At 75.8% G+C, this 55,151-nt stretch carries 51 protein-coding genes; 22 read left to right on the top strand and 29 right to left on the bottom strand.

Features of this window, described 5'->3' with window-relative positions:
* Positions 1-190 (bottom strand): hypothetical protein (locus D459_RS34980; protein ID WP_026120257.1); only part of this gene is annotated, 190 nt, incomplete at its 3' end.
* A 289-nt stretch (positions 191-479) separates the two neighbouring features.
* Between D459_RS34980 and D459_RS0110410 the strand changes: the two genes are divergently transcribed.
* Positions 480-1,352, top strand: coding sequence for an NAD(P)H-binding protein (locus D459_RS0110410; RefSeq protein ID WP_017592946.1), 873 nt, complete (start codon positions 480-482; stop codon positions 1,350-1,352).
* A gap of 139 nt (positions 1,353-1,491) precedes the next feature.
* Here the strand turns inward: D459_RS0110410 and D459_RS0110405 are convergent, their stop codons facing one another.
* Both D459_RS0110405 and D459_RS0110400 read right to left on the bottom strand, forming a co-directional pair.
* Entirely contained in the window at positions 1,492-2,787 is a 1,296-nt protein-coding gene (locus D459_RS0110405; protein ID WP_017592945.1) for a hypothetical protein, read from the bottom strand.
* 227 nt (positions 2,788-3,014) lie between these two features.
* Positions 3,015-3,980: an alpha/beta fold hydrolase gene (locus D459_RS0110400; protein ID WP_017592944.1), complete on the bottom strand. Its 966-nt coding sequence runs from the start codon at positions 3,978-3,980 to the stop codon at positions 3,015-3,017.
* An 87-nt stretch (positions 3,981-4,067) separates the two neighbouring features.
* Here D459_RS0110400 and D459_RS0110395 point away from each other — a divergent pair, with 87 nt between their 5' ends.
* Positions 4,068-4,640, top strand: a complete 573-nt coding sequence (locus D459_RS0110395; protein WP_017592943.1) for a TetR/AcrR family transcriptional regulator — start codon at positions 4,068-4,070, stop codon at positions 4,638-4,640.
* 366 nt (positions 4,641-5,006) lie between these two features.
* Here the strand turns inward: D459_RS0110395 and D459_RS0110385 are convergent, their stop codons facing one another.
* From D459_RS0110385 to D459_RS0110370, 4 genes are all read right to left on the bottom strand, one after another.
* The gene (locus tag D459_RS0110385) at positions 5,007-6,038 is read right to left on the bottom strand and encodes a nitronate monooxygenase (protein WP_017592942.1); all 1,032 of its coding nucleotides are present in this window, start codon (positions 6,036-6,038) and stop codon (positions 5,007-5,009) included.
* A gap of 430 nt (positions 6,039-6,468) precedes the next feature.
* The gene (locus tag D459_RS0110380; RefSeq protein ID WP_017592941.1) at positions 6,469-7,251 is read right to left on the bottom strand and encodes an amino acid ABC transporter ATP-binding protein; all 783 of its coding nucleotides are present in this window, start codon (positions 7,249-7,251) and stop codon (positions 6,469-6,471) included.
* Complete coding sequence (locus tag D459_RS0110375) at positions 7,248-8,165, bottom strand: amino acid ABC transporter permease (protein WP_017592940.1); 918 nt, start codon at positions 8,163-8,165, stop codon at positions 7,248-7,250. Before D459_RS0110375 ends, D459_RS0110380 begins: the two co-directional genes overlap by 4 nt.
* Entirely contained in the window at positions 8,162-9,127 is a 966-nt protein-coding gene (locus D459_RS0110370; protein ID WP_020380119.1) for an ABC transporter substrate-binding protein, read from the bottom strand. Before D459_RS0110370 ends, D459_RS0110375 begins: the two co-directional genes overlap by 4 nt.
* A gap of 147 nt (positions 9,128-9,274) precedes the next feature.
* Here D459_RS0110370 and D459_RS0110365 point away from each other — a divergent pair, with 147 nt between their 5' ends.
* Positions 9,275-10,126: a siderophore-interacting protein gene (locus D459_RS0110365; RefSeq protein ID WP_017592938.1), complete on the top strand. Its 852-nt coding sequence runs from the start codon at positions 9,275-9,277 to the stop codon at positions 10,124-10,126.
* A gap of 103 nt (positions 10,127-10,229) precedes the next feature.
* On the opposite strand, the gene D459_RS31310 is transcribed toward D459_RS0110365, so the two are convergent.
* On the bottom strand, positions 10,230-11,090 hold the full coding sequence (locus D459_RS31310) for an aminoglycoside 6-adenylyltransferase (RefSeq protein ID WP_017592937.1): 861 nt from the start codon (positions 11,088-11,090) through the stop codon (positions 10,230-10,232).
* 273 nt (positions 11,091-11,363) lie between these two features.
* On the opposite strand from D459_RS31310, the gene D459_RS0110355 reads away from it, so the two are divergent.
* Positions 11,364-12,182, top strand: coding sequence for a sulfite exporter TauE/SafE family protein (locus D459_RS0110355; RefSeq protein ID WP_017592936.1), 819 nt, complete (start codon positions 11,364-11,366; stop codon positions 12,180-12,182).
* 75 nt (positions 12,183-12,257) lie between these two features.
* On the top strand, positions 12,258-12,707 hold the full coding sequence (locus D459_RS0110350; RefSeq protein ID WP_040709698.1) for a protein-tyrosine phosphatase family protein: 450 nt from the start codon (positions 12,258-12,260) through the stop codon (positions 12,705-12,707).
* Positions 12,708-12,746: 39 nt separating this feature from the next.
* On the opposite strand, the gene D459_RS0110345 is transcribed toward D459_RS0110350, so the two are convergent.
* The 4 genes from D459_RS0110345 to D459_RS0110330 form a co-directional block, all read right to left on the bottom strand.
* The gene (locus D459_RS0110345; protein WP_017592934.1) at positions 12,747-13,493 is read right to left on the bottom strand and encodes a sugar isomerase domain-containing protein; all 747 of its coding nucleotides are present in this window, start codon (positions 13,491-13,493) and stop codon (positions 12,747-12,749) included.
* A gap of 32 nt (positions 13,494-13,525) precedes the next feature.
* On the bottom strand, positions 13,526-13,825 hold the full coding sequence (locus D459_RS0110340) for a PTS sugar transporter subunit IIB (RefSeq protein ID WP_081620515.1): 300 nt from the start codon (positions 13,823-13,825) through the stop codon (positions 13,526-13,528).
* A gap of 92 nt (positions 13,826-13,917) precedes the next feature.
* Complete coding sequence (locus tag D459_RS0110335; protein WP_017592932.1) at positions 13,918-15,384, bottom strand: PTS ascorbate transporter subunit IIC; 1,467 nt, start codon at positions 15,382-15,384, stop codon at positions 13,918-13,920.
* A gap of 1,589 nt (positions 15,385-16,973) precedes the next feature.
* Positions 16,974-17,609, bottom strand: a complete 636-nt coding sequence (locus D459_RS0110330; protein ID WP_017592931.1) for an FMN-binding negative transcriptional regulator — start codon at positions 17,607-17,609, stop codon at positions 16,974-16,976.
* A 163-nt stretch (positions 17,610-17,772) separates the two neighbouring features.
* On the opposite strand from D459_RS0110330, the gene D459_RS0110325 reads away from it, so the two are divergent.
* On the top strand, positions 17,773-19,398 hold the full coding sequence (locus D459_RS0110325) for a flavin-containing monooxygenase (RefSeq protein ID WP_017592930.1): 1,626 nt from the start codon (positions 17,773-17,775) through the stop codon (positions 19,396-19,398).
* Positions 19,399-19,446: 48 nt separating this feature from the next.
* Here D459_RS0110325 and D459_RS0110320 read toward each other — a convergent pair whose 3' ends face one another.
* Entirely contained in the window at positions 19,447-19,887 is a 441-nt protein-coding gene (locus D459_RS0110320; RefSeq protein ID WP_017592929.1) for a pyridoxamine 5'-phosphate oxidase family protein, read from the bottom strand.
* Positions 19,888-20,187: 300 nt separating this feature from the next.
* On the opposite strand from D459_RS0110320, the gene D459_RS0110315 reads away from it, so the two are divergent.
* Positions 20,188-20,424, top strand: a complete 237-nt coding sequence (locus tag D459_RS0110315) for a hypothetical protein (protein ID WP_017592928.1) — start codon at positions 20,188-20,190, stop codon at positions 20,422-20,424.
* A 116-nt stretch (positions 20,425-20,540) separates the two neighbouring features.
* On the opposite strand, the gene D459_RS0110310 is transcribed toward D459_RS0110315, so the two are convergent.
* Positions 20,541-21,548, bottom strand: coding sequence for a LacI family DNA-binding transcriptional regulator (locus D459_RS0110310; RefSeq protein WP_020380117.1), 1,008 nt, complete (start codon positions 21,546-21,548; stop codon positions 20,541-20,543).
* 173 nt (positions 21,549-21,721) lie between these two features.
* Between D459_RS0110310 and D459_RS0110305 the strand changes: the two genes are divergently transcribed.
* The 6 genes from D459_RS0110305 (at position 21,722) to D459_RS0110280 (ending at position 28,303) form a co-directional block, all read left to right on the top strand.
* On the top strand, positions 21,722-22,543 hold the full coding sequence (locus tag D459_RS0110305; RefSeq protein ID WP_017592926.1) for an ABC transporter permease: 822 nt from the start codon (positions 21,722-21,724) through the stop codon (positions 22,541-22,543).
* Positions 22,540-23,337, top strand: coding sequence for an ABC transporter permease (locus tag D459_RS0110300; RefSeq protein ID WP_017592925.1), 798 nt, complete (start codon positions 22,540-22,542; stop codon positions 23,335-23,337). Before D459_RS0110305 ends, D459_RS0110300 begins: the two co-directional genes overlap by 4 nt.
* A gap of 23 nt (positions 23,338-23,360) precedes the next feature.
* Positions 23,361-24,383 carry an ABC transporter ATP-binding protein gene (locus D459_RS0110295; RefSeq protein ID WP_017592924.1) on the top strand — a complete coding sequence of 341 codons (1,023 nt, stop codon included), beginning with the start codon at positions 23,361-23,363 and terminating at the stop codon, positions 24,381-24,383.
* Positions 24,380-25,429 carry an ABC transporter substrate-binding protein gene (locus D459_RS0110290; RefSeq protein ID WP_017592923.1) on the top strand — a complete coding sequence of 350 codons (1,050 nt, stop codon included), beginning with the start codon at positions 24,380-24,382 and terminating at the stop codon, positions 25,427-25,429. Before D459_RS0110295 ends, D459_RS0110290 begins: the two co-directional genes overlap by 4 nt.
* On the top strand, positions 25,426-26,385 hold the full coding sequence (locus D459_RS0110285) for a nucleoside hydrolase (RefSeq protein ID WP_017592922.1): 960 nt from the start codon (positions 25,426-25,428) through the stop codon (positions 26,383-26,385). The genes D459_RS0110290 and D459_RS0110285 overlap by 4 nt, the downstream gene beginning before the upstream one ends.
* 223 nt (positions 26,386-26,608) lie before the next feature.
* Positions 26,609-28,303 carry an adenine deaminase C-terminal domain-containing protein gene (locus tag D459_RS0110280; protein WP_017592921.1) on the top strand — a complete coding sequence of 565 codons (1,695 nt, stop codon included), beginning with the start codon at positions 26,609-26,611 and terminating at the stop codon, positions 28,301-28,303.
* A 211-nt stretch (positions 28,304-28,514) separates the two neighbouring features.
* Here D459_RS0110280 and D459_RS0110275 read toward each other — a convergent pair whose 3' ends face one another.
* Positions 28,515-29,159: a TetR/AcrR family transcriptional regulator gene (locus D459_RS0110275; RefSeq protein WP_017592920.1), complete on the bottom strand. Its 645-nt coding sequence runs from the start codon at positions 29,157-29,159 to the stop codon at positions 28,515-28,517.
* Positions 29,160-29,231: 72 nt separating this feature from the next.
* Between D459_RS0110275 and D459_RS0110270 the strand changes: the two genes are divergently transcribed.
* Both D459_RS0110270 and D459_RS0110265 read left to right on the top strand, forming a co-directional pair.
* Positions 29,232-30,179: a sigma-70 family RNA polymerase sigma factor gene (locus D459_RS0110270; protein WP_017592919.1), complete on the top strand. Its 948-nt coding sequence runs from the start codon at positions 29,232-29,234 to the stop codon at positions 30,177-30,179.
* A gap of 125 nt (positions 30,180-30,304) precedes the next feature.
* Positions 30,305-30,685 (top strand): VOC family protein, encoded by a 381-nt coding sequence (locus tag D459_RS0110265; protein ID WP_017592918.1) that lies wholly within the window; start codon positions 30,305-30,307, stop codon positions 30,683-30,685.
* 101 nt (positions 30,686-30,786) lie between these two features.
* On the opposite strand, the gene D459_RS0110260 is transcribed toward D459_RS0110265, so the two are convergent.
* Together D459_RS0110260 and D459_RS0110255 are read right to left on the bottom strand one after the other, a co-directional pair.
* Entirely contained in the window at positions 30,787-31,437 is a 651-nt protein-coding gene (locus D459_RS0110260; RefSeq protein ID WP_017592917.1) for a hypothetical protein, read from the bottom strand.
* A gap of 358 nt (positions 31,438-31,795) precedes the next feature.
* Positions 31,796-32,965 carry a thiolase family protein gene (locus D459_RS0110255; RefSeq protein WP_017592916.1) on the bottom strand — a complete coding sequence of 390 codons (1,170 nt, stop codon included), beginning with the start codon at positions 32,963-32,965 and terminating at the stop codon, positions 31,796-31,798.
* Between the two features lie 300 nt (positions 32,966-33,265).
* On the opposite strand from D459_RS0110255, the gene D459_RS0110245 reads away from it, so the two are divergent.
* Positions 33,266-33,751: a winged helix-turn-helix transcriptional regulator gene (locus D459_RS0110245; RefSeq protein WP_017592914.1), complete on the top strand. Its 486-nt coding sequence runs from the start codon at positions 33,266-33,268 to the stop codon at positions 33,749-33,751.
* Between the two features lie 99 nt (positions 33,752-33,850).
* Here the strand turns inward: D459_RS0110245 and D459_RS0110240 are convergent, their stop codons facing one another.
* The 7 genes from D459_RS0110240 to D459_RS0110210 form a co-directional block, all read right to left on the bottom strand.
* Positions 33,851-36,097: a xanthine dehydrogenase family protein molybdopterin-binding subunit gene (locus D459_RS0110240; RefSeq protein ID WP_017592913.1), complete on the bottom strand. Its 2,247-nt coding sequence runs from the start codon at positions 36,095-36,097 to the stop codon at positions 33,851-33,853.
* Complete coding sequence (locus D459_RS0110235) at positions 36,094-37,098, bottom strand: FAD binding domain-containing protein (RefSeq protein ID WP_017592912.1); 1,005 nt, start codon at positions 37,096-37,098, stop codon at positions 36,094-36,096. The genes D459_RS0110240 and D459_RS0110235 overlap by 4 nt, the downstream gene beginning before the upstream one ends.
* Positions 37,095-37,667, bottom strand: a complete 573-nt coding sequence (locus D459_RS0110230; protein ID WP_017592911.1) for a (2Fe-2S)-binding protein — start codon at positions 37,665-37,667, stop codon at positions 37,095-37,097. Before D459_RS0110230 ends, D459_RS0110235 begins: the two co-directional genes overlap by 4 nt.
* Positions 37,668-37,915: 248 nt before the next feature.
* Positions 37,916-38,266, bottom strand: a complete 351-nt coding sequence (locus D459_RS31305; RefSeq protein WP_017592910.1) for a DUF4333 domain-containing protein — start codon at positions 38,264-38,266, stop codon at positions 37,916-37,918.
* 282 nt (positions 38,267-38,548) lie between these two features.
* Positions 38,549-40,042: a carboxyl transferase domain-containing protein gene (locus D459_RS0110220; protein WP_017592909.1), complete on the bottom strand. Its 1,494-nt coding sequence runs from the start codon at positions 40,040-40,042 to the stop codon at positions 38,549-38,551.
* A gap of 182 nt (positions 40,043-40,224) precedes the next feature.
* Positions 40,225-40,503 carry a hypothetical protein gene (locus tag D459_RS0110215; RefSeq protein ID WP_017592908.1) on the bottom strand — a complete coding sequence of 93 codons (279 nt, stop codon included), beginning with the start codon at positions 40,501-40,503 and terminating at the stop codon, positions 40,225-40,227.
* 1,574 nt (positions 40,504-42,077) lie between these two features.
* Positions 42,078-43,214, bottom strand: a complete 1,137-nt coding sequence (locus D459_RS0110210; RefSeq protein WP_020380115.1) for an aminotransferase class I/II-fold pyridoxal phosphate-dependent enzyme — start codon at positions 43,212-43,214, stop codon at positions 42,078-42,080.
* Positions 43,215-43,329: 115 nt separating this feature from the next.
* On the opposite strand from D459_RS0110210, the gene D459_RS36840 reads away from it, so the two are divergent.
* Positions 43,330-43,947, top strand: coding sequence for a helix-turn-helix domain-containing protein (locus D459_RS36840; RefSeq protein WP_017592906.1), 618 nt, complete (start codon positions 43,330-43,332; stop codon positions 43,945-43,947).
* 371 nt (positions 43,948-44,318) lie between these two features.
* Here D459_RS36840 and D459_RS36835 read toward each other — a convergent pair whose 3' ends face one another.
* The 3 genes from D459_RS36835 to D459_RS0110190 form a co-directional block, all read right to left on the bottom strand.
* Positions 44,319-45,221: a hypothetical protein gene (locus tag D459_RS36835; RefSeq protein ID WP_017592905.1), complete on the bottom strand. Its 903-nt coding sequence runs from the start codon at positions 45,219-45,221 to the stop codon at positions 44,319-44,321.
* 267 nt (positions 45,222-45,488) lie between these two features.
* A complete protein-coding gene (locus D459_RS31300) occupies positions 45,489-45,770 on the bottom strand; it encodes a hypothetical protein (protein ID WP_017592904.1) in 282 nt (93 codons plus the stop codon).
* A 123-nt stretch (positions 45,771-45,893) separates the two neighbouring features.
* Positions 45,894-47,090, bottom strand: a complete 1,197-nt coding sequence (locus D459_RS0110190; RefSeq protein ID WP_017592903.1) for an FAD-dependent oxidoreductase — start codon at positions 47,088-47,090, stop codon at positions 45,894-45,896.
* A 219-nt stretch (positions 47,091-47,309) separates the two neighbouring features.
* Between D459_RS0110190 and D459_RS0110185 the strand changes: the two genes are divergently transcribed.
* Positions 47,310-48,293, top strand: a complete 984-nt coding sequence (locus tag D459_RS0110185) for an Acg family FMN-binding oxidoreductase (RefSeq protein ID WP_017592902.1) — start codon at positions 47,310-47,312, stop codon at positions 48,291-48,293.
* A 142-nt stretch (positions 48,294-48,435) separates the two neighbouring features.
* Here D459_RS0110185 and D459_RS31295 read toward each other — a convergent pair whose 3' ends face one another.
* Complete coding sequence (locus D459_RS31295) at positions 48,436-49,632, bottom strand: ADP-ribosylglycohydrolase family protein (RefSeq protein ID WP_017592901.1); 1,197 nt, start codon at positions 49,630-49,632, stop codon at positions 48,436-48,438.
* A gap of 130 nt (positions 49,633-49,762) precedes the next feature.
* Here D459_RS31295 and D459_RS0110175 point away from each other — a divergent pair, with 130 nt between their 5' ends.
* Entirely contained in the window at positions 49,763-50,545 is a 783-nt protein-coding gene (locus tag D459_RS0110175; protein WP_017592900.1) for a helical backbone metal receptor, read from the top strand.
* Between the two features lie 613 nt (positions 50,546-51,158).
* Entirely contained in the window at positions 51,159-51,755 is a 597-nt protein-coding gene (locus D459_RS0110170; protein ID WP_017592899.1) for a snapalysin family zinc-dependent metalloprotease, read from the top strand.
* A 102-nt stretch (positions 51,756-51,857) separates the two neighbouring features.
* Here D459_RS0110170 and D459_RS0110165 read toward each other — a convergent pair whose 3' ends face one another.
* The gene (locus D459_RS0110165) at positions 51,858-52,529 is read right to left on the bottom strand and encodes an HNH endonuclease family protein (protein ID WP_017592898.1); all 672 of its coding nucleotides are present in this window, start codon (positions 52,527-52,529) and stop codon (positions 51,858-51,860) included.
* Between the two features lie 337 nt (positions 52,530-52,866).
* Here D459_RS0110165 and D459_RS0110160 point away from each other — a divergent pair, with 337 nt between their 5' ends.
* Positions 52,867-53,394, top strand: coding sequence for a hypothetical protein (locus D459_RS0110160; RefSeq protein ID WP_017592897.1), 528 nt, complete (start codon positions 52,867-52,869; stop codon positions 53,392-53,394).
* Between the two features lie 163 nt (positions 53,395-53,557).
* Positions 53,558-54,910, top strand: a complete 1,353-nt coding sequence (locus D459_RS0110155; RefSeq protein ID WP_017592896.1) for a DUF418 domain-containing protein — start codon at positions 53,558-53,560, stop codon at positions 54,908-54,910.
* Positions 54,911-55,151: the final 241 nt, after the last annotated feature.

Here is a 55,151-nt window from a genome sequence, read left to right as displayed (position 1 = left end):
CCTGCCCCCCCCGCCACTGCGCGGCGACCACCGGGGACCCTGCGGGCCGCGGCAGGACCGGCTCGGGCATCAGCGCCGCGTCGGGCGTCCCGGGGTCGACGAAGCGCACCCAGCTCGCCGCGGCCGCGAACCGCACGTCCACCGGCGCCCTCGGGGAGGCGGGGAGAGGCTCGGGGGACGAGGAGTCCATCGTCCCCTCCCTTCTGCGTGCGGCACCGCCGCCGCAGCGTACCGGAACCCGAAAAACGGGGCATGGGCCCCGTGAACAGGAATCCCGCATCGCGGAACGCCCCCGGCACCGCCCGGACGGGAACGGATCCGCGTCGGAAAGGACCGGAGAAGAGGGCCGCCCGGCGGTTGTGGCCGAGAAGTGGCCGCTTCTCTTCCTACCGTGGCGGCATGACCCATCACGGCACGGCCGTTCGGAGGGCGCCCGGCGGCGCCCCGAAGCACAACGCCTCGGCGGAAGGGGGCTCGGCATGGCGATCGGAGTGACCACGCCGACGGGCAACGTCGGTTCGCACCTGCTGCGGCTGCTCGTGCAGGCGGGCGAGCGCCCGCGAGCGCTGCTCCGGGACCCCTCCCGGCTCGCCCCCGACCTCGCCGGGCACGTCGACGCGGTGGCCATGGACAGCTGGGACGCCGAGTCCGTCATCGAGGGCACCCGTGGGCTCACCGCGCTGTACTGGGTGAACCCGACCGCGACCGACCGGGACCCGCTGGAGGCGCACGCCGCCGCCGCGGCCGGCGTCCGCGCCGCGGTGGAGCGGAACGGCATCGGGCGCGTCGTCTTCCAGTCCAGCGTCGGCGCGGAGAAGCGGTCCGGCGCCGGCGAGATCGACGGGCTCGCCGCCACCGAGCTCGCCCTGGACGCCACCGGGGCGGCGGTGACGCACCTGCGCTGCGGCTACTTCTTCACCAACCTGCTGATGGACGCCGAGGCGATCCGCGGCGGCGTGTTCAGCACCGCGATGGACCTGGACCGGCCGGTGCCGTGGGTGGCCCCGGCCGACATCGCGGCGGTGGCCGCGGTCCGGCTGCTCTCCGGATCCTGGAGGGGGCGGTGCGTCCAGGCGGTGCACGGGCCGGAGGACACCTCCTTCCGGCGGGTGGCCGGCGTCCTGTCCGAGGTCCTCCGCCGCCCGGTGGAGCCCCGGCGGATCGGCGACGACGAGGTCAGGGCGGCGCTCAGGGCCGCCGGCATGTCCGAGGCGCAGGTGGAGGCCATCGCGATGATGACGGTGGGCGTCAGGGACGGCTTCACCCCCGAGGACCCGCGCAGCCCCCTCACCACGACGCCCACGTCCCTGGCCGCCTGGGCCGCCGAGCACCTGGCCCCTCTCGCCCGGTGACGCCCGCGCCCCGGCGCCCCTCCCCCTCCGGGGCGCCGGGGCCTGCGGGGCGCTCCGGCGCGCCGGAGCACGTCCGCTCTGCCCGCCCCCGCACGGCCGGGCGGGGCGGACCGGGCGGGCGCGTGCCGCCGGGGCGCGGTCAGCCGTGCCAGACGGATTCGTGGTCGGCGTGGACCGGCAGGTAGGCGCCGGGGGTGAACAGGGCGTCGTAGTACTCGGTGTCGATGTGCTGGGCCTGCAGGTAGTTCATGATCCAGACGGTGGGCACCGTGCCGGGGAACTTTCCGAACGTCGCGTCGACGTACTCGGCCTGCAGGGTGAGCAGCTCCTTGAACCGGGCGTCGTGCGGGGCGGCCGCGCCGCGCACGCCCGGCGTGTCCCGCCACGGGCCGGGAGTGTCCGGGTGGAACGGGCCGCCGGGGCCGAACTTGCGCTCGGTGTAGGCCTCCACCGCGGCGGCCATGTCCGGGAAGTGCGGCCGGCAGTAGGCCTCGAACACCCCGGGCAGGCCGGTCGGGTCGGGCAGCGGCCATCGTGGGTCGGTCTGCACGTGGAAGCCGAGGCCGGGCACGTCGGCGCGGCCGGAGGCGCCGAGCACTGTGGGGCGGTCGATGCCGTCGAAGGCCCACCCGCCCAGGCCCATCGCGGTCAGCAGCAGGTGGCCGTTGTAGACGCTGGTCATCAGCTCGGCGGTGGCCTCGGTCAGCGAGTACTGCTCGACGAAGGAGAGCGGCACCGGGTCGCCGGTGTCCACCCGGTCGGCGAACGCCTCGATCCCGGGGATCCGCCGCCCGTTGACGTCGTCGTAGACCGCGACCCCGTTCTGCGCGAAGAAGGCCAGGTTGGCCAGGGTGTGCTGGGCGATGTCGGCGACCGGGGCGACCAGCAGCGAGCCGGGGTGGTTGGCGATCCAGGTGTTGTGGCCCTCCATGTAGGGCTGCTCGCGGGGGATGTGCAGGCGCTCGGTGGAGAGCCTGCGGACCCGGGAGAGCACCGCGTTCAGCCGCCCCTCGGTGTCGGGGTGCTCCTCGGGGCGGGCGTCCCGGGTGGACAGGAAGTAGGTGCCGGTGTCGTCGGTGAAGAAGAAGTCGGCGGTGTGGAAGCCCGCGGCGGAGGGGAAGGTCCGGCCGGCCGCCGAGCCGCTGTAGTTCGGCAGGGCCGGGGCGTAGCCGGGGTGGTGGGTGATGGCGTGGTGCCACCCGGTCACGCCCGCCACCGTCGTCAGCACCAGGGCGCGCTCGACGTCGCTGAGCGGAACGGGGTCGTGCCGGCTGCGGTAGGCCAGCGGCCCCGCGGGCACGTGCCCGCCGAGCGGGAACCGGCGCGATCTCCGCCCGAACACCGCGTCCAGCAGCGGAAACCGCCCGAGCCGCTCGACGGCTGCGCGCTCGCCCGTGCTCAGTGCGACCGGGGGCAGTCCGGCACCGTCCGCCATTTCCGGTCCCCCCTCGCGGTGGCCGCCTCCTCCATCGCGCTCCTCGGCCGCGGCGCACGGCCGTCGCCGACCGTCGGTGACCGGGCCGTCGCGGAGGCGAGCGGTCCCAGCCTCACCACCGTTCCCGCCTTTGTCAATCAGGACAGTGAGTTTCATCCGGTTCGCCCCGTACGCGGCCTTCACCGGGGAGGGGCGGGCTCCGGAGCGAAGCGGCCGGCCGTCCCCGTTCACCCTGCGGGGCGGTCCGGCGCACCGTTCGGCGGCGCGGATTCGACGCCGGCGAGGAACCGCTCGACCCGGTCGGCGATCTCGTCCGGGTATTCGGCGCTGATCGCGTGCGAGGCCCGCGGCCACAGCTCGACGGTCCCCGCGCCGAGGCGGGCCCGGGCATGCCGCACGACCCGCTCGGGGTCGCGGTGGACGATGCTGCGCCCGCCGATGAGCGCCAGCACCGGCGCGGTGATGGAGTCGAGTTCGGCGTCGGCGGGCCGGGCCGGCGGCGGCTGGCGGATGTCGAAGTGCTCCATGCCCGCGGCGATCAGCCGCCCCGCCGCCGTCTCCTGGGAGCGGCGGTTCCCGCCGGAGATCATGCCGACCAGCCCGCCGCGCCACCGGGCCGGCATCGGCAGCACGCTGCCGAGCGAGACCAGCAGGCTCTTCGCGGCGAGCTCGCCGAAGGTGCGGATCGGCTCCAGCGCGGTCAGCGAGCGCACCCGCTCGGGCCGGTGGATGAGCGTCTGCACGCCGAGCCAGCCGCCGAAGGAGACCCCCAGCAGGTGGGCCCCGTCCAGCCCGAGCCCTTCGATCGTCTCCGACAGCCAGGCGGCCTGGTCGGCGCCGGAGGCGATCCGCTCCGACTGCGAGCTGCAGCCGGGCTCCCCCAGCCCGTCGACCGTGTAGACGGGGCGGCCGCGCCGCAGCCCCGGGATGTTGGGCCGCCACATCGGGGTGGAGGAGTTGCGGCCGGGGAGCAGCAGCAGCGGCGTGCCCTCGCCGCCTCCGAACCGGTAGGCGCGCACCTGCCCGTAGGAGGTCGCCACGGTGTACCGGCCGGCGGGCTCCTCCAGGGCGCCCATCGCCTCCCGGTAGACCGCCGCGAACCGGTCGAAGCCGGCCCGGTTCCGGAAGGAGCCGATGCCCTCGGCGTTCCATTCGCGCCCGATGCGCGGTTCGAGGAATTCGACGGACGCCATGGGCCTCCTCCGGCTCGCGTTGCGGTACGCTCATACCGTAACGGTTCCGCCCCGTCCGGACCACCCCGAATCCGATCGGCAGAGGACATGCCCCGCCAGGTCGACCACCGGCAGCGCCGCGCCCAGATCACCGACGCGGTGCTGCGCATCGCCGCCCGCCGCGGCCTGGGCGATGTCACGATGAGCGAGGTCGCCGCGGAGGCCGGCGTCTCCAAGGGCCGCGTCCAGCACTATTTCGGCTCCAAGGAGCGGCTGCTGCTGCACACCGGGCACCGGCTGCGGGACCGGGTCGGCGCCCGCCTCCTCCCCGAATCGCCCGGGGACGGCGCGCTGCCGGCCCTCACCCGCCTCCTGCACGCGGTGCTCCCCACCGCGGAGGAGGCCCGGGTGGACGCCCTGGCCGGCAAGGCGCTCTTCTCGGTCGCGCTGGGGATGCCCGAGCTCAGCGAAGAGTACCGCCGGGGCACCGCCGACCTTCGGGGCCTCCTCGCCGACCTGCTGGTGAAGGCCGGCGGCGGCGCGGAGGACGCCGATCGGCACGCGGCCGCGCTCCTCGGCCTCACCGAGTACCTGAGCGACGCCCTCCTCCTGGAGGAGACCACCGCGCCGGAGGCGCGGCGGCGGCTCGACGCCCAGATCGCGGAGTTCCTGGGCCGCTGAGGGCCCGCACCGCATGCGTCACGGGAGCGGAGCGGGCCCTTCCCGAGTCGCCTCGGCCCCGGCCCGAACGTGGTCGATGCCGCGCCGGTACAGGTCGGTGCGGCCCACCGTCGCCCCGCCCCTTCGATCCCGAACGGTTCGGGTACCCGGGTGAGGCCCCTCGGCCTCAGGTGGCGCAGGAGGCGGTGGACGGCGGGATCCACGCGCCGGCCTCGCGGACGACACGGGAGCCGGTGGACTCGATCCGCACCGTTTCCCGCCTTCCGATCCGGGCGGGGCGGCACCGCCCGCATCGTGCGGCGAAGGAGCGCTCCGGCCCTCCGGGACCGCCGCTCCGCGTTTTCCGCGGATCGACGGCTCAGAGCACTAGGCTCCCTCGGCGAGGTCGCGGACGATGTCGGCGGCCGGGCGCTCCTCCGCGGAGCGGTAGGAGGTGCCGGCCCACAGGTGGAGGCGGTCGGCGTCGCCCTCCCGGGCGGCGGCCTTGCGCATCGGGCCGGTCAGGTGGTGGACCTGCGGGTAGGCGGCGGGCGCGTCCGCGGTGTAGGTGCCGAGGAAGCGGTTGACCAGGCCGCGGGCGCGGCGGCCGCTGAAGGCGCGGGTGACCGCGGTCCCCGGGAACACCTCGTCGGCCAGGGCCTGCTTGTGGGTGGCGCTCGCCCCGCTCTCCGGAGAGCGCAGCAGCGCGGTGCCGACCTGCGCGGCGGCGGCCCCGTGCGCCAGGACCTTGCGGACGGCGGCGGCGTCGCCGATGCCGCCGGCCGCGATGAGCGGCAGCCGGACCTCCGCCCGCACCTCGGCGAGCAGGTCGAGCAGGGGCGCGGTGCGCTCCTCGGCGTCGTCGAAGGACCCCTGGTGGCCGCCGGCCTCGGCGCCCTGCACGACCAGCGCGTCGGCGCCGGCCGCCACCGCGGCCCGCGCCTCCTCCGCGCTGGTGACGGTGACGACGACGGCGCTGCCGGCCGCGCGCAGCGCGGAGGCATCCGCGGGGGCGGGCGCCCCGAAGGTGAAGCTCACCACCGGGACCGGGTCGGAGCGGAGCAGGTCGAGCTTGGCCGGGTAGTCGTCGTCGTTCCACCGGGGCTCGCCCAGCGGCGCGCGCAGGGCGTCGGCCTCCGGGGCGATGGCGCGCGCGTAGGCGGCGACGGCGTCCGGGTCGGCGCGGTCCGGGCCGGGCACGAAGAGGTTGACGCCGAACGGGCGGCCGGTGAGCCCGCGGGTGCGGCCGATCTGCCCGGCCAGCGCCTCCGGGGAGGCGTACCCCCCGGCGAGGAACCCGGTGCCGCCGGCCGCACCGACGGCCGCGACCAGCTCGGGCGTGCTCGCCCCGCCGGCCATGGGCGCCCCCACCACCGGCACCGGGGCGGCCCAGAGTCCGCTGCCTTCCGCGTCCACCACCGTGCACGACCTCCTCTGCCGACCGTCCGGTCCCTGCAGGGTCGCACATCCCGCGCCCCGCCCTGTACCGGACCTCCCGCCGGCCGGCCGCGCCGCCCCGGAAGGCCGGCGGCCGGCGCGCTCCCGGTCCGGCCGGGAGCAGGGGCTTCGCGGCCCCGTCCGCGGCGCTCCGACCGCCGCCCGCCCGCCCGCGCGCCGAGCGGCGAGGCGGAGGTCACATTTCCGCCCGGCGCAGCACTGCGGAGCGGTTCCGGACCGCGGCGGCCGGTGCCCCCTCCGCACCTCGGGCGGGGGCGGTCCGGCGGACGCGGGCGCCGCTTCGCGCCCCTCCCCGGCGCCGCCCCGGGGCCGGCGGGCGGGGCCGCCGCCTCCGGGGCGCGGGTGCTCCGGGGACCGGTCCCCGCTCCGGGGCCGGCGCCGGGTCACCGGGTCACAGCCGCCCGCCCTCGGCGAAGCGCTGCAGGAAGCGGCGGGTGCGCGGGTGCTCCGGGGCGTCGAGGACCTGCTCCGGCGGGCCCTGCTCCAGGATGCGGCCGCCGTCGAGGAAGCAGACCCGGTCGGCGACGCTCCGGGCGAAGCCCATCTCGTGCGTGGCGAGCAGCATGGTCATCCCGTCGGCGCGCAGGCTCTGCACCAGGGTGAGGACCTCGCCGACCAGCTCCGGGTCGAGGGCGGAGGTGACCTCGTCCAGCAGCAGCAGGCGGGGCGTGTTGACCAGTGCCCTGACGATCGCCGCCCGCTGCTGCTGGCCGCCGGAGAGCCGGTCGGGGTACTCGGAGGCCTTGTCGCTCAGGCCGACCCGGGCCAGCAGCTCCCGGGCCTGCTCCTCGGCCTCGGCCCGCGGGCGGCCGTGCACCCGGCGCGGGGCGAGGGTGATGTTGTCCACCACCGTCATGTGCGGGAACAGGTTGTAGGACTGGAAGACCATGCCGATCCGCCTGCGGACCCGGTCCGGGTCGACCCGGGGGTCGGTGATGTGCTCGCCGTCCAGGCGGATGCTGCCGTCGCTGATCGGCTCCAGCAGGTTGATACAGCGCAGCAGGGTCGATTTGCCCGACCCGGAGGCACCGATGAGCACCACGACCTCGTGCTCGGCGACGTCGAGGGTGAGCGAGCGCAGCACCGGGGAGCCGCCGAACTCCTTGCGGACCCCGTCCAGCGCGAGCAGCGGGGGGCGGTCGGCCCCGTCTGCGGGCGGGTTCGCGCCGCTCATCGCGCACCGTCCGCGGACTGGCGGCGGGCGGCGCGCACGGTGATCCGGTCGGTGACGGCGACCAAGGGGACGGCCATGAGGATGAAGAGCACTCCCGCGACGATGTAAGGGGTGAAGTTGTAGGTCTCGGCGGTGGCGATCTGCGCGGCGCGGATGGCGTCGATCGGCCCGGCCAGCGAGATGAGGCCGACGTCCTTCTGCAGCGCCACCATGTCGTTGAGCAGCGGCGGGGACACCCGCCGCACCGCCTGGGGCAGCACCACGTGCCGCATTGCCTGCCGGTAGGTGAGGCCGAGCGAGCGCGCCGCCGCGATCTGGCCGGGGTGGACCGACTCGATGCCGGCCCGGAACACCTCGGCGATGTAGGCGCCGTAGGTGACGACCAGCGCGATGCCGCCCAGGACCAGGACGCTGGGCGTGCCCTCCAGGCGCAGCCCCGGCACTCCGAAGGTCATCAGGTAGAGCACGATGATCAGCGGGGCGCCGCGGAACCCGTAGGTGTAACCGGTGGCCAGGGCGCGCAGCGGGAAGAACACCGGGCCTCGGAGGGTGCGCAGCACCGCGACGAGCAGGCCCAGGGCGAGCGCGCCGAGCGCGCAGAAGACGAGCAGCCTCAGGTTGAGCCAGAGCCCGGCCGCCACCTCTGGCAGCGCGTCGAGGGCCACGTCCGGGTCGAAGAAGGTCGCGCGGACCCGCTCCCAGCCGGGCGAGCCGAGCACGGCGGCGGCCAGCGCGACCCCGACGACCGCGGTGGAGGCCGCGGCGATCAGCACCGAGCGGACGGTCTGCCGGCGCAGGTAGGCCTCTCGCTCGCGCTGCAGCGGGCTGGGCCGGTACTCCTCCTCGGCCGGACCGGGGACCGGCGGGCCGCCCCCGGAGTCATGCCGGCGGGGGTCATCAAGGGGTGCGGTCATGACAGCTCGGGCACCTCGGCGGCCTCGGAGAGCCACTTCCGCTCCAGGTCGGCGAGGGTCCCGCTCCCGTGCAGCGCGTCGACGGCGGCGGTGACGCAGCCGGTGAGCGGCGAGTCCTTGTCCAGCACCAGGCCGAACTGCTCGCCGCCGCTCTCCAGCGGCGGGAGCTGCCCGACGATCTCGGCGTCCTCCAGCTCGGTGCCGGTGATGTAGAAGGCGGTGGGCAGGTCGACGACGAGCGCGCCGATCTGCTCGTTCTCCAGCGCCTTCTTGGCGTCGTCGTTGTTGTTGAAGACCTGGGGGTCGGTGTCCGGCCCGATGGCCTCGTCGATCGCGTCCAGGCTGGTGGTGCCGACCTGGGCGCCCAGGTCCGCCTTCTTCAGCTCCTCCAGCGACTCGGCGCCGGCCGCCTCGGAGCCGGCCATCGCGACGACGGTCTGCCGCACGTCGTAGTAGGGCGATGAGAAGTCGACCGCCTTGCGGCGCTCCTCGGTGATGGAGAACTGGTTGATGTCGAAGTCGTAGGGCTTCGGGCCGGGCTGGACGGCGTTGTTGAAGGTCACCGACTCCCAGACCACGTTCTCCTCTGCGTAGCCCAGCTCCTCGGCGACCGCGTAGGCGACCGCGGACTCGTAGCCCTCGCCGCTGGAGGGCTCGTCGGTGAACCACGGCGGGTAGGCGGGGGTGTCGGTGCCGATGGTGAGCACGCCCTCCTCCAGGGTGGGCAGCGCTCCGGGCTCGCAGGCGGCGGATCCCCCGCCGCCGTCCGCCCCGCCTCCGTCCTGCGGTGCGCACGCCGCGACCCCGGCGAGAACGGCGCCGGCGAGGGCGGCGTACCTCCGGGCCGACCGGAGCGGCCGACGGCCGCGGGAAGGGTTCACCTGGTCCAACTGGTCCTCCAGACCGGAACGGGGGATGGCGTGCGCCTCCGGCGAGCGGGGGCCGGAGCGCCCGCCCGCCATATTATCCCCTGAAAAGATAGGAAATACCGCCCGGCCGGAACCCGCCTCCCTTGCGGGTCCCGACGAGAGCCGGCGGCGGGGGCGCCCCGCACATCGGCGGGCGCCGGACTTCCCGGACGGAGGGCGGTTAGGTTAGCCTAGGCTTCCATGAGTCAGCCCTACGCCTTCTCCCTCATCGAGGTCGTCCGCTCCGAACTCGTGACCCCGCTGATGGCGCGGGTCACCTTCGGCGGCGGGGACCTGCGGACCTTCACCTCGGTCTCCCCCGACCAGCAGGTGAAGCTCTTCTTCCCCCGGGAGGGGCAGGGCGCCCCGTCCGTTCCGCCGATGCCCGAGGACGGCGACGTGGGGCGCTGGCACGCCGCCTACCTGGCCATGCCGGACGACGTGCGCCCGTGGATGCGCAGCTACACGATCCGCGCCCACCGGCCGGAGGCGGCCGAGGTCGACATCGACTTCGTGCTGCACGGCGATTCCGGGCCGGCCTCGCGCTGGGCCGGGGCGGTCCGCCCCGGCGACGTGCTGGGCATGCTCGGCCCGGCGGCCGCCCGCTACCGCGAGCCCACCTCCGCGGAGGACTGGTGGCTGCTGGTCGGCGACGAGACCGCACTGCCCGCCATCGGCGCCCTGGTGGAGTCGCTGCCCGAGGGCACCCGCGCCCAGGTCTTCGCCGAGGTCCGGGACGCCGCCGAGGAGCAGCCCATCGCCCGCCCCGGCACCGACGTCACCTGGGTCCACCGGGGCTCCGTCCCGCCCGGCCGCGGCACCGGCCTGGCCGACGCGGTGCGCGGCGCCCGCCTCCCCTCCGGCCCCGGCTTCGCCTGGGTCGCCGGCGAGGCGTCCATGGTCCGCGCCGTCCGCCGCCTCCTGGTCGGCGAGCACGCCCTCCCCAAGAGCGCGGTCGCCTTCACCGGCTACTGGCGCCTCTCCACCACCCAGGACGCCCCGCCCACCGAGGAGGACCTCGCCGACGCCGCCGAGCAGCTGACCGAGGCCTGACCGCACCGCTCCTCCCCCGTTCCGCGGCACCGCCGCCCCGCGGCCGCTCAGGACGGCGGCCCGGCCGCCGCGGAGGAGCGGGCGACGGCGGGGCGGGCGGTCCTCAGCGGTCCGCCGCGGCCGCGATGACCCGGTCGATGTGCTGCGCCACCCGGTCGTGCAGGTCGAGGACGGGCAGGCGGAGCAGGGCGCCGGTCTCGGCCGCGATGCGGGAGTAGAGGCCGGTGATCGAGCGGAGGGCGCGGAGCTGGTCGGCCGGGTCGTAGCCGGCGAAGGCCGAGGGGATCTCGGAGCGGTAGGGCTCGGGCGCCCATTCGGCGATGCGGTGGCCGCCGTACCAGGTGTCCACCGCGCCGCCGGAGCGGGCGAAGGCGTTCCACTCCAGCATCCGGAGCAGCAGTTCCCCGGTCTCCACCAGGCGCGACGCGGCCGGCCACAGGTCTTGGCGGGCGATGTGGACGGGGATCTGGGTCGCCTCGAACCAGAACTCGCGCTGGTCGGTCTCGAACTCCTCTGCGTCCGGCGCGCTCCGATCGGGGGGACGGGGGTCGGAGGGCTCAAGGGCGCCGGCGGCCCCGGTCTCGTCCAGGTGGACCAGGTAGCCGCGCCGGTACAGCTCGTCCAGCCCGCCGGCGGCCATCCGCTCCAGGCGCTCGGGGCCGGCCAGGGTGAAGTCGGCCTTGCGCCCCTCGGCGAACACGGCCAGGCAGGTGGGCCAGTCCGGCTCGTCCTCGGCCTCGTTGTCGAGGTGGATCGCGACCAGCACCGGGGCGATCTCCTCCAGCCAGGCGTCCTCTCCGACCAGCTCGGCGGTGCCGGGGCCGATGAGCTCGATGTCGAGGTCGGAGTAGGCGTCGACGCGCCGCCCCCGCGCCCTCGACCCGGTCTGGACGACCGCGTGGACGCCGTCCCGGGCGGCGGCGAAGTCGACGATCCTCTTCAGCAGCTGTTCGGGGTTCTCCACCGCTCCACGCTAGCCCGGGGGGAGGCTCGCCCGCCGCTCCTTTTCCGCCCCTGCCTCGCCGAGGCCGCCGCCTCGGGCAGGGCGGCCGCGGAACCGCCCCGGCGCAGCCGCGCGGGGCCGCCCCGTCCACCGGCGCCACGGTCGGCCGGCGCCGCGCCCCGGTGCGCCGACCGGGGTCCGGCCCGGAACCGCCCCCTGACCTGTGCCGTCCTTCCGCACCGTTGCTAGCCTGCGCGGAGGCGGTCATCCGATGATCGGAAGGTCCGTCTCGGTATGCGGACGGGAACCGGGGAGCGGGTCCGCGGAGCGGCGGAGGACGGCATGGACATCGGATCGCTCGCGCTGCTGGCGGCCGCCGGGTTCGCGGCCGGCCTGGTCGGCTCGGTGGCCGGGCTGGCCTCCCTGTTCAGCTACCCCGCGCTGCTCGCGGTGGGGCTGCCGCCGATCGCCGCGAACGTCACCAACACCGTCGCCCTGTTCGCCAACACCGTCGGCTCCGCCGCCGGGTCGCGCGCGGAGCTGCGCGGGCAGCGCAAGCGCATCATCCGCTTCTGCGGGATCTCCGCGGCCGGCGGCGCCGTCGGCGCCTGGCTGCTGCTGACCACTGACGAGGAGACCTTCGAGCTGATCGTGCCCTGGCTGATCGCGCTGGGGTCGGTGCTACTGCTGGCCCGCGGCCCGTTCCGGCGGCTGACCGAGCGGCTCGCCGGGACGCGCGGCCCCCGGAGGCCGAACCCGCTGCCGCTGGCGGTCGCGGTGATGCTGGTCGGCGTCTACGCCGGCTACTTCGGCGCGGCCGCCGGGGTGCTGATGCTCGCGGTGCTCTCGGTCGCCCTGGACGAGTCGCTGGCGGTCACCAACGCCCTGAAGAACATCGTCACCGGCGGCTCCAACCTGGTCGCCGCCGTGGCGTACGCGCTGCTCGCCCCGGTGGACTGGGCCGCCGCGGCGGCGGTGGCCGCCGGGTGCCTGGCCGGCAGCCGGATCGGCCCGGCCATCGTCCGCCGCCTGCCGGAGCGGCCGCTGCGCATCGCGGTGGGCCTGGCCGGCCTGGGCCTGGCGGCGCAGCTCTTCCTCTCCGCCCTGCGCTGACCCCGGCGGGCCCGGCGGCGGGCGTTCTGCTCTGGGCAGATCGATCTTCCGCCCCCCGCGCTCTAGGCTCGCGCCATGACGTCTACATGGGACCCCGCGGCGGACGGTGTGCTGCGGCTGCCCTCGGGGCGGCTGGTGCGCGGGCGGGGGCTGCGCTACCCGCTTCCGGACGGCCCGCGCCCCGGGTTCGCCCTCTACCTGCTGGGCCACCGGCCTCCCGAGGTCGATTGGGAGAGCGGCTGGGTCCGCTGGCCCGACTTCTGGCTGCCCTCGGACCGGAAGGCGGCCGCCGCCGCGCTGCGCGAGGCGTGGGAGCGCGCCGCCGAGGAGCGGGTGGAGGTCGCCTGCAACGGCGGCAACGGGCGGACCGGGACCGCGCTGGCCTGCATCGCCGTGCTCGACGGGGTGCCGGCCGCCGAGGCGGTCGGCTACGTCCGCGAGCACTACAGGGCGCGCGCCGTGGAGACGCCCTGGCAGCGCCGGTTCGTCGCCCGCTTCCCCCGGATCGCCGGCGCGCCCTCCTGAGCCGGCCGGCCCGGGGCGCGGCGCCCCGGGCCGGCCGGCTCAGTCGAGTTCGGGGATGCGCGGGCCGTAGCGGTTGAAGAACCGCTTGTTGGCCTCGTCGCCGCCGGGGATGTTGGCCGACCGCCACAGCGGGAGCTCCAGCCCGGCCTCCTTGACCCGGTCGTGCACCGCCGCCAGCAGCAGGTTCCACAGGTAGGTGTTGGCCAGGCTGGACAGCGGGCCGGTGACCGGGGCGTTCTCCGGGTAGGAGGCGTCCCCGGGCCGGACCAGGGTGTCGATGACGTGGTCGGCCTCCTCGGCGAGGGTGCCGCCGGCCCGGCGCGGGGCCGCCGCCGAGCAGGCCCGCGAGGTGAACGCGACCACGGGGATGCCGCGCTCGCGGGCCGCGCGGGCCAGCTCCACCGGGTAGGGGTTGACCCCGGAGGTGGAGAAGACGAACAGCACGTCGCTCTCCTGGTAGCCGGTGTCGGCGAGGACCTCGGCGGCCAGACCGGTGCGGCGCTCGGCGGCGGTGGCCTCGGCGGCCCCGTGCAGCGGCAGCAGCTTCGGCGAGTAGACCGGTTTGACCGCGGCCAGCCCTCCGGCCCGGAAGAACGCCTCGGCCACCGCGATCATGGAGTGCCCCGACCCGGCGACCAGCAGCACCCCGCCGTCGCGGACCACCCGCTGCACCACCAGGTCGGCCACCGCGTGCAGGGCGGCGGCGTTCTCCTCCCCGACCTCGGCCAGGTGGCCGCGCATCCGGGCGCCGAAGCCCGCCTCCGCGGCGTCGGGTCCCTCGTGCACGGCGCCTTCCCCCTTCCGTTCCGGCCCCTGCGTCACAGCCACCCCTGCCCGGCCAGCCGCTCGCGCAGCGAGCGCGCCAGGCCGTCGCGGTCGAGGAAGTCGTCGACGGTGAGCACCACCGGTGCCAGGCCCTCCAGCTCTCCGGTGTGCATGCCCTGGGCGACGATCACGTCGGCGGCCGTTCCGCGCGCGGTGGTGATGTCGGTGTTCTCCACCTTGGCGGCGACGCCGAGGTCGCTCAGCGCCCCTTCCGCGGTCATCTTCAATATCAGGCTGGACCCCATGCCGACTCCGCAGACCGCCAGCACCACCAGGGGATCTGAACGCGTCATCCGCGCCTCTTCTCCGTGTTCTCCGCGAGTTCTCCCGCTCTGTCCTACCCGGAACGCGCCGGGGTTCGCACCCGGCGCGCGCCGCCCCGGGCCTAATCTCCGCCCGCCGCCCTCCCCTTCTCCTCCTGCTCTTTCTCCTTCTGCTCCTCCCGCTTCTCCTCCTCCCGGGCCTCCTCGGTGCGCCGCCTGCGCCGGTCCCGCACCGAGAGCCAGGCCAGCAGGGCGACGGTGAGCACGCCGATGAGGACCGGTGCCGCCCACACGCTCGGCACCACCGCGGCGATGCCGGCCAGCAGGAACACGATGGCGTACCAGTCGGCGTCGGCGAGGGTGGCCAGCTCCGGCGCGGTGTCGTCGAGCATCCCCCAGGTCACCGCCTGCCCGGCGGCCAGGATCAGGCCGTTGATCGCGCCGCCGAGCACGGCGCCGCGCCACCCGGCGACGGCGTTGCCGAACACGCCGCCCGCGCCGCCGCCGAAGAAGAGCATGATCATCGGCGGGACGAGGGTGAACCGTCCGGTGGCCGCGAAGACGCCCAGCAGCACCAGGAAGACGGCGGTACTGGCGACGAAGCCGAGCATCACCGCGGTCGGCGCGGCGGGGAAGACCGTGGGGATGTCCAGGGCCGGCCGGGAGCCGGGGACGAGCCGGTCGCTGACGCCCTTGAAGGCGGGCACGATCTCGGCGAGGAACATCCGCACCCCGTAGAGGAGGATGGCGATGCCCGCGGCGAACCGGAACGCGGCGATCACGCCCCAGGCCCAGGGGTCGATGTCCTCGCTGTAGGCGGCCGCGGCCTCGCGCACCACCTGCTGGTCGGCGAAGGCCATCGACACCAGCAGGATCAGGCCGATGACCAGCACCGTGCTGACGTTGACGTCCTTGAAGAAGGAGAGCCGCGCGGGCAGCCTCAGCTTCTCGGTGTTGTGCTTCGCCGGGTCGCCGAGCGGTCTGGCGGCCACCGCGGTGAGCAGCGCGAGCACCGAGGTGGTGTGGCCGAGGCCGAACTCGTCGCGCCCGGTGACCCTGCGCATGAACGGGGCGATCCACAACGGCTGCAGCGTCCAGTAGCAGGCGATCAGCACCGCGCCGGCCGGGACCAGCGTCCACTGCGGCAGGTCGCCGAAGGCCTCCACCAGGCAGGCGGTGATCACCACGCTGATCCAGAACATCAGGTGGCCGGTGAGGTAGACGTAGCGGGCGGCGGGGAAGAGCCGGACCAGCACCAGGTGCAGGAGGAACCCGAGGGTGATGATCAGCGCGACGCTGCCGCCGTGGGTCCCGAGGAACCCTTCGAGGTCGTTCCGGGCGGCGGGCGGCTCCGCGCCGACCGCGCTGGAGACGATGGTCTGGAAGTCGGTGAGCCCTCCGGTGAACAGCTCGATGCCGACGAAGAGGATGATGATGCCCAGCGTGGCCCGGATCGCCCCGCCGACCACCTCCTCCACCGGTTTGCGCTGCAGGAGCAGCCCCAGCAGCGTTATCAGTCCGATCAGAATGGCGACTTGGCCGAAGACGTTGTCGGCGATCCAGATGAGTACGGTTTGCACCGCGTCCATGAGGCGACTCCGCTGCCTTGGCTGCTCTGCCGGGCCGCGGGCGGGGCGCCCACTCCGCCCGGTGACGGATTCATAACCCTCCCCCGGAACGGTATCGAAGTGGCACCGGCCACATCACGGTTGCAGCGGCCGCCGCGCCGCCCGCGATGTTCTTGACTCCGGGGCCCGTCAGAGCGGCTGGTCTCCAGTGCCCGTTGCAACACCGCCCACCAGAGGACAGGAAGGGGTCGGCCGGCCGGTCGGGCGCGGCGCCCCACGGAGCGAAGGTTCAAGCGGGCAGCGAAGGCGGGAGGGGCACCGGCCGGTCGGTCCAGCACGGCACCTCACGGGGTGGGGTTCAGACCGGCGGCGACGGCGCAGGTAGGGGCGGGGCGAAGGCGGTCGCCCGAACGCGGCGCCCCACGGGGCGAGGCTTCAAGCAGGCAGCGACGGAGGGAGGGGGCGTCCCAGCTGGTCGGTCCGGCGCGGCGCCCCACGGGGCGAAGGTTCAAGCGGGCAGCGAGGGCGGCGGTGGGAACCGGCCGGTCGGTCGGGTGCAGCGTCTCGCGAGGCGGGGGTTCAAGCGGGCGGCGACGGCGCCGGTAGGGGCGGGGCGAGGGTGGTCGCCCGGGCGCGGCGCCCCACGGGGTCGGGGTTCAAGCGGGCGGCGAGGGCGACAGTGGGAACCGGCTGGTCAGTCGGGTGCGGCAGAGCAGGGAGGGGCGGTCGGGGCGGCGGGTTCGCCGTGCCCGCGTCGCCCGGGCGCCGAGGGCGGCCGCCTCCGAAACCGCTGCCCCTCTCCGACCTGGGTGAATACGCACGGTGATGGCGAGGAGGGGCGCCCTGCGCACCGCGAGAGCACCCCGGTGATTCCCGGGCGCGCATCCCGGCCCGGAACAGGCCCCAGAAGGCCCGAATCGCCCTGATCGGGCCGGCGATCGGGGGTTCGAGGCGCCCGCAAGGCCGCAAAGCAGGGGGCCGAAACCCGGGAAGAGCAGGGGCGGGGGCGAAATGCCGCTTTTGTTCTCCCGGAAGGCTCCGTTTGGCCACTCTGGGTAACCGACGAGGGGGTGGTGGGGCCCTCGGGGGCTACTACTCGCTGGTAGATGTAATCGGGGTGCTCTCGCGGTGCGCAGGGCACCCCCACCCCTGCCCGACCCCCGCCGCAAACCAGGCATAGGGGATAAGGCCCCCTGGCGGGTGCGGGCGAGCGGCCCGCCGCCCTCGCCGCCCGTCTGAACCTGCACTCCGCGAGGCGCCGCGCCCGACCGACCAGCCGGTCCCCACCACCGCCCTCGCCGCCCGTCTGAACCTCCGCCCCGCGAGACGCCGCACCCGACCGATCAGCCGGTCCCCTTTCCCGCCGTCGCCGCCCGCTTGAACCTTCGCTCCGTGGGGCGCCGCGCCCGACCGACCGGCCGGCCCCCTCCCCGCCGTCGCCGCCCGCTTGAACCTTGACCCCGTAGGGCGCCGCGCCCGACCGGCCAGCCGGCCGGCCGACCCCCTCCTGTCCTCTGGTGGGCGGTGTTGCAGCAGGCACTGGAGACCACCCGCTCTGAGAGGACCGCAGCGTCAAGATCATCGCCCTGGGGCGGTCTACCTCGGCGGGGTCAGCGGGTGCGGGCCATGGCGTCGGCGACCGCCCGTGCGCCGGGGGCGGATTCGGCGCGGAGGCCGGCCTCGACGCCGTCCCGGTCGGCGTCGGAGCGGTTCTGGCTCAGCTTCCACTTGGCCTCGACCCGCTCGATCAGCACCTCGACCCCGACGATGGCGCGCAGCTGCCCCTCGGTGAAGCGGCGCGGGGCGTCGTCGACGCTCCACGGCTCGTCCCGGCCGGCCTCGTACAGCTCGGTGAGCCGGCGGACCGCGTCCTCGGCCCAGGCCGGGTCGTCGTGCGCGACGAGCCGGCCGTGCAGGTGCGCGGTGACGTAGTTCCAGGTGGGGACGGTCCGGCCGTGCTCGCGCTTGGACGCGTACCAGGTCGGCGTCACGTAGGCGTCCGGGCCGCGCACGATGACCAGGGCGGGGACGCCGCCGCCGAGCCCTGCCCGCCACTGCGGGTTGTTCCGGGCCAGGTGGCCGAGGAGGCGGCCGTGCGGTCCGGGGTGCGGGTCGTGCACGAACGGGACCGGGGTGGCGTCGAACCCGTCCGCGGTGCAGGTGACCAGGTCCGCGGCGCCGGAGTCGCGGAGCAGTCCGGTGACCGCTCCCGGCTCCGGGGCCGCGAAGGCCTTGGGGATGTACATGCCGCTCCACCTCTGCCCATACGAACTAGTGCAATGATCTGATCACCACCGAACATACACCCGGAGCGGCGCAGGCCGCCATCCGGCCCATTGACCCAAGCGACCGATTGGTCGGAGACTGCGCGGAGAGTCGGGACCACCCCAACCGGCCATGGAGGCAGGCATGCCGGACGCCCCCACCCCTTCGACCTCCCCCTCCGCCCCGCTGGACGCCCTGATCGTCGGGGCCGGCTTCGCCGGCCTGTACATGCTGCACCGGCTGCGCGGCCTCGGCCTGCGCGCACTCGTCTTCGAGGCGGGCTCCGGCATCGGCGGCACCTGGTTCTGGAACCGCTACCCCGGCGCCCGCTGCGACGTGGAGAGCATCGACTACTCCTACTCCTTCTCCCCCGAACTGGAGCAGGAGTGGGAGTGGACGCACCGCTACCCCGACCAGGCCGAGATCCTGCGCTACATCGAGTCCGTCGCCGACCGCTTCGACCTGCACCGCGGCGTCCGGACCGGGACCCGGGTCACCGCGGCCGCCTTCGACGAGGCCGAGGCTGTGTGGCGGGTGCGCACCGAGGACGGGGCCGCCACCGCGGCCCGGCACCTGATCATGGCCACCGGCTGCCTGTCGGTGCCCAAGACCCCGGAGATCGACGGCCTGGACCGGTTCGGCGGCCGCCTGCTGCACACCGCCCGCTGGCCGCACGGGGGCGCGGACTTCACCGGGCGGCGGGTCGCCGTCATCGGGACCGGCTCCTCCGGCATCCAGTCCGTCCCGGTCATCGCCGAGCAGGCCGCGGCGCTCACCGTCTTCCAGCGCACCGCCAACTTCAGCCTGCCCGCGCGCAACGCCCCGCTCTCCCCGGAGGCGCTGGCCGAGGCCAGGCGCGGCTACCCCGAGCGGCGCAGACGGGCCCGCGCCTCGCACAACGGGGTGCCGATGCCCGAGCCGCAGGCCTCCGCCCTGGAGGCCACCGCCGCCGAGCGGGAGGCCGTCTACCGGGGGCACTGGGAGCGCGGCGGGCTGTTCGGCATCTTCCGCAGCTACACCGACGTGCTCACCGACGCCGAGGCCAACCGGACCGCCGCCGACTTCGTCCGGGACCGCATCCGGGAGACCGTCGCGGACCCGGAGGCGGCGGAGGCGCTCACCCCGCGCGGCCACCCCTTCGGCACCAAGCGGCCCTGCCTGGACACCGGCTACTACCAGGCGTTCAACCGGGACGGGGTGGACGTCATCGATCTGCGCGCCGAGCCGATCGAGCGGGTCACCCGGGAGGGGGTGCGCACCCGGGTGCGCGACCTGCCCTTCGACGACATCGTGCTGGCCACCGGGTTCGACGCGATGACCGGGGCGCTGGCCGCGGTGGACCTGCGCGGCCGGGGCGGCACCGGGCTGGGCGAGGCCTGGGCCGGCGGCTGGCGGAGCTACCTGGGGCTGGGCATGGCGGGCTTCCCGAACCTGTTCACCGTCACCGGGCCGGGCAGCCCGTCGGTGCTGAGCAACATGATGGTCTCCATCGAGCAGCACGTGGACTGGATCGCGGAGTGCATCGCGGCGCTGCGCGACCGCGGGGCCGCGGCGATCGAGCCGACCGCGCAGGCCCAGGAGGCCTGGACCGCGCACGTCGGCGAGGCCGCCGAGGCGACCCTGTTCCCCCGGGCCGACTCCTGGTACCTGGGCGCCAACGTCCCCGGCAAGCCCCGGGTGTTCATGCCCTACGTCGGCGGGGTGGGCCCCTACCGCGAGATCTGCTCCCAGGTCGCCGAGGACGGCTACGCCGGGTTCGCGATCACCTGAGGCCGGCGGCGGGTATCCCCCGTCAACGATCCGAGGCCGGCACCGGCGCTACATCGCGAAGATCCGGTCCGGGCGGATGAAGACCGCGCTGCGCACCTGCTCCTCCATCGCGCGGTCGTAGGCGTCCCAGTCGTCGTGGGTGCCCCCGGCGGCGGTGAAAACGTCGCGCAGCACCTCGCGCAGCCGGTCGGCGCCGATCCCCTCGCGGGGGTCGGCGTAGCCGATCAGGTCCACCGGGCCGCCCACACTGGCCCACGGGTACCCGGCCTGGAACACGATGGTCGCCTGCGGCCGGGCCCGCCACAGCCGCAGTTTGACGCTGCCGTCCGGGGTGGTGAAGGCGACCGACGGCTCCCCGGTGACCGGGTGCTCGGCGATGCCCGCCGCGACCACGCTGGATTGGACGGACCCGTCGGCGCGCACCGCGGAGACCACCCCGCGGTGCCCGCCCTCGTCGATGATCCGCTGCACGTCCGTGAGATCGGCCATGGGCCGAACCCTACACAGGGCGGCCCGGCCCTCCCCGGCGGCCGCGCCGCCCGGCCCTCCCGACCGTGCGCCATGTCTCGTCCTGCCCGCCGAGGGCCGGCGCCCTCCCGGAGCCGCAGGTGGGCGGGGGTGCGCCCGGCCGCGGGCGATCGGGGCGCGGACCGCCGGCCGGGCCTATGACGCAGTTCACTGAAGGAAACGATGCCAACTTCAGTTAACGGTGATTACTCTCGTTGGCGAGGGCCCTGCCGGACAGGGCCCGGACCCAACCGAGAGCACTCCGAAGAGAGGTTGCCCCCCATGGTCGACACCGCTCTCATCTACACCGGGCTCGCCGTCACGCTGGCCGGGGTCGCCGCGGTCTTCCTCTGCGGGATCGGCTACATCGTGTACCAGCTGGCCCAGGACCGGCTGGACCTGAAGGCCGGTGTCCCGCTGCCCGGGCAGGAGGGCGCCGCCGCCCCCGCTCCGGCCCCCGCCGAGGCGCAGGCCGCCGGCGCGGCGCGCCGGGAGGGCGAGCTCCAGCCCAGCGCCTGACCGGCCCCGGTGCGGCCGGGTCCGGCCGGGAGCGGCCCCGTTCCCGCCCGGACCCGGTGCGGGCGGGAGGCGCCCGTCAGCGGTCCGGGACGCCGGCCCTGTGCCGGAGGCGGGGTTCAGACCCCGGGGCGCGGCGGGGCCAGGGAGTCGGTGATCCGGACGCCGGTGGGCAGCCGGCGGCCCGGGGCCCGGCGGTCGCCGCCGCCCTGGACCATCTCCGCCAGTGCGGCGACCGCGCAGCGGCCCAGCTCCCCCGCGGGCGCGAGCACCGCGGTGATCGGCGGGCCGGGCAGGTCGGCCAGTGCGATGTCGTCGGCGGCGGCGACGCTGACGTCCTCGGGGACCCGCACCCCCATCCGGCCGAACTCGAACATCATGCCGAGCAGCAGCAGGCTGTTGTAGACCAGCACCGCGGTGCAGCCGGAGGCGGCGATCGCGCGCGCGGCGGCCGCCCCCTCGGCGAAGGCCGGGCGGACCGGGCCGTGCACCCGCACCCGCAGCCCCGACCGGGCCGCGTGCTCCACCAGCTCGTCGCGGCGGCGCCGGTCCATCCAGGACCCGGGCGGCCCGGCCAGGTAGGCGACGTCCCGGTGGCCCAGCTCCACCAGGCGGTCGTAGATCCGGCCCAGCCCGCCGGGGGTGTCCACGGTGAACGAGGTCAGCCCGGCGACGCGGCGGTTGATCGCCACCACCGGTTTGCGCCGGTGCACCTCCTTCAGCGCGGCCGCCGGGCTCATCGGCGAGAGCACCGCGAACCCGTCGACCTGCCCCTCCAGTTCGGCCAGGGCGGCGGCCTCGCGGGCCGCGTCGCCGCCGGTCACCGCGATGATCACCCGGCGGCCGCCCTCCGCGGCGAGGTCCTGGGCCGCGGTGGCGGTGGCGGCGTAGAACGGGTTGTCCAGGTCGGGGACGAGCAGCGCGAAGAACCCGGTGCGGCCGGTGATCAGCGCGCGGGCCGCGGGGTTGGCCCGGAACCCGAGGCTCTCGGCGGCGCCGCGCACCTTGGCCAGGGTGGCCGGGGCGACCATGTCCGGCCTGGACAGCGCCCGCGACACCGTCGACGCCGAGACGCCCGCCTCCCTGGCCACGTCGTCCAGCCTGACCACGTCGTCCGGACCCGCCACGCACGACTCCCCACCGCTCGAAGGACCGCCGGGGCGGCCCCGTGTGGACCGCGCCCCGGAACAGAGGCTACGCTGTTGCAAGCGATTGCAGAAGCGCTTGCAGATGTCTTCGCCGCTCAATGCCGTGAAAGATCCCCATCCGCCCGGACGGGCGGTGTTCTCCGAGGGGGGAAATGCTCCGCCGCGTCCCCATGGCGGCCCTGCTCATCCCGGGACTGGCCGTCCTGCTCTTCGCCTTCGGCTACCCGGTCGCGGCGACCCTGGCCTGGCCGCCCGACGGCGACCCGGCCACGGTCGCCCGGGAGACCGGGAGCCTGCTCACCGACCCCTACCTGCTCCCGGTCATCGCCCGCACGGTGCGCGTCTCGGTGCTCACCACCGCGATCTGCCTGCTGCTCGGTTTCCCGGTGGCCTACCTCATCTCCCGCGCCCCGGCCCGCTGGTCCGGCCGGCTGCTGGTGCTGGCGATCTTCCCGCTGCTGCTCAACACCGTGGTGCGCACCTACGGCTGGATCGTGGTGCTCGGCGGCAACGGCCTGATCAGCGAGGTCAGCGAGGCCCTGGGCCTGGGTCGGGTGCAGCTGCTCTACACCGAGACCGCGATCGTGCTCGGCCTGGTGCAGCTGTTCCTGCCGCTGATGATCCTGTCCTGCTACTCCAGCCTGTCCCAGCAGGACCGCCGACTGGAGGAGGCCGCGCGCGGCCTGGGCTCCTCCCCCGGGCGGGCGTTCCGCACCGTGGTGCTGCCGCTGGCGACGCCCGGCGCGCTGGTCGGCTGCACCCTGGTGTTCGCCGGCGCGGTCACCGCGTTCACCACCCCGCAGCTGCTCGGCGGCACCCGGGAGCGGCTGCTGTCCACTCTGCTCTACAGCCGGGTCAACGTCAGCCTGGACTGGCCCTCGGCCAGCGCGATCGCGCTGGTGATGACGGCCCTGGTGCTGGCGGTCAGCGCGCTGTCCGGCCGGCTCGGCAAGATCGGGAGCACCTCCTCATGATCGCGATGATCCGCACCCGCCCGCTGCTGTCGCTGCTCGCCGCGGCGGCGTTCACCCTGATGCTCGGCCCGGTGGTGATCCTCACCGGGGTCGCCTTCACCGCCGGCGAGACCCTGGCCTTCCCGCCGGAGGGGCTCTCGCTGCGCTGGTTCTCCGCCGCGCTGGACTACCCGCCGTTCATCGACGCGTTCGGCACCAGCCTGCTGGTCGCGGCGGTCTCCACGGTGCTGGCGCTGGCGCTGGGCGTCCCGGCGACGCTGGCGCTGAACCGGGGCCGCGTCCCCGGCCGCAAGGCGGTGGAGGGGCTGTTCTTCGCCCCGGTCATCGTCCCCGAGCTGGTGCTGAGCCTCGCCCTGTTCCAGCAGGTGATGGTGGGGATGCGGGTGACCGCGCTGGGGGCGCTGGTGGTCGGGCACACCGTGCTGCTGCTGCCCTACACCGTCCGGGTGGTGGGCGCCTCGCTGGCGCTGGCCGACCCCCGGTTGGAGGAGGCCGCGCGCGGGCTGGGCTCCGGCCCGGTGCGCACCTTCTTCACCGTGACGCTGCCGGTGATGGCGCCGGGCATCGTCTCGGCGACCATCCTGGCCTTCATCACCTCGCTGAACAACGTCCCGCTGTCCCTGCTGCTCACCGGGCCGGGCGTGGCGACGCTGCCGGTGGAGATGCTCAACTACGTCCAGTCCTCGTTCGATCCGGTGGTCGCGGCGGTCAGCGTGCTGCTGCTGGCGCTCAGCGTCGCGGTCGCGTTCGCCACCGAGCGCGTGGCCGGCTTCACCAAGGTCTTCGGCCGCTAGCGCCGCAGAAGGAGGCACCTGACATGACACCCGTCGTCGAACTCGACCGCGTCGGCCACCGCTTCGCCGCGAAGGGGGGCGCCGGCACCACCGCCGTCGCCGACCTGGACCTGGCCGTGCGCCGCGGGGAGTTCACCACCCTGCTCGGCCCCAGCGGCTGCGGCAAGACCACCACGCTGCGGATGATCGCGGGGTTCCTGCGCCCCACCTCCGGCCGGATCCTGCTGGAGGGCGCCGACGCCACCCGCACCCCGCCGGAGAAGCGCAACATCGGCATGGTCTTCCAGTCCTACGCGCTGTTCCCGCACATGACGCTGCTGGACAACGTGGGCTACGGGCTGCGCGCCCGCAAGGTGCCCGCCGCCGAGGCGCGCGAGCGCGCCGGGCAGGCGCTGGAGCTGGTCGGCCTCTCGCACGCGGCCGGCCGCAAGCCCGCCGAGCTGTCCGGCGGGCAGCAGCAGCGGGTGGCGCTGGCCCGCGCGGTGGCGATCCGCCCCTCGGTGCTGCTGCTGGACGAGCCGCTGTCCAACCTGGACGCGCGGCTGCGCGTGCAGATGCGCCGCGAGCTGCTGCAGGTGCAGCGCGAGACCGGGCTGACCGCGATCCTGGTCACCCACGACCAGGACGAGGCGCTGGAGCTGTCCGACACCATGGTCATCCTCAACGGCGGCCGGCTGGAGCAGCAGGGCGCGCCCCGGGACGTCTTCCCCCGCCCGGCCAGCAGGTTCGTCGCGGAGTTCCTCGGCTACGACAACTTCCCCGAGCTGCCCGGGCGCGGCCCGGCCACCATCCGCCCCGAGCACGTGCGGCTGCTGCCCGCCGGGGAGCGCGAGGACGGCGGCGACACCGGCCTGGACGGCACCGTCGCCGCGGTCACCTACCAGGGCGCCGGCTGCCTGGTGGAGGCGGGGATCGACGGCGCCGAGGGCCCCGGCTCCGCGGTGCGCTGCCTGCACCCCGCCGACGACCTGCGCCCCGGCGACCGGGTGCGGATCGTGCTGCCCGCCCGCCACCTGGTGGAGCTGCCCGCCGGGGAGCAGCGGTGAGCCGCGCGGGGCGGGGCGCCGCGGTGCTCGCCGGTGCGGTGGCCCTCACCGCGGCGGCCTCCTCCTGCGCCGCCGTCCGCGAGGACGACCCCGGCACCCTGGTGGTGAGCACCTTCTCGTTCGCCACCGAGGAGTTCATGCAGGTCGTCGGCGAGCCGTTCGAGGAGGAGACCGGCATCGAGGTGGTGCTGGACACCGGCACCAACGCCGGGCGCCTCACCAAGCTGCGGATCAACAAGGAGGCGCCCGACACCGACGTGGTGCTGATCTCCGACTACTACGCCCGGATCGGCGCGGACATGGGCCTGTTCGCCGAGGTGGACCCGGCCGACGTGCCCGCGATGGAGGGCATCCAGCCGTGGGCGGTGGACCCGGAAGGGTACGGTCCCGCCTACACCTTCCAGCTGCTGGGCATGCTCTACCGCACCGACATGGTGGAGGAGGCCCCCGACTCCTGGGACGACCTGGGCTCCGCGCCGGGCGGGTACGCGCTGCCCGACATCTCGGTCTCGGCCGGGCCGATGCTGGTGCTGGCCGCCGGCGAGCGGTACGGCTCCGGGCCGTCCGACCCCGATGCCGGGTTCGGGGCGCTGGCCGAGCGCGGGCCGGGGGCGCTGCAGTTCTACACCCGCTCCACCGAGCTGACCAGCCTGCTGGAGCGGGGCGAGGTGGCGATGGCGCCGGGCCTGGACAACTTCGCGATGGGCTCGGTGGAGGCCGGGCAGCCGGTGGGGTTCGCCGTGCCCGACGAGGGGCGGGTGATGACCGCCAACACCGTCCAGGTGGTCCGGGGCGCGCCCAACGAGGCCGGCGCGCTGGCCTTCGCCGACTTCCTGCTCCGCCCCGAGGTCCAGGAGGGCATCGCCGAGGCCATGTACGACAAGCCGGTCGCGGTGGAGGCCGACCCCACCCCGCTGATGGAGGAGGTCTCCGGCGAGGCCGCCGCGGACCCGGCCGGCAGCGGGTACCACCAGGGCGACCTGGAGATGATCGCCCGGGAGCGGTCGGCCTGGCTGGACCGCTTCACCGAGGAGGTGGCGCGATGAGCGCCCCGGTGCCGATCGTGATCGACTGCGACCCCGGCGTCGACGACGCCGTCGCGCTGCTGCTCGCGCTGGCCTCCCCGGAGCTGGAGGTGCGCGGGGTGAGCACGGTCGCCGGCAACGTGTCGCTGGCCGACGTGGACCGCAACGCCGCGCACGTGCTGGACCTGGCCGGGGCGCCGGCCGGCCTGCCGCTGGTCTCCGGGCTGGCCGGGCCGATCGCCCGCGCCGCGCGCATCCGCGACGAGCCGATGCACGGCGCCGGGGGGCTGGGCGGGCTGGTGCCGCAGGCCCCGCCGCGGCCCTTCTCCGCCGGGCACGCGGTGGACTGGCTGGCCGAGCGGGCGCTGGAGGAGCCGGGCGGGCTGACCCTGGTGGCGGTGGGGCCGCTGTCCAACGTGGCGGCGATGCTCGCCCGGCACCCGCAGGCCGGGCCGGCGCTGCGCGAGGTCGTGGTGATGGGCGGCGCCGCGTTCGTGCAGGGCAACGTCACCCCGGCGGCGGAGTTCAACTTCCACGCCGACCCGGAGGCCGCCCGGTACGTGCTGGAGTCGGGGGTGCCGGTGCGCGTCGTCGGCCTGGACGTCACCCGGGCCGCGCTGTTCCCGCTGGCCTCCGCGGAGCGCCTGGCGGAGCTGCCGGGCACCGCCGGGACCGCCGGCGGCCTGCTGCGCGACTTCGCCCTGCGCTACCGGGACCGGTTCGGGGTGCCCGCCGTGCCGGTGCACGACGCGCTCGCGGTCGCCGCGGTCTCCCACCCGGGCCTGCTCGGCTGGGAGGAGGGCACCGCCTCGGTGGAGTGCTCCGGCGAGCTCACCCGCGGCGCGCTCGTCGCCGACCTGCGCACCCCGGACCGGGAGCGGCGCGTCTCCATCGCCCGCACGGTGGACGCCGACGCCTTCGCCGCCCTGCTGACCGACCGGCTGGCCGGCTACGCCGGCGGGCCGCGGCACCGGTGACGCGCGGGCCGGGCGGTCCGCGCCGCTTCCGGCACAGGGCCGGGCCGCCCCGGCGCCGCCTTCGGCGGCGGACCGGGCGGGGCCGAGGAGGACCGGGGTACGGGCGTGCCGGGGGCACGCCGCGAAGCCGCCGCGTCCGGGCCGCGGCGGCGGCGGGACGACGACGGAACGACATCGCGGGGCGCAGGGGCGCCGCCGCGCACGGGAAGGGGAGACGACTCCGATGGAAACCGCCGACCTGCTCATCCGCGGGGGAAGCGTGGTGTCCGTGCACACCGGCGAGGTGTGGCGGGCCGACGTCGCCGTGGTCGGCGGCGCGATCCGCGCCGTGCTGCCGCCGGGGGCGCCCGTCCGGGCCCGGGAGGCGGTCGACGCCGGCGGGCTCATCGTCGCCCCCGGATACATCGACGCGCACATGCACATCGAGAGCTCGCTGCTGGCGCCGGCCGAGTTCGCCCGGGTCACGCTGGCCCGCGGCACCACCACGGTGCTGGCCGACGCGCACGAGATCGTCAACGTCGCCGGGCGCGAGGGCCAGGCGTGGATGATCGAGCAGGGCCGCGGCGCCCGGCAGACGATGCGCTGGGCGGTGCCGTCCTGCGTGCCGGCCCTGGACGGGTTCGAGACCGCGGGCGCCCGGCTGGACGAGGCCGACATCGACGAGATGCTCGGCTGGGAGGGCGTCACCACGCTGGGCGAGGTGATGGACTACCGCGCGGTGGTCTCCGGCGACCCGCGGATGCACGCGATCATCGCCGCCGCCCGGCGCAGGGGCGTCCGGCTGGACGGGCACTGCCCCGACCTGTCCGGCGCGGAGCTGGGCGAGTACCTGTGGGCCGGGATCGACTCCGACCACTGCAAGAACACCCCCGAGGTGGCGGTGGAGAAGGCCCGGCTGGGCATGCTGCTGATGCTGCAGGAGAAGTGCCTGACCCCCGAGGTGGTCGACGCGCTGCTCGCGCTGCCGGACCTGCCGGACTTCTGCCTGGTCACCGATGACATCGCGGTGGACGCGGTGCTGCGCACCGGGCACCTGGACCGGGTGGCGTCGGTGGCGCTGGAGCGGGGGCTGCCGCCGCTGGCGGTGCTGCGCGCCCTCACCCTGCGGCCGGCCCGGCGGCTGGGGCTGGACGACCGCGGCTCGGTCACCCCGGGCAAGCGCGCCGACCTGGTGCTGCTCCGCTCGCTCACCGACCCGGCGCCGGTGCTGGTGGTCGCCGGCGGCGAGGTCGTCGGCCGGGACGGCGCCCCGGTGGAGGGGCCCGGCCCGGTGCCCCGGCACCCGTTCGGCGGCTCGGTGCGGATCGGCCCGCCGAGCGCCGAGGCCGCCCGCTGGCGGGTCGACCTGCCCGACGGGGAGCACGCCTTCCGCGCGCTGCGGGTCAACGAGGTGGACACCTACACCGAGCCGGACGAGGTGGTGCTGCCGGTGCGCGGCGGCGCGGTGCTGTGGGAGGGCCGCACCGCGGTGGTCGCGGTCTTCGAGCGGCACACCGGCCGCGGCGGGGTGTCGTTCGCCCCGGTGGTCGGCCAGGAGCTGGGCCGCGGCGCGTTCGCCACCACCTACGCGCACGACAGCCACAACCTGACCGCGGTGGCGACGTCGGAGGCGGCGCTGCTGTCGGCGGCGGCCGACGTGGTCGGCTGGGGCGGCGGGATGCGGGTGGTCCGCGAGGGCGGCCCGGGGGCGGGGCTGCCGCTGCCGGTGGGCGGCGTGATGTCGGACCGCCCGGCGCCCGAGGTCGCCGAGGCGGCCGGCGCGGTCCGCGCCGAGCTGGCCGCCTGGGGCTGGCGCAACCGCAACGCGTTCATGAGCCTGTCCACGCTGACCCTGGCGGTCTCGCCCAGCGTCAAGATCACCGACAAGGGCCTGGTCCGGGTGGTGGACCGCGCCTGGGAGCCGGCCACGGCCCGCTGACCGGCCGGGCCCTGCCGGCTCCCGTCCTCCGGCAGGGCCCGGCCTCCTCTCCGCGCCCCGGCCGGCCGCTCCTCCCGGGGCGGCGGCCGCGCCCTGGAGGCCCGCGCCCCGGTCTCCGCCCCGGGCCCTGAAGGGCTCTCCCCTTCCCGGCGGGGCCGGCGGCGCTCCCGGGCGTAGGCGGCCGCGCCCCGGAGGCGCGCGGCCCGGCCCGCTAATGCTCCGGGCGGACCGCGTAGTCGCCCAGAACGGGTTCCAGGGCGCCGAACGCCGTCTCGGCGTCGGCGGCCACGGCCTTCGCGATCCCGGCGCCGTCCTGCCCGTCGAGGGTGCGGCGCAGGGTCTCCTCGAACAGCAGCCGCTGGACGCCGACGAGCTGGAGGGCGGCGACGCGCGGCATGATGTCGCCCGGTCCGGCGCCGGTCTCCTCGGCGAGGACGGCGGCCAGCCCCTTCTCCCGGTCGTCGTGGAACTCCCGCAGCCGCGCCACCAGCGCCGGGCTGTCCGCGATCATCCGGGCGAACTCCGGCCCGGAGAAGCCGATCACCGGGTCCTGCGCGGCCACCGCGGCCAGGTGCGCGCGGCGCAGCGCGGCCAGCGCGGACTCCCCCGGCTCCCGCTCCCGGACGGTCTCGGCGGGCAGCCGCACGAACACGTCGTGCATGTCGAGGGCGAGGTCCTCCTTGCGCGGGAAGTAGTTGGTGACCGTCATCTTGGCGACCTGCGCGGCGGACGCCACCTCGGCGATGGTCACGTTGTCGAAGCCGCGCTCCAGGAACAGCCTGGTCGCCTGGTCGGAGATGTTCTCCCTGGTCCTGCGCTTCTTCATGGCGCGCAGCCCGGTCGTCTCGGTGCTCATGCCGCCACTATACATAGGTCGGTCCAAAAATTTTTCTTGACACAAGCTTGGACTCGTCCTAATTTTAGGTCCGTGATCGACACCACCGGGAACACCGACGTCCGCACCCCCGCCGCCGACGCGGTGCGGGACCACTTCGCGAAGATCGGCCGGACCCCGCTGCTCACCGCCGAGCAGGAGGTGGAGCTCGGTGCGCGCATCGAGGCCGGCGCGCAGGCCCGGGAGCGCCTGGACGCCGAGGGCGGCCGGCTCGCCCCGGCCGAGCGGGACGCGCTGGAGCGGCTCGCCGCCGACGGCCTGCGCGCCCGGGAGCACATGATCGAGGCCAACCTCCGGCTGGTCGTCTCGATCGCCAAGCGCTACGCCGGCGGCGGGCTGCCGCTGCCGGACCTGATCCAGGAGGGGACCATCGGGATGATGAGGGCGGTGGAGAAGTTCGACCACCGCCGCGGGCTGAAGTTCTCCACCTACGCCACCTGGTGGATCAAGCAGGCGATCGGCCGGGCCCTGACCGACCGGGGCCGGACCGTCCGGATCCCCTCCCACATGGCCACGGTGGTGAACCGGGTGGCCCGCGCCCGCCGCGCCATGCGGGAGCGGCTCGGCCGCACCCCCTCCTCCGCCGAGCTCGCGGCCGAGCTCGACCTGCCCGCGCCCAAGGTCGAGCTGGCGCTGCGCTGCACCCGGGAGCCGGTCTCGCTGAACACCCCGGTCGGCGAGGACGGCGACGGCTCGGAACTGGGCGACCTCGTCCCCGACGAGGCGGCGGACCCGGCCGCCGAGGCGACCGCCGCCGCCGTCCGGCCGGCGCTGGACAAGGTGCTGGCCACGCTCTCCGAACGGGAGGCCGCGGTGATCTCCCAGCGCTTCGGGCTGGACGGCGACCGGCCGCGCACCCTGAACGAGATCGGCGCGCGGTTCGGACTGACCCGGGAGCGCATCCGCCAGATCGAGGTCCAGGGGATGCAGAAGCTCCGCCGCCCCTCCCGCACCCGCGCCCTGGCCGACCTGCTGTCCTGACCCGCGCCGGGCCGCCCGCCGCCGAGGGTCCGCGAGGAACGCACCGCCCGGCCGCCCCCGCACCGCCCGGCCCGGCCGCCCGGCACGCTACCGACGAGAGAACGACCGAGAGCAAGGACGACGACATGACCGTGACGTTCAACCACACCATCATCGCCGCGAAGGACGGGGCGGAATCCGCCCGGTTCTTCCGCGAGCTGCTCGAACTCCCCGAGGCGCCGTCCTGGGGCCCGTTCACCAACGTCCGGCTCGACGAGGGGGTGCTGCTCCAGTTCGCGGTGCTCCCCGGCGTCGAGGAGATCCAGGTGCAGCACTACGCGCTCCTGGTCGACGACGGCCTGTTCGACCGGGCGTACGCGCGGCTGCGGGAGGGGGGCATCGAGCACTGGGCCGATCCGCACATGAAGCAGCCGGGCGAGACCAACACCGAGCACGGCGGCCGCGGCGTCTACTTCAAGGACCCCGCAGGCCACCTCATCGAGCTGATCACCCGGCCCTACCTGTAGGCGCCCCTGTTCCGGGCGGAGCCGCCGCGGGTCCCGGCCCCGGGCCGGGCCCGCAGGGGCCCGTGGACGGCGGACCGCCCGGACCGACCGGGCGGCCCCGGTCAGCCGGCGGGGGCCTCGACCACGCCGGAGAGGAGTTCGTGCAGCTCGGCGGCGCTGGGCGCGGCGTACAGCTCGGTGGGGGTCTGCTCCGCCTGCACCCAGGTCGGGCACTCGCTGTCCAGCCCGGAGCCGGGGAAGACGCCGAGGGTGGCGCTGAAGTCGGCCTCGTGCACCACCGCGCCGGTGGCCAGCTCGTACACGGTGAAGGCGTAGTCCCGCCCGCGCAGCGACATCCACATCGTGGACCCGCCCGAACCGGAGAACTCGCAGGTGCGCAGCTCCTCGCCGGGCTCCCCGGCCTCCGCGCAGACCAGCAGCGAAGCCTCATCCGGGGAATCCGGGTGCCAGGAGACGATGGGGGTCGCGTCCGGCTCGGACTCCGGGTTGGGCGCCGCGATCCGGTAGCCGGGGTCCTCCTCGGTGTCGTCGGACGGGCCGGAGAAGAACATCACCGCGGAGTGCGGCCCCTCGCCCTCATAGGCGGCCGCCCCCTCGTAGCCGGAGCCGATGTCCTCGCAGAGCGCCGCCAGGTCCTCCGGCTTCTCGATCGGGGGGCGGGAGGCCTCCTCGACCGCGCCGGTGATCGCGGAGCAGCCGCCGGCGGCGGGGAGGAGCAGGAGAGCGGCGGACAGCCGCGACACGGAGGGCATGCCAGGTCTTTCCGATTCGGGAGGTTCGTTCGGTCGGACGGAAGCGTATCGGCATCCCATCGGCGCCCGGACCGCCGACCGCCCGAGCTCCGGCCGCGCCCGGCGCACGGATGGGAGCACCCGAGGCCGCGACCGGCCGAACCGCCCGCCCCGGTTCCGCTCCGGGGCCGGGGAGAACGTTCCAGAACGTTGATTTCGGTGTCGGACCCCGACAGAGGGGCCTGTCGGGAGCCGACACCGGAACCCGCCCGGGGGGCGGAGGAGCGGGCCCGCCGGGGCGTCACCGCCCGAAGCGGGCCGGGGAGAGGCTTCGCGCCCCTCCTCCCCGGCCCGCCGCGCCCGCCGCCGGGGCGGGGCGTCAGAGGCGCTCCACGACGGTCGCGTTGGACAGGCCGCCCGCCTCGCACATGGCCTGCAGGCCGAACCGGGCGCCGCGCGCGTGCAGGGCGTGCACCAGGGTGGTCATCAGCCGGGCGCCACTGGCGCCGAGCGGGTGGCCCAGCGCGATCGCGCCGCCGTCGGCGTTGACCCGGCCCAGGTCTGCGCCGGTCTCCTCGGCCCAGGCCAGCACGACCGAGGCGTAGGCCTCGTTGATCTCGAACAGGTCGATGTCGTCCATGGACAGGCCGGCCCGCTGCAGCACCTTCCGGGTGGCCGGGACGACCGCGGTGAGCATGTAGAGCGGGTCGTCGGCGGCGACGGCGAAGGCGTGCAGCCGGGCCAGCGGGACCAGGCCGAGGCTTTCGGCCTTCTCCCTGCTCATCACCAGCACCGCCGCGGCGCCGTCGCTGAGCGGGCTGGAGTTGCCGGCGGTGACGTCCCAGGTGATCTGGGGGAAGCGGGCGGCGGTGTCCGGGTCGTGGTAGACGGGGCGGAGCCCGGCCATGGCCTCCGGGGTGCTCCCCTCCCGGATGCCCTCGTCGCGGGCGAGCCCGGCGATCGGGGCGAGCTGGGCGTCGAAGGCCCCGTCCCGGGCGGCCCGCGCCGCGCGCGCGTGGCTGTTCAGCGCGTACTCGTCCATCCGCCGCCGAGAGAGGCCCCAGCGGGCGGCGATGAGCTCGGCGGCGACGCCCTGGCCGACGTGCCCCTCGGGGTAGCGCTTCCGGTACCCCTCGCCCAGCGGGTCCGCCGACCCGGCCAGGTTCGCGCCCATCGGCACCCGCCCCATCGACTCCACCCCCGCCGCGACGGCGATGTCGTAGGCGCCGGAGATCACCCCCTGCGCGGCGAAGTGCACCGCCTGCTGGCTGCTGCCGCACTGGCGGTCGACGGTGGTGGCCGGGACCGATTCGGGGTAGCCGGCGGCGAGCAGCGCCCTGCGGGTCATGTTGGCGGCCTGCTCCCCGGCCTGGGTGACGATCCCGCCGATCACGTCGTCGATCCCGGCGGGGTCGATGCCGGTGCGCTCGACGGTCGCCGCGAGGACGTGCGCCAGCAGGTCGACGGCGTTCACCTCGTGCAGTGCCCCGCCCGGCCTTCCCTTGCCGATGGGGGTGCGCACCGCGTCCACGATGACGGCCTCACGCATGGGGGTTCCTCCTGTCGGTGGTGCGGAGGGGACGGCGGCCCGGGACGGCCGGCCCCCGGTCCGCGGTGAGGGGTCCGGTCCGGCCGGCGCGGCGGGCCGGCCGGGCCAGGGCGGCCCGGTACCGGGCGGGCGCGGGCCGGGGACGCGCGCGGCCGCCGTCCGGGGCGCCGTTCCGCACCGGTCCGCCGTGCGCTCCGCCGGCCCCGGCCGGCGCGCCCGCACCAAGCTGACTATGGATTTGCATAGCCAGAACCTACGGAGCTGGCTATGCCGATGTCAAGTGAGCGCTATCCTGGAGCCATGACGATCAAGCTGGACCCGGCCCTGGCAGACCTGCGGACCTGGCGGCCCCGGGACTGCTCCATCGCCAAGGCGCTGGCCGCGATCGGCCCGCACTCGTCCTTCCTGATCCTCCGCGAGGCGTTCTACGGCGTCCGCCGCTTCGAGATGTTCGTACAGCGCGTCGGCGTCACCGAGGCGGTCATGGCCGGCCGCCTCAAGCGGCTCACCGAGGCGGGCCTGCTCCGCCGGGAGCCCTACAAGGAGCCGGGCAGCCGGACCCGGTACGAGTACGTCCTCACCGACGCGGGGCGCGACCTCGTCCCCCCGATCCTCGCCCTGATGGCCTGGGGCGACGCCCACCTGCAGCCCGACGGCGGCCCGCTCGACCTGGTCGACGACGCCACCGGCGAGCCGGTCCGGACCGCCTTCGTCGGCCCCGACGGCCGGGAGCGCCCGCCCGAGCGGCTGCGCATCGTCCCCGGCGAGCGGTACCGCCGGGGGTGAGCCCCGGTGCCGCCGCCCGCGGCGGGGCGGCCCGCCGTCCTTCCGGCGGCCGGCGCCGCGCCCGGTGCCCCGCCGCGCGGGGCCGGGCGCGGTCCGGCCTCACTCCGCGGCCAGCACCGCCTCGACGGTGATCGGCAGGTCGCGGAAGCGGCGCCCGGTGGCGTGGAAGACCGCATTGGCGATCGCCGCCGCCGCGCCCACCAGGCCGATCTCGCCGACCCCCTTGACGCCGAGCGGGGCCGCCCGGTCCTCCACCTCGACCGTCTCCACCTGCACGTCCGGAGCGTCGGCGTTGACCGGCAGCAGGTAGTCGGCCATGCTCGCGTTGGCCCACCGGCCCCGCCCCGGTTCCACGTGGGTCGCCTCCAGCAGGGCCTGGCCGATCCCCCAGAGCATGCCCCCCATCAGCTGGCTGCGGGCGGTCTTGCGGTTGAGCACCCGCCCGGGGGCGAACACCCCGGTCATCCTGCGCACCCGGACCAGGCCCAGGTCGGGGTCGACCCCGACCTCGGCGAACTGGGCGCCGAAGGTCCCCGTCCCGTACTCGCCCTGCGGCCCCGGCGGGTTCCACTCGCCCAGCGCCTCGACGTCGAAGGCCATCGCGCGGCGCAGCAGGTCGGTGTAGTCCTCCCCGGTGTCCGGCCGGTCGGCGAGGAACATCCGACCGCCGCCGACGCGCACCCCGGCCGGGTCGGCGCCGTGCAGCGGGGACCGCTCGTCCGCCACCGCCTGGGCGATGAGCCGGTCGCGCAGCGCGGTGCCGGCGGCGTGCACCGCCGCGCTCACCGCGCCGGAGCCGGCCGACCCGACCGCGGCCACCGTGTTGGGCAGGTCGGTGTCACCGTAGCGGACCTCGACGGACTCCGCGGACAGCCCCAGCGCGTCCGCGGCGACCTGCCGCATCACCGTGCCCACCCCGGTGCCGAAGTCGGAGCACCCGGTCTCCACGACGGCCCGCCCGTCGGCGTGCAGCCGGGCCCGGGCCCGCTGCGGGTTCATCGCGCCGTAGACCGGATAGAACGCGGTGGCCATGCCGGTCCCCACCAGCTGGTTCCCGTCGCGCCGGATCCCCGGCTCGGGGTCGCGCCCGGCCCAGCCGAACAGCTCGGCGCCGCGCGCGTAGCACTCCCGCAGCCCCTTGCCGGACCAGGGCCGCCCGGTCCCGGGCTCGGTCTCGGCGTAGTTGCGCAGCCGCAGCTCCAACGGGTCGGCCCCGACCCGGTAGGCCAGCTCGTCCATGGCCGTCTCCAGCACGAACATCCCGGAGGCCTCCCCGGGCGCGCGCATGAACGTCGGCGTCATCGTGTCGGCCCGGAACAGGTTGTACACGCCCTGGAAGTTCGGGCAGGCGTACATCCTCCCGGACGGGCCCACCGACGGCTCCGCCCAGTCGTCGAAGTGCGAGGTGGGCGAGAGCTTGCGGTGCCGGATCGCCGTCAGCACGCCGTCCCGCGTCGCCCCCAGCTCCAGGGTGTGCTCCTGCTCCTCCCGGTGGCCGCAGGAGTGGAACATCTGCTCCCGGGTCAGGGAGAGCCTCACCGGGGCGCGCACGTACTGGGCGGCGAACGCGGCCAGCGCCGGGTGGTGCCAGATCATCGCCTTGCAGCCGAAGCTGCCGCCCACCGCCTCGCTGACCACCCGCACCTGCGACGGCGGCACGCCGAGCAGCTCGGCCACGGTGAGCCGGGTCGCGGTGGGCCCCTGGGTGGCGTCGTACAGGGTCAGGTGGGAGTCCTCCCAGACCGCCGTGGTCGCCGACGGCTCGATCGGGTTGTGGTGGTTGGGCGCGAGGTGGAAGGCGCCGTCGATGCGCACCTCCGCCTCGGCCAGGGCCGAGGCGGCGTCGCCGTACTCGGTGCGCCCCGGGACGAACCCGCCGAAGATCCGCTCCGGCTCGTAGGCCCGGTCCCGGCCGTCCTCGATGGTGACGACCGGGGGCTCCTCCGCGTAGTCCACCCGGACCAGCTCGGCGGCGTGCCCCGCCCGCTCCAGGGTGTCGGCGACGACCATCGCCACCGGCTGGCCCGCGTAGTGCACCCGGTCGTCCTGCATCGGGAAGAAGCTCTGCCCGTGCGCGGCCGCCCCCGCCAGCGACGGGACCAGGTTCGGCCGGACGGCGATCCGGGGCATGTCGAGGTGGCTCAGCACGGCCAGGACACCGGTGACCGACAGCGCCTCCCCGGCGTCGACCGCGGTGACCCGGCCGGAGGCGATCGGCGCGCACACCAGGACGGCGTAGGCGGTCCCCGGCGGCGTGTACTCGGCCGAGTAGCGCGCCGCGCCGGTGACCTTGGCGTGCCCGTCCACCCGGTCCAGCGGGAGGCCGATCTGCGGTGCGGTGCTCATCCCGTGCCTCCCCTGGCGCCGAGGGACGCGGTGGTCTCCAGCGCCCGCACCATGGTGCGCCGCGCCAGTTCGATCTTGAACGCGTTCATCCTCCGCGGGACGGCCGCGGCCAGCTCTTCGGCGGCGGCCCGCTCGTAGGAGGCCCGCTCGGCCGGGGCCCCGGCCAGGGCCGCCTCGGCGCGCCGCGCCCGCCAGGGCTTGGTGGCCACCCCGCCGAGCCCGATCCGCACCCGGGCGACCCGGCCGTCCTCCACCAGCAGCGCCACCGCCGCCGACGCGAGGGCGAACTCGTAGGACTCCCGGTCGCGCACCTTCAGGTAGTGCGAGGTGCGCGCCTCCTCCGAGGCGGGGATCTCGATCGCGGTGATCAGCTCGCCGTGCTCGATCGGGTGCTCCCGCTCCGGGGTGTCCCCCGGCAGGAGGAAGAAGTCGTCCAGGGCGATGCTGCGCTCCCCCGCCCGGCCGCGCAGGTGCACCGTCGCGTCCAGCGCGGTCAGCGCCACCGCGGCGTCGGAGGGGTGGGTGGCGATGCAGTGCTCGCTGGTGCCCAGCACCGCGTGCCCCCGGTCGACCCCGCCGAGCGCGGCGCACCCGCTTCCGGGGGCGCGCTTGTTGCACGCCGCGCCGCCGTCGCGGAAGTAGGCGCAGCGCACCCGCTGCATCAGGTTGCCGCCCATCGAGGCCATGTTCCGCAGCTGCGCCGAGGCACCCTTCTCCAGGGCCTGGGCCAGCACCGGGAAGCGCCCGCGCACAGCGGGGTGGGCGGCCGCGTCGCTCATCCGCGCCAGCCCGCCCAGCCGCACCCCGCCGCCGGGAAGCTCCTCGATCCCGGAGATCGGCAGGTCGTTGATGTCGACGACGCGGCGCGGCCGGGCCACACCGATCCGGAGCATGTCCACCTCGGTGGTGCCGCCGGCCAGGTACTCGCTGCCCGGGTCGGAGCCGACCTCGGCCACCGCGGCCGCCACGTCGGCCGCCCGGGTGTAGGCGAAGGGCCTCATGGTCGGTCCCCTCCCCCGCCGTCCCGGACCTGCCGGATCGCGGCGCGGATGTTGGGATAGGCGGCGCAGCGGCAGATGTTGCCGCTCATCCACTCGGCGATCTCGGCGTCGTCGGAGGCGTGGCCCTCCTCCAGCAGCGCCACCGCGGACATCAGCTGGCCGGGCGTGCAGTAGCCGCACTGGAAGGCGTCGTTGGCGAGGAACGCCTGCTGCATGGGGTGGAGCCCGTCCCCGTCGGCGAGCCCCTCGACGGTGGTGACCTCGCGGCCTTCGCAGGCCACCGCCAGGGTCAGGCAGCCCAGCACCCGGCGGCCGTCCACCCAGACCGTGCAGGCGCCGCAGGCCCCCTGGTCGCAGCCCTTCTTGGGGCCGGTCACCCCGAGGTGCTCGCGCAGCGCGTCGAGCAGGCTGACCCGGGGTTCCACCCGCAGCCGCCGGGCGGTCCCGTTGACGGCGAGTTCGATCTCGGCCGGTCCCGGCCCGAGGTCGCCGGTGCGGGGCCCGGCGGCGGTGCCCTCCTCCCGGGCCGCCTGCCCCGGGATCCGTGCGCGGCCGACTCTCGGTGTCATTCCCGCCTCCCGAGGAGGCGGGGCGGTGTGCGGTCGATCATGGCGCTTCCCCCTTTGAACGCGCGGACTCGGAGGGCCGCGGCCGTCGGGGCCGGTGGCGGACCGACGGCCGGCACCTGCGGATCCTCACACGGGGGTGCGCCGCAGCACACTCACGGCAGGCCAAGATCGGGCAAAACCGCCGGTCAGCACGGGTTCTGCGGAGGGGGAAGGGGGAACGGGGGCGCCCCGGGGCCGCCCCCGGGCCGTCAGCCGGCGTTCTCCACCAGGTCCGCGAGGTCCGCGTCGACCTTGACGTCGAAGTCGACGTCGGAGCCGTTCACCTTGGTGGTGGTGAGGGTGACGCCGACGGTCTGCCCTCCGGCGGTGAGCTCGCAGCGCATCGACTCGCCCTCCTCGGCGGGGAGCTCACCGGGGCAGCTGAAGTCCTCGACCGCGCCGCCGAGCTCCTCCTCCAGGATCTGGGTGGCCCGCTCGACCACCTCTTCCTGGGGCACCCCTTCGACGTTGAACTCCACCGCGCAGCCCGCGGCGAGCAGCACCGCGGCCCCCGCGCCCGCTCCCGCCATGATCGTCCGGTTCCGCCGTGTCAGCCGCATGCTCGTCTCCTGTTCGCGGAGTACGTGGCCCGTCTCGAAAGGTGGGACGACCCGGGGCACCGGATGGTTCCCACCCGGCCGGGTGCGGCCCCGCACCGCCGCCCGGGAGCACCGCGAGGACGGCGGTGCGGGGCGGTCCTTCCCTCTTTACCCCGCCGCCCCCGGACCTCTCGCCCCTCCGCGCCCCGCGCGGCGGGTTCGCCCAAGGACCCCACGGTCTCGGAGGAGACGGGCGCACCCGGAGCCACCGGCGGACCGGGGACCGGCCGCCCCGGCCCCGGCTCAGCCCGGCAGGCCCAGGCCCCGGTAGCGGGCGGTGCGCGCGGCCAGGCGCTCGGCGGCGCCCAGGGCGGGCAGTGCGACCAGCTCACGGGCGATCGCCTCGCCCATCCGGAGGCAGAACGCCTCGGGTTCGTCGGCCGCGTCGCCGCGCTCGGCGACGATCCGGTCGACCACGCCGGCGGCGAGCAGCGCGGCCGAGCCGATGCCCTGCAGCTCGGCCAGTTCCCCGGCCCGTTCGGTGGTGCGGTGCACGATCGCGCTGGCACCCTCCGGCGGCAGCGGGGAGAGCCAGGCGTGCCGCGCGCACAGCACCCGGTCGGCGGGGGCCAGTGCCAGCGCGCCGCCGCCGGCGCCCTGGCCGAGCAGGACGGCGACGGTGGGCGCCTCCAGGGTGGCGAGTTCGGCGAGGCAGCGGGCGATCTGGCCGGCCATGCCCTGTTCCTCGGCCTCCTTGGACAGCGCCGCCCCCGGGGTGTCGATGACGGTGACCAGCGGCAGGTCCAGCTCGGCGGCGAGCCGCATGCCGCGCCGGGCCTCTCGCAGCCCGGCCGGGCCCATCGGGTGCTCCGCGCTCTGCCGGGCCCGGTCCTGGCCGAGCAGCACGCATGGCGCGCCGCCGAACCGGGCCAGCGCCAGCAGCAGGCCGGGGTCGGCCTCGCCCTCGCCGGTCCCGTTGAGCGGGACGACGTCGGTGGCGGCGGTCCGGAGCAGCCTGCGCACGCCGGGCCGGTCGGTGCGGCGGGAGCGCAGCACCGAGTCCCAGACCGGGCCCTCCGGTGCGGGCTCCGGGGCCGACGGCGGTGCGGGGCGGCCCTCTCCCCGGGCGAGCAGCACGTTGAACGCGCGCTCGGCGATGCCGGGCAGCTCCTCGGGCGCCAGCACCGCGTCGACCAGGCCGTGCCGGTACAGGTTCTCGGCGCGCTGGACGCCCTCGGGGAACGGCCTGCCGTACAGCGCCTCATAGACGCGCGGGCCGAGGAAGCCGATGAGCGCGCCCGGCTCGGCCACCGTGACGTGGCCCAGCGACCCCCACGAGGCCAGCACCCCGCCGGTGGTGGGGTGGCGCAGGTAGACCAGGTAGGGCAGGCCGGCCGCCTTGTGCGCGGTGATCGCGGTGGAGATCTTGACCATGGACAGGAAGGCGACGGTGCCCTCCTGCATCCGGGTCCCGCCGGATGCAGGCGCGGCCAGCAGGGGAAGGCGCTCGGCGGTGGCCCGCTCCACCGCTGCGGTCAGCCGCTCGGCGGCGGCCACCCCGATCGACCCGGCAAGGAAGGAGAACTCGCAGGCCAGGACCGCGACCCGGCGCCCGCGGAGCAGGCCTTCCCCGGTCAGCACCGACTCGTCGCAGCCGCTGCGCTCCCGGGCGCGCGCCAGTTCGGCGGCGTATTCCGGGCCCGGCCCCACGTCCACCGGGGCGGTGTCCCAGGAGGTGAACGATCCGGCGTCCAGGGTCCGGTCCAGCAGCTCGCGCGCGCTGTACCTGGCGGCCACGGCTTCCTCCAGGGGTCAGGTCCATCGGGCGGACCGCTTCCGCTGCGCCCAGGGTCGCACGCCGCCCCGCGGCCGGGTACGCGCGGGGCCCGCCGTTCCCGGCCCCGGTGCCCGGGGCGGCCGATGCCCAGGGCAGTCGACATCCAGGGCAGCCGGCGCTCCAAGACGCCCGGCGCCCGGGGTCAGCGCTGCAGCCGGACGCCGTTCCATCCGGCCGCCTCCCAGGCGTCGCCGACCTGGTCCAGCGGGTGGAAGTCGCGTTCGGAGGGGAGGACCGCCGGGTCCGGGGAGAGGGTCGCCCAGACGCACCAGCCGCGCTCGGCGACCTTGAAGACGGCGTGCCGGAGCCCTTCGGGGACCTCCTCGGGGACCGGAGCCGACCAATCGACGGCGATACCCCGCTTCTCGGCCTCACGGCGCACCACGGCGCGGGTGAAGGATTCCGGGGTGTGCGTCCTCATCGGGGCTCCGCAGGGTCGTCGGACGGTCCTGGTCGCGCCGTTCCCGAAGGGGGTTCTCCTAGGTGTCGGCGGCGGTCGGCGAGGGCATGGCCTTGTGCGCCGTGCAGGTCATCGTAGAGGAATCGGCACCGCACGAAGCGGCCGCCCCGCCGTCTCCGCGCGCCGCCCACCCCGGTCGGCGCCCCGGTTCCGGGCCGCATCGGGACGTTTCCGACCCCGGGCCACCCCGCACCGCCCGACCGGCGCACCGGACTCCCACAGCGGAACGCCCCTTCCCTGGCTTCGAGCAAGCAGCAGCGGCGGAGGAGGCGACGGGGCCGGGCGTCTCACCCGGGTGCGGCGCCTCGCGGAGCGAAGGTTCAAGCAGGCAGCGACGGCCAAAGAAGGGGCGAGGCGAAGGTGATCGCCCGAGCGCGGCGCCTCACGAGGGTGCGGTTCAGGCGAGCAGCGACGGCGGGAGGGGGACCGGCCGGTCGGTCCGGCGCGGCGCCCAACAGGGCCGGGGTTCAACCGGGCGGCGACGGCACGGGAAGGGCCAGGGCCGGGCACCCCACCCGAGCGCGGCGCCCCACGGGGTCGAGCTTAAGACGGGCGGCGAGAGCGGGAGGGGGACCGGCCGGTCGGTCGGGCGCGGCGCCTCGCGGAGCGAAGGTCAAGACGAGCGGCGACGGCAGCGGTAGGGGCGGGGTGCAGGTGGTCGCCCGGGCGCGGCGTCTCGCGGGGCCGGGGTTCAAGCAGGCAGCGAAGGCGGGAAGGGGCGGGGCGCCACGTTCACCGGCCCGGGGCGGCGCGTGCTCCCGGCGAGGGGAGGCGGCGCCCCGGCGGCGCGGGCCGGCCCGCCTGCCCGGGCCCGCCAGGGGACCTTATCCCCTATGCCCGGTTCGCGGCGGGGATCGGGCGGAGGCAGGGGCGCCCTGCGCACCTCCGCAGCACCCCGATTACATCTACCAGCGAGTAGTGAGCCCCGAAGCCCCCGTTTCCCCTCTCCGGTTACCCGGAGTGGCCAAGGCGGGCCCTCTCGGCAGGACAAAAGCGACACCCCGCCCCCGCCTCTGCCCTTCCCGGGTTCCGGCCCCCTGCTTTGCGGCCTTGCGGGCGGCTCGAACCCTCCAACACCGGCTCGATCAGGGTGTTTCGGGCCCCGAGAGGGCCGATCCGGGCCGGGATGCGTGCCCGGGAATCACCGGGGTGCTCTCGCGGTGCGCAGGGCGCCCTGCCTCGCCATCACCCTGCGTATTTGCCTAGGTCAGGGAGGGGGAGCGGTTTCACGGGCGGCCGGCCACGCCGCCTGGGCGACGCGGGCACGGCGAACCCGCCGCCTGCCCCCGCCCCGACCGCCGTGCCCCGCTCTGCCGCACCGGACCGACCGGCCGGTCCTCGCCGCCGCCCTCGCCGCCCGCTTGAACCCCCGCCCCGTGAGGCGCCGCGCCCGGGCGACCACCCTCGCCCCGCTCCCACCGCTGCCGTCGCCGCCCGTCTTGGCCTTCACTTCGTGGGGCGCCACACCCGACCGACCGGCCGGTCTCCCTCCCCGCCCGCTTGAACCCTCGCCCCGTGGGGCGGGGCGCTCCGGGTCAGTCCTGCGCGGCGAGGCTCTCCAGCACCCGCCCGATCGAGGCCAGGGCGTCGTCCAGTTCCTCGGGGAGGAGGCCGTGGGTGATCCGGAGGTGGTGCTCGACGCCGAAGTGGGCGCCCGGGGCGACCAGGACGCCGCCGTCGGTGCGCAGCGCGTGGGCCACCTCGGTGCTGGACCTCGGCAGCCGGTAGCGGACGAAGCCGAGCGCGGTGGCCTGCGGGTCCACCATGGACAGCAGGCCGCCGGACCCGTCGACCCAGGCCTTGAGCCGGGCGTGGCCGTCCCGGATCAGGCCTCGGCTGCGGGCGAGCAGGCGCTCCCGGTTCCCCGGGGCCAGGGCCGCCTCGGCCAGGTGCATGGAGAGCGTCCCGGTGGAGATCGCCGCGTACTCGTGCCGCCGCCAGGCCTCCTGCACCAGCTCGGGCGGGGCGACCAGCCACCCCAGCCGCAGGCCGGGCAGGCCGAACGCCTTGGACAGGCTGCCCACGCAGACCGTCCTGGGGTAGCGCCCCCAGAAGCTCGGGGTGACCTCGTCGGTCAGCCGCTCGGTGCCCCGGTAGACCTCGTCGGCGAGGATCCAGGCCCCGGCGCGCTCGGCGGCGGCGGTGATCGCGTCCATCTCCCGCCCGGTGAGGACGGTGCCGGTCGGGTTGTTCGGGTTGGCGACCGCGATCAGCCGGGTGTCCGGCCGCAGCACCCGGTCGAGTTCGTCGAGGTCGGGACGCCATCCCGCGTCGGGGTCGAGCGGGAGGGCGTCCACCTCGGCGCCGGCGTTCAGCACGCTGCCGCGCACCTGCCGGTAGCCGGGCTCCATCACCACGACGTGGTCGCCGGGGCCGACCAGGGCGGCCGCGGTGATCGCGTTCGCCTCCGCCGCGCCAACGGTGACCAGCACGTTCTCCGGGTCGGCGCGGTGCTGCTCGGCGATGAGGGCGCGCAGCTCCGCGGTGCCGCCGACCGGTGGGTAGTGGAGGTCCGCGGCGAGCAGCCGGTCCACCGCGGCGGGGTCCGGGCCGAGCAGTTCGCCGAGGGTGAGCGGGTGGCAGCCGCTGTCGGCCAGGTTGCGGCGGACCGTGGTCTCGTAGCGGGACTGCCACTCCTCCAGTTCGAAGGGGGTGAAGCGGGCGGCTGGCATGGCGGGCTCCGTCATCGTTCGTCATCGTTCTCGTCGCGGGCTCCCGGGCGGCGGACTCGACACCGAAAGCCCATTGCACATAATGTTCAATATATTGCTCATAACGGGAGGTGCGATGTCAACGCGGGGCGCAGCGGGGCAGGGCCCGGAGGAGCAGGACGCGGGCGGGCCCGGCGCCCGGTTCCTGGAACGGATCGGCGCGGAGGTGCGCCGCCGCCGGCGCGGGGCGGAACTGACCGTGCAGGCTCTGGCCGAGCGGGCCGGGATCAGCCGGCGCATGCTGACCCTGATCGAGCAGGGCGCCGCCAACCCCAGCCTGGTCACCGTGGACAAGATCGCGCGGGCTCTGGGCACCGACTTCGCCGCGCTCACCGCTCCCCGGGACGACGCACCGGTCCAGGTCTCCGCCGACCCGGTCGAGGTCTGGCGCGGCCCGGAGGGCGGCCGGGCCCTGCTGCACATCGCCGCGGCCGGCAGCGGCGGCCCCGAGCTGTGGGAGTGGACGCTGCTCCCGGGCGAACGCTACGACGCCCGCCCCGACCCGCCCGGATCCCAGGAGCTCATCCTGGTCACCTCGGGCACCCTGGAACTGCGCACCGCCGACGGCACCGCGGAACTCCCGGCGGGCGCCTCGGCCCGGCTGTCCAGCGACCGCGACTACGCCTACGCCCCCGCCGGCGAGACCCCTGCGGCCTTCGTCCGCGTGGTCCACCTCGGCCCCCGCCCAGGTTGACCGGCCGATATGCCCGGCCCGGCCGAGCGCCGACGCCGATGCCGCGGCTCCGTCCACAAGTCTCCGTCCACAGCTCTTGAATCCGATCCCAACCGGGAGCCCCGGGCCGCCACGCTGGCGGGGACGGAAAGCAACCGGGCACCGGGGCGCGTCCGCACCCCGGATCGGAGGTCACCATGGACATGGACTTGGACAGGGCCGTTACCGGCAGCGCCCCGGGCAGGGGGCGGAGGGACACCGGCGCGACCGCTGCGGGGTGTGGCGGGCCTTCGGGAGAGGCGGGGCTCCGCCGATCTCCGCCGTCGGCTCCCTCGGCCGCCTCGGCCTTCGCCGCGGGAAGTCCGCACCGGCGCACGCCGCCGGGCACTTGGTCAGGCCCCGCGGCGGGTGCGCGGCATGGGCGGAATCCCTCTCAGGCCGCCGGAGGCAGCGGGGGAACCGCGGCCGGCCGGGCGGGGATCACGTCCTTCCTCGAAGCAGGCCAATGCCTCCAGCACGGTGTACACCCCGGCCATGCGGAAGCCGTGCTCGCTGGAGTCGACCAGGTGCTGGACCGCGTCGCGCAGCACCACCTTCAGGGCATAGGGCGGACGGCCGCGTCCCTTTCGTTCCAGCACCTGGCGCACCCCTTCGAAGAACGCGTCCCGGTACTCCTCGGGAAGCGGGCCGTCCGGTCCGCCCTCCTCCGGAAGGTCATCGACGAGCACCAGGTCCTCGGCGTCGGCACCGCCGGGCAGCGGTTCCACGTCGGCCCAGGTGATCGCGAACGGACCACATGCCCCCTGGAAGACGTAGCGGACGTAGACGCCGCGCAGCGCCCGAGGCGGGAGCGGCGGCCTGGGCAGGGCCCGTCGGCCCACCGGGACCGGAGACGCATGCTCCAAAAGCACCCGGAGCACCTCGGCCGCGACCAGTTCGGCCGCCTCCTCGAGGACCGGCGCACCGGCGGGGTCGCCGTCCAGGCGCCATTCGACGTCGTACAGCGTGACCAGCGCCCTGTACTCCGGGGCGCCTCGGACGCCGTCCTCCCAGGCCCTCTTGACCGCCTTGGTCAGCGCGGAGCGCAGCGGCGCGGGCACCTCTCCGCCGGCCTCGGAGGGCTCCACCCGGACCGTGAAGCCCTTGCCCTTCCTGCCCGGCACCGGCTCGAAGTCGGCGCGGAAGGCGACCCGGTCGCCGCCGTGTTCGGGGCGGAGGGCGTGGTCGACGCGCACCCCGGTGACGGCCCTCGGCAGAACCGGGACCGGCCGGTCGGCCCGATGCCTTTCGGCCATCACCGCATCGCCCTCCTCGAATTCCGGGGAGGCCCGCCCGCCGCCCGTTTCCGGAAAGGCAGGGTAGCCCCCTCCCCACCTTTCTGGAATTCCTTTTCGACCTCGGCCTTTCCTCCTCCGGAAAGAGGGCCGGCGAAGCCGCCCCGGCAGACCGCAGCGGCGCTCCTGCACGCCCGGACGGTGTGGCGGGGAGGCGTTCCGACACCGTTCCGCACGATCGGGGGCGGAGGCGGAGCGGGATCCTCGGCTGAGAAGAGCGGCACCGGGTCAGGACAGGAGTTCGACCACGCTCACGTGGTAGTGGTGCGTCTCGATCATGCCTTTCACGATCACCGTGTACTCGTCCGGGCTGCGGCGCAGGACGGTGCGCTGCCGCGGTGCGGAAGGGTGGCTCGGCATGTACTCCCGGGCCGTGGCATAGGCGGCCTGGCGCGCGATGTCCCGCGTCGGGTACGCCGGCACCTCCGCCGGGTTGTTGACCATGCGGCCCCGGTAACCGCCGGCGCTCTCCTCGATCAGGATCCCCCAGCGGCCTTCGGCTGTGTTCACCGGTGCTCCTCCCCCACGTCGCCCTGGCGTCTCCGGGATGGGACTCCGCCCGGGCCCGGGCGGTTCCGCCTCCCGGCCCGTCCGGGTGTCCCCCGGTGCGGGGCCCCCGGACGGCGGGACGGGTCAGCGGCGGAGCGGCCGGGCGCCGAACCGGGCCGCCGGGCCCGGGGCGTCGCTGAGGCCGAGCTCGTGCAGCGCGGCCCGGGCGGCGGCGACGCCGCTGTTGAGGGAGATCTCCCCGCGCATGCCGGGGGCGGCCACCATGTCCCCGGCGAGGAAGACGCCGTCGCCGCGGGCGATGGCCGGGCGGTCGCGCCAGGTGGTGCCGGGCAGGTCGAGCGCGCCGGTGCGGCCGCGCGCGGTCCCGGTCCGCTGCCAGGCGGTCCGCTCCTCCCAGCCGGGCAGGGCCGTCTCCGCGAGCCGCCGCAGCCGGGCGTGCGCCTCCGCGTGCCCCTCCCCCTCGCGCACCGGCATGTCCAGCTGGAACAGCGACTCCCCGGCGGGGCTCACCGTCGGGTCCTGCATCGAGTAGCTCTCGTGGAAGCCGCCCTCGTCCAGGTCGAACATGACGAAGGAGTCCCGCCGGCCGGGGCGGACCGCGATGTCGAGCAGCACGCAGTACCCGCTCTCCCACTCCAGGGAGGCGTCGCCGAGCAGGGTGCGCGCCGAGGACAGCTCGGTGGCCACGATCACCGGGGCCTCCGGCGGTTCGGTGACCCGCGAGCCGGTCTCGATGCGCACCCCGAGGTCCCGGGCGTGCCGGACCATCCGGTCGACCACCGCCTGCCAGCCGCCGGCCGTCCAGCGGACCGCGGGGACCCTCGGCCCGAAGATCCGGCCGAAGAGGTTCCACACGTAGGCCGCGGAGAGCCGCCCGGTGTCGGCGACGTAGGTGACGACCCCGACCGCGTTCGCCGCGGCCTCGGCCGCCTGCTCGCCGTAGTGCCGCCCCGCCCAGGTGCGGAAGTCCTCGTCGACCGGGGCGGTCCGGTTCCGGTCGGCCGACATCCGGAGGAACCCGGCGGGCGGGATCCGGGTGAAGCGCCCCCGGTGCCGGAAGCCGGCGTGCAGTCCGGCGCGGAGCGGCGGCAGCACGAGGCGGCCGGTGAGGCCGCGCTCCTTCAGCCAGGTCCAGTGCGGGCCGTCCGCGTAGAAGACGTGCGGTCCCTCGTGCGCGGTGTAGGGGCCGCCGATCGCTCTGCCCCGGCCGCCCGGTTCGGCGTGCGCCTCGTGCAGCGTCACCCGAGCGCCGCCCTCGGCCGCCTCGATCGCCGCCGCCAGCCCGGCGATCCCGCCGCCGACCACCGTGATGCCCTGCATGTCCCGGTCTCCTTCGTCGTGGTTCGGGCTCTGCGGGCGGGTCCGGGGACCCGCCCTCGCAGAGATGACACGGGGGTCCGGCGGGATGTGACTTCCCGGCCCGGCGGCCGTTCGGCGCGCGGCGCCCCGCGCGTTCCCTCGCCCGCCCGCGTACCCCGCGTCTACCCTGCTGAACAGGGGTTCTCCCGCAAGTGGCGGCGCGGGCGGAGGCGAGGGGCGATGACGCGCAGATCACACATTCCGCTGCACGAGGCGTTCGCGACGGCCCGGGCGGCGGGCGGCCGCGCCCCGTCGGTGCTCGGTTCCCGACCGTGGATCATCGGCGGCGACGGGGACCGGATCACTCTCGGCGCCGACCCGGACAAGCGGCTCGGCGTCGCCGACCCGGAGTCCCGGGAGCTCGTGCTGAGCTGCGGCGCCGCCCTGTACGGCATCCGCGTGGCGCTGCGCGCGCAGGGCGTGCGCCCCCAGGTGCGGACGCTGCCCGACCCGGACCGGCCCGCGCTGCTCGCCGAGATCACCTCCGCGGGCGAGGGCGAGCCCGGTTCGACCGACCGGCGGCTCTACGCCGCGATCGAGCGCAGGCGCACCCACCGGGGCCTGTTCGAGCGGCCGCTGTCCGACGCGGTGGTGCTGCGCGGACTCGGGGACGCGGCCGCGCTGGAGGGGGCGGCGCTGCGCCCGGTCACCGACCCGGACCGGGTGCGCTCGCTGTCCGGCCTGGTCACTGCGGCGGAGCACCTGCGCCGCGTCGAGCGGGCCGGAACCGAGGAGCAGGACCGGTGGGTGCGGGGGCAGGGCGACTCGGCCCCGGAGGGGGTGCACGCCGAGGACTTCCCGGCGCCGGGCGCCGGCGCTCCGCTGTTCCCCGAGCGCGACTACGGGCACGGCCGGGTCGCCGGGCTCCGGGAGGCGCGGGGCACCGAGGTCGGGACGGTCGCTCTGCTGACCACCGCCTCCGACGACCGCGCCTCGCATCTCGCCGCGGGTCAGGCGCTGCACCGGGTCCTGCTGGCGGCCGCCGACGCCGGGTACGCCGGGGCGTTCCACACCCAGCCGCTGGAGGAGCCGCTGCTCCGCGCGTTCATCACCGAGCGGTTCTGCACCGCCGAGCACCCGCAGATGCTGCTCCGCCTGGGCCGCCCGGCCCCGGAGGAGCCCGCCGGCCGGGAGGCGGAGGAGGGCGTGGCGGGCCTGGCCTGACCTCCGCCCCGGGCGGGCCCCGGTCCCGTCCAGGTCCCGGCGGCCAGGGCGGCCGAGGCGTTCCCGGCACCGGCCGCGTGCTCCGCGCGCATGTCCCCCCGCTCGGTCCCGTCCCGGTGTCCGGCGAGGCCGCCGGCCGGGATCACGCCTCCGGGTAGCGCATCACCCAGGACATCGGCGGCTCGCCCCAGCGGGGGTCGCTCGGTGCGTCGGGGCCGGACTCCAGTGAGAGGTCGGCGGCGAGGCGCAGCACCGCCCCGCGGGCGTCCAGCTCCGACTGCCACAGGCCGGGGAAGGCGAGGGTGCCGTGGCGGGCGCCGATGAGGTTGCCGCAGAGCGCGCCGGTGGCGTCGCTGTCCCCGGAGTGGTTGACGGCGAGCAGCAGCCCCGGGCCGCCGACCGTCCGCCACTGCCTCGACCAGGGCTGGGCCGCCTGCCTCTCGGCCTGGAGCCGCTCCGCGGCGAGCGCCGCGTACACCGCGACGGCCAGCGCCTCCGGGCCGGTCCACCCGCCGCCGAGGCTCTCCACCCGCTCCGGGGAGGGGTCGCCCTTCGCGGCCAGCCGGACCGCGGCGTTCAGTGCCCGCTCCGTCTCCTTGCGGCCCTTGTGCTCCGCCAGCTCGGCGCGGGCGCCTTCCAGCGCGGTCTCCAGGTCGGCGCCGCGCAGCAGCGACCAGACGGCGGCGGCCAGCGTGCCCGCGGGGAGGTGGCCGCCGGGGTCGCCGTGGGTCAGCGCGGCGGTCCGGCACCCCAGCTCGAAGGCGGCCTCCCGGGAGTGGGCGGTGCCGCAGGCCGCCGCGCGGACCACACCGCCGGAACCCTTGGAGGAGTTGATCGGCTCCTCCAGGGTGCCCAGCGGCCACCCCGGCTTGTCCCGGGCGGCGGCCTTGCGCAGGGCCTCCGTGGTGGAGCGGCCGGCTCGGGCGGGTACCGCCAGCGCCGGGTCGCCCAGCAGCCCGAGGCCGATGCCGAGCGAGGAGTGGCCGGAGTCCCCGTCCTCGGTGCGGTCCATCCGCTCCAGCCAGGTGATGTAGGAGGCCTGGATGATACCGAGGGTGGCTCCGCCGATGCCCCTGCTGCGGGCCCGGACCGATCCTTGGATCAGCCCGTTCGCGGTGAGCAGCGCCAGCTGGGTCTCCTCGCTGATCCGCAGGGCGCCGCCGGCTCCGCTGCTCTGTTCGATCAGGGTCCGGTCGGTGAGCCCTTCGGGGCCGTACCGCTCTCGGATCTCCGCCAGCGCCATCGCCTCCAGCGGGGCACCGAGCGCGTCGCCGATGGCGCCGCCGAGCAGGCAGCCGGCCACTCGGTCGGGCCTGAGCCGGGAGTCGTGGTCGAGCATGGCGCTCCTGTCCGGTCGGGGCCGTGTGCGCCCCGATCCTGCTCGCCGCCCGCCCCGGGCGCAACCGGGTTCCGGCGGCCGCCGCCCGGTGGCAGGGTGGGGGCCGGGGCGGTTCCCGGGAGGAGGCGGCATGGTCCGGTCCGGTGCGCGCGTGCTCCGCGACGACCTGGGGCGGGCCGTTCGGCTGCCCCGCCGGGTGCGGCGGGTGGTCTCGCTGGTGCCGTCGCTGACCGAGGCGATCGCCGAGACCGGGCCGGAGCTCCTGGTCGGGTGCACGAAGTGGTGCGCCCACCCGCCCGGCCTGGCCGCGGAGCGGCTGCGCGGGACGAAGAACCCGCACCTGCGGCGGATCGCGGAGATCGCCCCCGACCTGGTCGTCGCCAACAAGGAGGAGAACCGCGAACGGCACGTCGCGGAGTTGGAGCGGGCCGGGGTCCCGGTGTGGGTGACCGACGTGGGCACGGTCCCGGGGGCGCTGCGCTCGCTGCGCCGCCTGCTGGTCGAGGTGTGCGGGCTGCCGGAGCCGGGGTGGCTGGCCGGGGCCGCGGCGGCCTGGGGCGGCCCGGTCCCGGCGCCGCGGCTGCGGGTGGCGGTGCCGATCTGGCGGGACCCGTGGATGGTGGTCGGGGGCGGGACCTTCGCCGGGGACGTGCTGGCCCGGCTGGGCGCGGCCAACGTGTTCGGCGGTGAGGCCCGCTACCCGGCGACGGACCCGGCGGGCATCGCCGCGCGCTCCCCCGACGCGGTGCTGCTGCCCGACGAGCCGTACCGGTTCACCGCGGACGACGGCCCGGAGGCGTTCCCCGGGATCCCGGTGGTCCTGCTCTCCGGCCGCGACCTCACCTGGTACGGCCCGTCCCTGGTCGCGGCCGGGTCCCGGCTGGCGGAGGCGCTCGCCCCGCCGCCCCGCTGACCGGACGGCGGCCGTCCCCCGTCCCCGGGCGCACCGCGCAGGCCGGCCGGTCCCGGCCGGAGCGTGCGCGCACGGCGCGGCACCGGCCCGGGGACGGCGCGGCTCCCGAAAGGTGCGCGCCCGCCGCCCCGCGCTCACCCTGGCGGCCTGCCGCCGGCGGCTCCGCCCGGCCGCTGTCCCCCCGCCGGGCATGACGGCGTCCCCGCTCCGCGCTGAGGCGCAGGCGCGCACGGAACGGACTCTTCTCCGGGGGCGCACCGTGCGGATCCGGCGACCGGAGCATGCGTGCGCTGCGCGTCCCGGGCCCCGGGGCGGCGGCTCCCGAGAGGTGCGGGCTCCGCACCGGCCCCGCCGGCGGCCCCGGTCCGGCCGCGCGGCACCGCCCCGGTCGAAGGGGACGGCGGGAGCGGCGCCGGCCCGGCCCTCCCCTTCCTCCGCCGGTCTGAGGGCACCGGTCCGGGGGCGGGCCCGCGGCGGGGTCGTGTCCGGAAATGACGCGATGTTCCGTACCGCACACCCCTTGTTACCGTCCGCGATGCTGCGTACACTCGGCGCAGCCCTCACCGGGCGTCCGCAGTGCGACCTCTTCGCCCCCGCTCAGAAGGAGATGCGCATGCTGCGAAAGTCCCCCCTGCTCTCCCTGCTCACCACGGCGGCCGCCGCCTGCCTGATCTCGGTCGCGGCGCCCGCCGCGGCCGGGGCCGCGACGGCGCCGCAGCCCCGGGCCCAGGACGACGTCGCGGTCCAGCAGACCACGCTCCGCTACGACGACAGCCGGGCCGCCGAGTTCAAGGACGCCGTGGCGGCCGGCGCCGAGTCGTGGAACGCCGCCGTGGACAACGTCGAACTGGTCCCCGCCGCGCCCGGGGAGCACGCGGAGATCACCGTCATCGCCACCGACGGGTGGCCCCAGGCGGTGCTCGGCCCGGTGCGTCCCGGCGGGTCGGTCTGGATCGAGTTCGGCCGCCAGGCCGTCCGGGAGGGCCACGACACCACCCGGATCGCCGCCCACGAGATGGGGCACAGCCTCGGCCTCCCCGACACCAAGCCCGGCCCGTGCTCGCAGCTGATGTCCGGGGCGAGCGGGGGCGTCGGCTGCACCAACGCCACCCCGAACGCGCAGGAGCGCGCCCGGGTGGAGCTGCTGTACGGCTCCGGCGCCGCGAGCGAGCTGCCCGCCGACGGCCGGGTGCTGGTCGACGCCCCCTGACCGGGCCCCGGTGCGGGACCCCCGGTGGAACGGCGGCGCCCCGCCGGCCGCGTGGCCGGCGGGGCGCTCCGCGCCGCCCGCCCGGGGCGGCGCGCCGGCCCGTCAGCAGCCGTTCAGCACGCCCTCCAGGGCGCTCTTCTCGTCTCCGTCGACGGCCAGGTCGTAGCGGTGCTTGGAGTTGATCCAGGCCTTGGCGTAGTCGCAGTGCGACTCGGCCCGCGGGGGCATCCAGTCCGAGGGGTCCTTGTCGCCCTTGGACTGGTTGCTGGAGCCGGTCACCGCCCACAGCAGCGGCCCTTCGACGTTGTTGGCGAAGGAGGTCCGCTTGGCCGAGCTCCACGAGTCGGCCCCGGAGCGCCACGCCTCCTTCAGCGGGACCATGTGGTCGATCTGGATGTCGGAGGCGTCGTCGGCGGTGACGCCGTCGAACTCGCTGAACCAGCTGCCGGCCACCGCGCGGCAGGCGTCGTCGACCTCCACCCCGTCGCCGTCCCGGCGCAGCACGTACTCGCGGGCGTTGCAGTTGCCCTCGACGGCGTTCCAGTGCGGGAAGAGCGACCGGTCGTAGGGGGAGGACTCCGACTCCTCGCGGACGTCGAGCCCGGCGAGCTGGGTGCGCGCGTCGGCGGTGGAGGGGATGCCCGGCGGGAGCGAGGCCGCCTGGACCGAGGCCTCGGCCGGGGAGGCGAAGGCGGCCAGGCCGGCCGCGGCGAGCAGGACGGCGGCGGTTCTGCCGAGGGAGGTGCGGGGGAAGCGGGGGGTTCGGTGCGCCATGGTGCTCCGTTTCTCCGGATAGAGCGGGTTGGTTCCGGCACCTTCGAGGGTGGACCGAACCGGCCCGGACCGCAATGACCGCCGGTTAAGCGTCGATGACGATGTGCGGCCGCCGCCGTGGCCGGCAGGTGTCGGCCGCGAGGGGCGGCCGGCCGTCCGCGGCGGCGCTTCTCCGCCCCCTCCCGTCCACAGGCCCTCGTCCACAGAGCGGTCGTCCACAGGCCCGTCGTCCACAGGCCGCGGATCCGATCCCCGCGGAGGGCACCGGGCGGCCACGCTGATGGGGCACGAAGCAACCGGACACCGGGCGCGTCCGCGCGCCGGATCGGAGGTCACCATGGGTAGGGTCGTTCGCGACTGGGGCATCGTCCTCGTACTGCTGGCGGGCGTACTGTCCGCCGCGGCGCCGGCGTCGGCCGGCGCCTCCGCGGGGGCCGCCCCCCTCTCCCACCCGGAAGGCGGCACCTTGGACGGGTTCGCGATCCACCACGTCCCCTCCTCCGCAGCGGGGGCGGACGTCTTCGACACCGACTACGAGTGGGGCGGCGTCTCCTTCGCCGCCCGGTTCTGGGAGCGCGAGGTCGACGGCGGCCACCGCGTGGACATGCAGGTCCTGGTGATGCGGGGCGACTCCCTGGACTCCGCGGCCGCGCTCCGTTCCTTCCTCGCCGAGTACCACGAGCGCGACGCCGCGACCTGGGCGCCGACCGGGTTCGACCACGACGGGGCGCCCGGTTTCCGCGGCGACCGGGAGGCCTTCTGGCTCCAGGAGCCGGGGGTGGCGGTGGAGGTCCGCGACTCCTCCGGCGTCCTCGGCGAGGAGGAGCTGGTCGCCACCGCCCTGGGGGTGCGGCCGGAGGATTGAGGCGGGCTCCGCCGCGGGCGGGGGCCGCGCGGGCGCACCGCCCCTCCTCCGACTTCGGTCGCCCGCCGGTCGAACTTCCGTCGCCGCGCGCCCGGTCTTCGGTCGGGGCGCCGGGTACCGGCGGCCGACGCGGCGCCGGGCCCCGGATTCCTAGGGTCGCGGTATGCACAGAGCCACCGAGGAGAACGGGACGGGCGGCGCACCGGAGCGGCCCCCCGCCGGGCGCGCGGGAGCGGAAGGGACGGCGGCGGGTGCGGTCCGGGCGCACCGCGGCGGGGTGAGGTCCGCCGAGCGGGCGCTCGCCCCCGACCTCGCCCGCGGGATGATGCTGCTGCTCATCGTGGCGTCCAACACCGCGTTCCACCTGTGGGCGGCCGAGCACGGGCCGTCCGGGTGGCACCCGGTCGACGGGTCGCCGCTGGACCGCGCCGTCCAGTTCCTCATGATCGTCATGCTGGACCTGCGGGCCTACCCGCTCTTCGCGTTCCTGTTCGGCTACGGGATGATGCAGCTGCTGCTGCGGCAGAAGGCGCACGGGACCCCGGAGCGCACCGCGGTCCGGCTGCTGCGCCGGCGCGGGCTGTGGCTGATCGTGTTCGGGTTCGCGCACGCCGTGCTGCTCATGGCCGGCGACATCATCGGCTCCTACGGGCTGGCGAGCCTGGTCATGGTCTGGCTGTTCATCCGGCGCGGCGACCGGACCCTGCTGGTCGCGGCGGGCGTGTTCACCGTGCTGATCTGGATCCCCGCCGCCTCGGGGCTGTGGGACATCGCGACGCAGGGCCTGGGGCACATCCCCGGGTCGGGCGCGGAGCCGTCCTACACCGCCTACGCGGCCGAGCTGGAGGATCCGCTCGCCGCGGCCGCCACCCGGCTCACCACCTGGGGGTTCGTCACCATCGGCGGGGGCCTGCTGTCGTTCGGCGGGTTCGCCATGATGCTGCTCGGGTTCTGGTCGGCCCGGCGCAGGATCCTGGAGGAGCCGCACCGGCACCTGCCGCTGCTGCGGTGGACCGCGGTGCTGGGGATCGCCCTCGGCTGGCTGGGCGGCCTGCCGTCGGCGCTGGCCCACGTCGGCCTGTTGGAGGCCTCCCCCGGCGCCCTCTCCGACACCGGCCCGCTGCCGGCCCTGCAGGACGCCACCGGGATCTTCTGCGGACTGGGCTACGTCGCCCTGTTCGCGCTCGTCGCCCACCGGCTGTCGGCGCGGCGCCGGGGCGCGGCGTCGAGCGCCGTGGCGGCGCTCGGCAAGCGCTCGCTCTCCGGGTACCTGACCCATTCGCTGCTGTTCTCCCCGGTGCTCGCCGCCTGGGGGCTGGGCCTGGGCGCCTCGCTGAGCAGCGCGACCATGGCGCTGTTCGCCTTCGGGGTGTGGCTGGCCACCGTGGCCGGCGCCTACGCCCTGGAGCGCGCCGGGCGCCCCGGCCCGGCCGAGGCGCTGCTGCGGCGGCTGATCTACGGCCGCCGCGCCTCCTCCGGGGCGCCGGAGCGGGGCGGGGCGGCGGCCGGCCGGTGAACGGCGGGGCGGGGCCGCTCCGGCGGGGGCTGCGGTCCCGCACAACCGCCTCCCCCGCCCGGAAGGGCCGGGCTTCCAGGCCGGCACCGGCCCCGCGTCATCCGGTTCCGCGCTCCGGCGACGCTCCTCCACTCTGCGCCCTCAACCCCACATTGTCAACCATAAAAGTAGGAAATAGGGCCGGTACGCCCTCCTCCGAGGAGGATCGGCCCACCGACTCCCACCCCGATCGGGCAGGGGC

It is taken from the genome of Nocardiopsis potens DSM 45234, from assembly GCF_000341105.1.
Lineage (GTDB): Bacteria > Actinomycetota > Actinomycetes > Streptosporangiales > Streptosporangiaceae > Nocardiopsis_A > Nocardiopsis_A potens.
Note: the sequence above shows the minus strand (reverse complement) of the source record. Positions and strands in the feature narration are given on the sequence as shown.

Bases quoted from the DNA above. Each gene is read 5' to 3' on its own strand.
- D459_RS0110230 (WP_017592911.1), bottom strand. From the start codon at position 37,667: ATGACACCGAGAGTCGGCCGCGCACGGATCCCGGGGCAGGCGGCCCGG.
- D459_RS36835 (WP_017592905.1), bottom strand. From the start codon at position 45,221: ATGGCCGAAAGGCATCGGGCCGACCGGCCGGTCCCGGTTCTGCCGAGG.
- D459_RS0110370 (WP_020380119.1), bottom strand. From the start codon at position 9,127: ATGGCGGGCGGGCGCTCCGGCCCCCGCTCGCCGGAGGCGCACGCCATC.
- D459_RS0110320 (WP_017592929.1), bottom strand. From the start codon at position 19,887: ATGGCCGATCTCACGGACGTGCAGCGGATCATCGACGAGGGCGGGCAC.
- D459_RS0110165 (WP_017592898.1), bottom strand. From the start codon at position 52,529: ATGGCGCACCGAACCCCCCGCTTCCCCCGCACCTCCCTCGGCAGAACC.
- D459_RS0110335 (WP_017592932.1), bottom strand. From the start codon at position 15,384: ATGGACGCGGTGCAAACCGTACTCATCTGGATCGCCGACAACGTCTTC.
- D459_RS0110255 (WP_017592916.1), bottom strand. From the start codon at position 32,965: ATGCGTGAGGCCGTCATCGTGGACGCGGTGCGCACCCCCATCGGCAAG.
- D459_RS0110160 (WP_017592897.1), top strand. From the start codon at position 52,867: ATGGGTAGGGTCGTTCGCGACTGGGGCATCGTCCTCGTACTGCTGGCG.
- D459_RS0110285 (WP_017592922.1), top strand. From the start codon at position 25,426: ATGAGCGCCCCGGTGCCGATCGTGATCGACTGCGACCCCGGCGTCGAC.
- D459_RS0110395 (WP_017592943.1), top strand. From the start codon at position 4,068: ATGCCCCGCCAGGTCGACCACCGGCAGCGCCGCGCCCAGATCACCGAC.
- D459_RS0110170 (WP_017592899.1), top strand. From the start codon at position 51,159: ATGCTGCGAAAGTCCCCCCTGCTCTCCCTGCTCACCACGGCGGCCGCC.
- D459_RS0110355 (WP_017592936.1), top strand. From the start codon at position 11,364: ATGCGGACGGGAACCGGGGAGCGGGTCCGCGGAGCGGCGGAGGACGGC.
- D459_RS0110295 (WP_017592924.1), top strand. From the start codon at position 23,361: ATGACACCCGTCGTCGAACTCGACCGCGTCGGCCACCGCTTCGCCGCG.
- D459_RS0110215 (WP_017592908.1), bottom strand. From the start codon at position 40,503: ATGAGGACGCACACCCCGGAATCCTTCACCCGCGCCGTGGTGCGCCGT.
- D459_RS0110330 (WP_017592931.1), bottom strand. From the start codon at position 17,609: ATGTACATCCCCAAGGCCTTCGCGGCCCCGGAGCCGGGAGCGGTCACC.
- D459_RS0110280 (WP_017592921.1), top strand. From the start codon at position 26,609: ATGGAAACCGCCGACCTGCTCATCCGCGGGGGAAGCGTGGTGTCCGTG.
- D459_RS0110275 (WP_017592920.1), bottom strand. From the start codon at position 29,159: ATGAGCACCGAGACGACCGGGCTGCGCGCCATGAAGAAGCGCAGGACC.
- D459_RS0110380 (WP_017592941.1), bottom strand. From the start codon at position 7,251: ATGAGCGGCGCGAACCCGCCCGCAGACGGGGCCGACCGCCCCCCGCTG.
- D459_RS0110240 (WP_017592913.1), bottom strand. From the start codon at position 36,097: ATGAGCACCGCACCGCAGATCGGCCTCCCGCTGGACCGGGTGGACGGG.
- D459_RS0110210 (WP_020380115.1), bottom strand. From the start codon at position 43,214: ATGCCAGCCGCCCGCTTCACCCCCTTCGAACTGGAGGAGTGGCAGTCC.
- D459_RS0110405 (WP_017592945.1), bottom strand. From the start codon at position 2,787: ATGGCGGACGGTGCCGGACTGCCCCCGGTCGCACTGAGCACGGGCGAG.
- D459_RS0110265 (WP_017592918.1), top strand. From the start codon at position 30,305: ATGACCGTGACGTTCAACCACACCATCATCGCCGCGAAGGACGGGGCG.
- D459_RS0110365 (WP_017592938.1), top strand. From the start codon at position 9,275: ATGAGTCAGCCCTACGCCTTCTCCCTCATCGAGGTCGTCCGCTCCGAA.
- D459_RS36840 (WP_017592906.1), top strand. From the start codon at position 43,330: ATGTCAACGCGGGGCGCAGCGGGGCAGGGCCCGGAGGAGCAGGACGCG.
- D459_RS0110245 (WP_017592914.1), top strand. From the start codon at position 33,266: ATGACGATCAAGCTGGACCCGGCCCTGGCAGACCTGCGGACCTGGCGG.
- D459_RS0110260 (WP_017592917.1), bottom strand. From the start codon at position 31,437: ATGCCCTCCGTGTCGCGGCTGTCCGCCGCTCTCCTGCTCCTCCCCGCC.
- D459_RS0110325 (WP_017592930.1), top strand. From the start codon at position 17,773: ATGCCGGACGCCCCCACCCCTTCGACCTCCCCCTCCGCCCCGCTGGAC.
- D459_RS0110410 (WP_017592946.1), top strand. From the start codon at position 480: ATGGCGATCGGAGTGACCACGCCGACGGGCAACGTCGGTTCGCACCTG.
- D459_RS0110235 (WP_017592912.1), bottom strand. From the start codon at position 37,098: ATGAGGCCCTTCGCCTACACCCGGGCGGCCGACGTGGCGGCCGCGGTG.
- D459_RS0110175 (WP_017592900.1), top strand. From the start codon at position 49,763: ATGGTCCGGTCCGGTGCGCGCGTGCTCCGCGACGACCTGGGGCGGGCC.
- D459_RS0110155 (WP_017592896.1), top strand. From the start codon at position 53,558: ATGCACAGAGCCACCGAGGAGAACGGGACGGGCGGCGCACCGGAGCGG.
- D459_RS0110190 (WP_017592903.1), bottom strand. From the start codon at position 47,090: ATGCAGGGCATCACGGTGGTCGGCGGCGGGATCGCCGGGCTGGCGGCG.
- D459_RS0110315 (WP_017592928.1), top strand. From the start codon at position 20,188: ATGGTCGACACCGCTCTCATCTACACCGGGCTCGCCGTCACGCTGGCC.
- D459_RS0110375 (WP_017592940.1), bottom strand. From the start codon at position 8,165: ATGACCGCACCCCTTGATGACCCCCGCCGGCATGACTCCGGGGGCGGC.
- D459_RS31305 (WP_017592910.1), bottom strand. From the start codon at position 38,266: ATGCGGCTGACACGGCGGAACCGGACGATCATGGCGGGAGCGGGCGCG.
- D459_RS0110340 (WP_081620515.1), bottom strand. From the start codon at position 13,825: ATGACGCGTTCAGATCCCCTGGTGGTGCTGGCGGTCTGCGGAGTCGGC.
- D459_RS0110350 (WP_040709698.1), top strand. From the start codon at position 12,258: ATGACGTCTACATGGGACCCCGCGGCGGACGGTGTGCTGCGGCTGCCC.
- D459_RS0110300 (WP_017592925.1), top strand. From the start codon at position 22,540: ATGATCGCGATGATCCGCACCCGCCCGCTGCTGTCGCTGCTCGCCGCG.
- D459_RS0110400 (WP_017592944.1), bottom strand. From the start codon at position 3,980: ATGGCGTCCGTCGAATTCCTCGAACCGCGCATCGGGCGCGAATGGAAC.
- D459_RS0110185 (WP_017592902.1), top strand. From the start codon at position 47,310: ATGACGCGCAGATCACACATTCCGCTGCACGAGGCGTTCGCGACGGCC.
- D459_RS0110305 (WP_017592926.1), top strand. From the start codon at position 21,722: ATGCTCCGCCGCGTCCCCATGGCGGCCCTGCTCATCCCGGGACTGGCC.
- D459_RS31295 (WP_017592901.1), bottom strand. From the start codon at position 49,632: ATGCTCGACCACGACTCCCGGCTCAGGCCCGACCGAGTGGCCGGCTGC.